At 35.5% G+C, this 57,671-nt stretch carries 56 protein-coding genes, 2 tRNA genes and 1 other annotated feature; of the genes, 20 read left to right on the plus strand and 38 right to left on the minus strand.

What is annotated here, in order from left to right:
- Positions 1–75 precede the first annotated feature (75 nt).
- A complete protein-coding gene (locus AQ616_RS02970; protein ID WP_017798726.1) occupies positions 76–498 on the plus strand; it encodes an organic hydroperoxide resistance protein in 423 nt (140 codons plus the stop codon).
- A gap of 159 nt (positions 499–657) precedes the next feature.
- On the opposite strand, the gene dnaB is transcribed toward AQ616_RS02970, so the two are convergent.
- The 4 genes from dnaB to AQ616_RS02990 form a co-directional block, all read right to left on the minus strand.
- Positions 658–2,022 carry a replicative DNA helicase gene (dnaB, locus tag AQ616_RS02975; protein ID WP_017798727.1) on the minus strand — a complete coding sequence of 455 codons (1,365 nt, stop codon included), beginning with the start codon at positions 2,020–2,022 and terminating at the stop codon, positions 658–660.
- 193 nt (positions 2,023–2,215) lie between these two features.
- The gene (gene rplI, locus AQ616_RS02980) at positions 2,216–2,662 is read right to left on the minus strand and encodes a 50S ribosomal protein L9 (RefSeq protein ID WP_017798728.1); all 447 of its coding nucleotides are present in this window, start codon (positions 2,660–2,662) and stop codon (positions 2,216–2,218) included.
- Positions 2,659–4,635 carry a DHH family phosphoesterase gene (locus AQ616_RS02985; protein ID WP_017798729.1) on the minus strand — a complete coding sequence of 659 codons (1,977 nt, stop codon included), beginning with the start codon at positions 4,633–4,635 and terminating at the stop codon, positions 2,659–2,661. The genes rplI and AQ616_RS02985 overlap by 4 nt, the downstream gene beginning before the upstream one ends.
- A gap of 39 nt (positions 4,636–4,674) precedes the next feature.
- Positions 4,675–5,607 (minus strand): YybS family protein, encoded by a 933-nt coding sequence (locus AQ616_RS02990; RefSeq protein ID WP_069685034.1) that lies wholly within the window; start codon positions 5,605–5,607, stop codon positions 4,675–4,677.
- Between the two features lie 363 nt (positions 5,608–5,970).
- Here AQ616_RS02990 and AQ616_RS02995 point away from each other — a divergent pair, with 363 nt between their 5' ends.
- On the plus strand, positions 5,971–6,348 hold the full coding sequence (locus AQ616_RS02995) for a DUF1189 family protein (RefSeq protein WP_240490461.1): 378 nt from the start codon (positions 5,971–5,973) through the stop codon (positions 6,346–6,348).
- A gap of 99 nt (positions 6,349–6,447) precedes the next feature.
- Here AQ616_RS02995 and AQ616_RS03000 read toward each other — a convergent pair whose 3' ends face one another.
- Both AQ616_RS03000 and AQ616_RS03005 read right to left on the minus strand, forming a co-directional pair.
- Positions 6,448–6,933 carry an 8-oxo-dGTP diphosphatase gene (locus AQ616_RS03000; protein WP_084822422.1) on the minus strand — a complete coding sequence of 162 codons (486 nt, stop codon included), beginning with the start codon at positions 6,931–6,933 and terminating at the stop codon, positions 6,448–6,450.
- 44 nt (positions 6,934–6,977) lie between these two features.
- On the minus strand, positions 6,978–7,478 hold the full coding sequence (locus tag AQ616_RS03005; RefSeq protein ID WP_069685036.1) for a GNAT family N-acetyltransferase: 501 nt from the start codon (positions 7,476–7,478) through the stop codon (positions 6,978–6,980).
- A 173-nt stretch (positions 7,479–7,651) separates the two neighbouring features.
- On the opposite strand from AQ616_RS03005, the gene AQ616_RS03010 reads away from it, so the two are divergent.
- A complete protein-coding gene (locus tag AQ616_RS03010; RefSeq protein WP_069685037.1) occupies positions 7,652–8,158 on the plus strand; it encodes a DUF6141 family protein in 507 nt (168 codons plus the stop codon).
- Between the two features lie 61 nt (positions 8,159–8,219).
- On the opposite strand, the gene AQ616_RS03015 is transcribed toward AQ616_RS03010, so the two are convergent.
- The 17 genes from AQ616_RS03015 to AQ616_RS03095 all read right to left on the minus strand — a co-directional run bounded on the left by AQ616_RS03015 (position 8,220) and on the right by AQ616_RS03095 (position 23,818).
- The gene (locus AQ616_RS03015) at positions 8,220–8,543 is read right to left on the minus strand and encodes a hypothetical protein (protein ID WP_017798735.1); all 324 of its coding nucleotides are present in this window, start codon (positions 8,541–8,543) and stop codon (positions 8,220–8,222) included.
- 160 nt (positions 8,544–8,703) lie between these two features.
- The gene (locus tag AQ616_RS03020; RefSeq protein WP_077596056.1) at positions 8,704–9,666 is read right to left on the minus strand and encodes a Gfo/Idh/MocA family protein; all 963 of its coding nucleotides are present in this window, start codon (positions 9,664–9,666) and stop codon (positions 8,704–8,706) included.
- Positions 9,667–9,714: 48 nt separating this feature from the next.
- Positions 9,715–10,797, minus strand: coding sequence for a Gfo/Idh/MocA family protein (locus tag AQ616_RS03025; RefSeq protein WP_069685039.1), 1,083 nt, complete (start codon positions 10,795–10,797; stop codon positions 9,715–9,717).
- 24 nt (positions 10,798–10,821) lie between these two features.
- Entirely contained in the window at positions 10,822–11,643 is an 822-nt protein-coding gene (locus tag AQ616_RS03030; protein ID WP_069685040.1) for a carbohydrate ABC transporter permease, read from the minus strand.
- A gap of 13 nt (positions 11,644–11,656) precedes the next feature.
- A complete protein-coding gene (locus tag AQ616_RS03035) occupies positions 11,657–12,982 on the minus strand; it encodes a carbohydrate ABC transporter permease (protein WP_069685041.1) in 1,326 nt (441 codons plus the stop codon).
- A 73-nt stretch (positions 12,983–13,055) separates the two neighbouring features.
- Positions 13,056–14,372 carry an ABC transporter substrate-binding protein gene (locus AQ616_RS03040; RefSeq protein WP_069685042.1) on the minus strand — a complete coding sequence of 439 codons (1,317 nt, stop codon included), beginning with the start codon at positions 14,370–14,372 and terminating at the stop codon, positions 13,056–13,058.
- 123 nt (positions 14,373–14,495) lie between these two features.
- Positions 14,496–15,248, minus strand: a complete 753-nt coding sequence (locus AQ616_RS03045; RefSeq protein ID WP_017798741.1) for an SDR family oxidoreductase — start codon at positions 15,246–15,248, stop codon at positions 14,496–14,498.
- A 6-nt stretch (positions 15,249–15,254) separates the two neighbouring features.
- Positions 15,255–16,238, minus strand: coding sequence for a LacI family DNA-binding transcriptional regulator (locus AQ616_RS03050; RefSeq protein WP_017798742.1), 984 nt, complete (start codon positions 16,236–16,238; stop codon positions 15,255–15,257).
- Between the two features lie 168 nt (positions 16,239–16,406).
- Positions 16,407–17,270: a MurR/RpiR family transcriptional regulator gene (locus AQ616_RS03055; protein WP_069685043.1), complete on the minus strand. Its 864-nt coding sequence runs from the start codon at positions 17,268–17,270 to the stop codon at positions 16,407–16,409.
- Between the two features lie 99 nt (positions 17,271–17,369).
- Entirely contained in the window at positions 17,370–18,734 is a 1,365-nt protein-coding gene (locus AQ616_RS03060; protein WP_069685044.1) for an aspartate aminotransferase family protein, read from the minus strand.
- Between the two features lie 208 nt (positions 18,735–18,942).
- The gene (gene rpsR, locus AQ616_RS03065; protein WP_017798745.1) at positions 18,943–19,173 is read right to left on the minus strand and encodes a 30S ribosomal protein S18; all 231 of its coding nucleotides are present in this window, start codon (positions 19,171–19,173) and stop codon (positions 18,943–18,945) included.
- A gap of 66 nt (positions 19,174–19,239) precedes the next feature.
- Positions 19,240–19,731 (minus strand): single-stranded DNA-binding protein, encoded by a 492-nt coding sequence (gene ssb / locus AQ616_RS03070; protein WP_069685045.1) that lies wholly within the window; start codon positions 19,729–19,731, stop codon positions 19,240–19,242.
- 15 nt (positions 19,732–19,746) lie between these two features.
- A complete protein-coding gene (rpsF, locus tag AQ616_RS03075; protein WP_017798747.1) occupies positions 19,747–20,034 on the minus strand; it encodes a 30S ribosomal protein S6 in 288 nt (95 codons plus the stop codon).
- A 191-nt stretch (positions 20,035–20,225) separates the two neighbouring features.
- Positions 20,226–21,326 carry a redox-regulated ATPase YchF gene (gene ychF / locus AQ616_RS03080; protein WP_017798748.1) on the minus strand — a complete coding sequence of 367 codons (1,101 nt, stop codon included), beginning with the start codon at positions 21,324–21,326 and terminating at the stop codon, positions 20,226–20,228.
- Between the two features lie 217 nt (positions 21,327–21,543).
- Positions 21,544–21,747: a DUF951 domain-containing protein gene (locus AQ616_RS03085; RefSeq protein ID WP_039819694.1), complete on the minus strand. Its 204-nt coding sequence runs from the start codon at positions 21,745–21,747 to the stop codon at positions 21,544–21,546.
- A gap of 44 nt (positions 21,748–21,791) precedes the next feature.
- The gene (locus tag AQ616_RS03090) at positions 21,792–22,763 is read right to left on the minus strand and encodes a mechanosensitive ion channel family protein (RefSeq protein WP_017798750.1); all 972 of its coding nucleotides are present in this window, start codon (positions 22,761–22,763) and stop codon (positions 21,792–21,794) included.
- A gap of 26 nt (positions 22,764–22,789) precedes the next feature.
- Positions 22,790–23,818, minus strand: coding sequence for a YkvI family membrane protein (locus AQ616_RS03095; RefSeq protein ID WP_017798751.1), 1,029 nt, complete (start codon positions 23,816–23,818; stop codon positions 22,790–22,792).
- Positions 23,819–23,903: 85 nt separating this feature from the next.
- On the opposite strand from AQ616_RS03095, the gene yyaC reads away from it, so the two are divergent.
- Positions 23,904–24,527, plus strand: coding sequence for a spore protease YyaC (yyaC, locus tag AQ616_RS03100; RefSeq protein ID WP_069685046.1), 624 nt, complete (start codon positions 23,904–23,906; stop codon positions 24,525–24,527).
- 160 nt (positions 24,528–24,687) lie between these two features.
- Here the strand turns inward: yyaC and AQ616_RS03105 are convergent, their stop codons facing one another.
- The 12 genes from AQ616_RS03105 to rpmH form a co-directional block, all read right to left on the minus strand.
- The gene (locus AQ616_RS03105; RefSeq protein ID WP_017798753.1) at positions 24,688–25,392 is read right to left on the minus strand and encodes a DUF554 domain-containing protein; all 705 of its coding nucleotides are present in this window, start codon (positions 25,390–25,392) and stop codon (positions 24,688–24,690) included.
- A 245-nt stretch (positions 25,393–25,637) separates the two neighbouring features.
- Entirely contained in the window at positions 25,638–26,462 is an 825-nt protein-coding gene (locus AQ616_RS03110; RefSeq protein ID WP_017798754.1) for a ParB/RepB/Spo0J family partition protein, read from the minus strand.
- Entirely contained in the window at positions 26,443–27,216 is a 774-nt protein-coding gene (locus AQ616_RS03115; protein WP_017798755.1) for a ParA family protein, read from the minus strand. The genes AQ616_RS03110 and AQ616_RS03115 overlap by 20 nt, the downstream gene beginning before the upstream one ends.
- A 159-nt stretch (positions 27,217–27,375) precedes the next feature.
- Entirely contained in the window at positions 27,376–28,248 is an 873-nt protein-coding gene (gene noc / locus AQ616_RS03120; RefSeq protein WP_017798756.1) for a nucleoid occlusion protein, read from the minus strand.
- A 205-nt stretch (positions 28,249–28,453) separates the two neighbouring features.
- Entirely contained in the window at positions 28,454–29,170 is a 717-nt protein-coding gene (gene rsmG, locus AQ616_RS03125; RefSeq protein WP_017798757.1) for a 16S rRNA (guanine(527)-N(7))-methyltransferase RsmG, read from the minus strand.
- A 66-nt stretch (positions 29,171–29,236) separates the two neighbouring features.
- Positions 29,237–31,126, minus strand: coding sequence for a tRNA uridine-5-carboxymethylaminomethyl(34) synthesis enzyme MnmG (gene mnmG / locus AQ616_RS03130; protein WP_069685047.1), 1,890 nt, complete (start codon positions 31,124–31,126; stop codon positions 29,237–29,239).
- A 24-nt stretch (positions 31,127–31,150) separates the two neighbouring features.
- Positions 31,151–32,527, minus strand: coding sequence for a tRNA uridine-5-carboxymethylaminomethyl(34) synthesis GTPase MnmE (mnmE, locus tag AQ616_RS03135; protein WP_069685091.1), 1,377 nt, complete (start codon positions 32,525–32,527; stop codon positions 31,151–31,153).
- Positions 32,528–32,889: 362 nt separating this feature from the next.
- On the minus strand, positions 32,890–33,081 hold the full coding sequence (locus AQ616_RS03140) for a YozQ family protein (protein ID WP_017798760.1): 192 nt from the start codon (positions 33,079–33,081) through the stop codon (positions 32,890–32,892).
- A 149-nt stretch (positions 33,082–33,230) separates the two neighbouring features.
- On the minus strand, positions 33,231–33,848 hold the full coding sequence (jag, locus tag AQ616_RS03145) for an RNA-binding cell elongation regulator Jag/EloR (RefSeq protein ID WP_069685048.1): 618 nt from the start codon (positions 33,846–33,848) through the stop codon (positions 33,231–33,233).
- A gap of 15 nt (positions 33,849–33,863) precedes the next feature.
- Positions 33,864–34,622 carry a membrane protein insertase YidC gene (gene yidC / locus AQ616_RS03150; protein WP_017798762.1) on the minus strand — a complete coding sequence of 253 codons (759 nt, stop codon included), beginning with the start codon at positions 34,620–34,622 and terminating at the stop codon, positions 33,864–33,866.
- Between the two features lie 63 nt (positions 34,623–34,685).
- Positions 34,686–35,051 carry a ribonuclease P protein component gene (rnpA, locus tag AQ616_RS03155; protein ID WP_026133863.1) on the minus strand — a complete coding sequence of 122 codons (366 nt, stop codon included), beginning with the start codon at positions 35,049–35,051 and terminating at the stop codon, positions 34,686–34,688.
- 129 nt (positions 35,052–35,180) lie between these two features.
- On the minus strand, positions 35,181–35,315 hold the full coding sequence (rpmH, locus tag AQ616_RS03160) for a 50S ribosomal protein L34 (RefSeq protein WP_011067894.1): 135 nt from the start codon (positions 35,313–35,315) through the stop codon (positions 35,181–35,183).
- Between the two features lie 602 nt (positions 35,316–35,917).
- Between rpmH and dnaA the strand changes: the two genes are divergently transcribed.
- The 8 genes from dnaA (at position 35,918) to AQ616_RS03200 (ending at position 46,355) form a co-directional block, all read left to right on the plus strand.
- Positions 35,918–37,261: a chromosomal replication initiator protein DnaA gene (dnaA, locus tag AQ616_RS03165; RefSeq protein WP_017798764.1), complete on the plus strand. Its 1,344-nt coding sequence runs from the start codon at positions 35,918–35,920 to the stop codon at positions 37,259–37,261.
- Positions 37,262–37,447: 186 nt separating this feature from the next.
- Positions 37,448–38,584, plus strand: a complete 1,137-nt coding sequence (gene dnaN, locus AQ616_RS03170; RefSeq protein WP_069685049.1) for a DNA polymerase III subunit beta — start codon at positions 37,448–37,450, stop codon at positions 38,582–38,584.
- 291 nt (positions 38,585–38,875) lie between these two features.
- Positions 38,876–39,097: a S4 domain-containing protein YaaA gene (gene yaaA / locus AQ616_RS03175; protein WP_011064405.1), complete on the plus strand. Its 222-nt coding sequence runs from the start codon at positions 38,876–38,878 to the stop codon at positions 39,095–39,097.
- A gap of 2 nt (positions 39,098–39,099) precedes the next feature.
- Entirely contained in the window at positions 39,100–40,209 is a 1,110-nt protein-coding gene (recF, locus tag AQ616_RS03180; protein WP_017798766.1) for a DNA replication/repair protein RecF, read from the plus strand.
- 35 nt (positions 40,210–40,244) lie between these two features.
- Entirely contained in the window at positions 40,245–40,526 is a 282-nt protein-coding gene (gene remB / locus AQ616_RS03185) for an extracellular matrix regulator RemB (RefSeq protein WP_017798767.1), read from the plus strand.
- Between the two features lie 101 nt (positions 40,527–40,627).
- Entirely contained in the window at positions 40,628–42,553 is a 1,926-nt protein-coding gene (gyrB, locus tag AQ616_RS03190) for a DNA topoisomerase (ATP-hydrolyzing) subunit B (RefSeq protein WP_017798768.1), read from the plus strand.
- A gap of 103 nt (positions 42,554–42,656) precedes the next feature.
- Entirely contained in the window at positions 42,657–45,167 is a 2,511-nt protein-coding gene (gyrA, locus tag AQ616_RS03195) for a DNA gyrase subunit A (RefSeq protein ID WP_069685050.1), read from the plus strand.
- Between the two features lie 72 nt (positions 45,168–45,239).
- On the plus strand, positions 45,240–46,355 hold the full coding sequence (locus AQ616_RS03200; protein WP_069685051.1) for an HD-GYP domain-containing protein: 1,116 nt from the start codon (positions 45,240–45,242) through the stop codon (positions 46,353–46,355).
- Between the two features lie 57 nt (positions 46,356–46,412).
- Here AQ616_RS03200 and AQ616_RS03205 read toward each other — a convergent pair whose 3' ends face one another.
- The gene (locus AQ616_RS03205) at positions 46,413–47,369 is read right to left on the minus strand and encodes a YaaC family protein (RefSeq protein WP_017798771.1); all 957 of its coding nucleotides are present in this window, start codon (positions 47,367–47,369) and stop codon (positions 46,413–46,415) included.
- Between the two features lie 238 nt (positions 47,370–47,607).
- Here AQ616_RS03205 and guaB point away from each other — a divergent pair, with 238 nt between their 5' ends.
- The 6 genes from guaB (at position 47,608) to AQ616_RS03235 (ending at position 54,200) form a co-directional block, all read left to right on the plus strand.
- Positions 47,608–49,077, plus strand: coding sequence for an IMP dehydrogenase (gene guaB / locus AQ616_RS03210; RefSeq protein WP_069685052.1), 1,470 nt, complete (start codon positions 47,608–47,610; stop codon positions 49,075–49,077).
- A gap of 230 nt (positions 49,078–49,307) precedes the next feature.
- Positions 49,308–50,651, plus strand: a complete 1,344-nt coding sequence (locus AQ616_RS03215; RefSeq protein ID WP_069685053.1) for a serine hydrolase — start codon at positions 49,308–49,310, stop codon at positions 50,649–50,651.
- 99 nt (positions 50,652–50,750) lie between these two features.
- Positions 50,751–50,976 (plus strand) — a binding site (T-box leader).
- A gap of 93 nt (positions 50,977–51,069) precedes the next feature.
- A complete protein-coding gene (serS, locus tag AQ616_RS03220; protein WP_017798774.1) occupies positions 51,070–52,344 on the plus strand; it encodes a serine--tRNA ligase in 1,275 nt (424 codons plus the stop codon).
- Between the two features lie 152 nt (positions 52,345–52,496).
- Positions 52,497–52,589 (plus strand) — tRNA-Ser (locus AQ616_RS03225).
- Positions 52,590–53,083: 494 nt separating this feature from the next.
- Entirely contained in the window at positions 53,084–53,896 is an 813-nt protein-coding gene (gene proC, locus AQ616_RS03230) for a pyrroline-5-carboxylate reductase (protein WP_017798775.1), read from the plus strand.
- Between the two features lie 13 nt (positions 53,897–53,909).
- Positions 53,910–54,200, plus strand: coding sequence for a TIGR04104 family putative zinc finger protein (locus tag AQ616_RS03235; RefSeq protein WP_069685054.1), 291 nt, complete (start codon positions 53,910–53,912; stop codon positions 54,198–54,200).
- A gap of 43 nt (positions 54,201–54,243) precedes the next feature.
- On the opposite strand, the gene AQ616_RS03240 is transcribed toward AQ616_RS03235, so the two are convergent.
- Positions 54,244–54,930, minus strand: coding sequence for a deoxynucleoside kinase (locus AQ616_RS03240; RefSeq protein ID WP_017798777.1), 687 nt, complete (start codon positions 54,928–54,930; stop codon positions 54,244–54,246).
- 20 nt (positions 54,931–54,950) lie between these two features.
- Positions 54,951–55,601: a deoxynucleoside kinase gene (locus tag AQ616_RS03245; RefSeq protein WP_069685055.1), complete on the minus strand. Its 651-nt coding sequence runs from the start codon at positions 55,599–55,601 to the stop codon at positions 54,951–54,953.
- A gap of 182 nt (positions 55,602–55,783) precedes the next feature.
- Between AQ616_RS03245 and AQ616_RS03250 the strand changes: the two genes are divergently transcribed.
- Both AQ616_RS03250 and AQ616_RS03255 read left to right on the plus strand, forming a co-directional pair.
- Positions 55,784–57,004, plus strand: a complete 1,221-nt coding sequence (locus AQ616_RS03250; protein WP_026133864.1) for a Bcr/CflA family efflux MFS transporter — start codon at positions 55,784–55,786, stop codon at positions 57,002–57,004.
- A gap of 81 nt (positions 57,005–57,085) precedes the next feature.
- Positions 57,086–57,158: transfer RNA gene (locus AQ616_RS03255), tRNA-Arg, on the plus strand.
- The last annotated feature ends 513 nt before the right edge of the window (positions 57,159–57,671 follow it).

Raw genomic sequence — 57,671 nt, forward strand, 5'->3', positions numbered from 1 at the left:
TTAGTTGACGCAACACAATTTGATTTTGTACAATCTAATTGTGTAAAATTTAAATAAAAAGAGGAGTGTTTTATTATGGGATCAGCATTATATACGGCGTCTTCTACTGCTTCCGGTGGCCGTCAAGGATCAGTAAAGTCGTCTGATGGCACATTGGATTTAACTTTATCTTTACCAAAAGGGTTAGGTGGAAACGAGAAAGAAGGTACTACAAACCCGGAACAGCTCTTCTCTGCAGGCTATGCTGCCTGTTTTGACAGTGCATTGCAAATGGTTGCTGGACAAGTGAAGAAAAAAATTATTTCTGAGGTAACCGCAGAGGTAAGCATTGAAAAACAAGCTAGTGGCTTTGGCTTAAGCGTGAATCTAACAGCAAAAATGGAAGGCGTAACACAGGTGGAAGCGGAAGAATTAATGGAAAAAGCTCATAAAGCTTGCCCTTACTCCCGTGCCATTGAAGGAAATGTGGAAGTAAAGAAAAAAGCAATCGGAGAATAATGTATGTAAAACACACTCTAAATCTTTCAGAGCAAGTTAGGGTGTGTTTTTTTCACTCGTTATAATTACAAACTAATATACTTCAGGCTCCAAAGTTTCGCGCTTTAAAAGAAAAAAGAACTATAATCTTCAAATCATAGTTCCAGAATGCATTGATAATTACATCGCAGGAGGGATGTCTCCTTCCTGATATCGATGGTCTAAATCAACGAATTTATTATATTCTTTTACAAAAGCCAGTTCTACTGTTCCTGTTGGACCATTACGTTGTTTTGCTATAATTATTTCTATGATATTTTGTTTTTCTGTTTCTTGATCATAATAATCATCACGATAAAGGAATCCAACAATATCAGCATCCTGCTCAATACTTCCAGACTCACGAATATCCGACATCATCGGTCTTTTATCTTGTCGTGATTCTACACCACGAGATAACTGAGATAGTGCAATTAAAGGAACTTCTAATTCTCTTGCTAATGCTTTTAATGCACGTGAAATCTCAGACACTTCTTGTTGTCGATTTTCTTTTGAACTTCCGCTCCCTTGAATCAATTGCAAATAATCGATTAAGATCATGCCAAGTCCATGCTCTTGCTTAAGACGACGACATTTAGAACGAATTTCATTTACACGAACTCCTGGTGTATCATCAATATAAATTCCGGCATTGGATAATGAACCCATTGCCATCGTTAACTTTCCCCAATCATCTGCTTGTAGTTGTCCATTTCTTAGACGCTGTGCATCAATATTTCCTTCTGCACAAAGCATACGTTGGACTAATTGGTCAGCTCCCATCTCAAGACTGAAGATGGCCACATTTTGATCTGTCTTTACTGCTACATTTTGTGCAACGTTCAATGCAAATGCCGTCTTACCAACCGACGGACGAGCCGCAATTATAATTAAATCATTGCGTTGGAACCCAGAAGTAATTCGGTCTAGATCCTGAAATCCTGTTGGTACTCCCGTTACATCTCCATGTTGTTGATGTAATTGTTCAATATTATCGTATACATCAATTAAAACATCTTTGATATTTTTAAAAGCTCCAGAGTTTTTTCTCCCAGAGACTTCCAGAATACTTTTCTCTGCATCATTTAATACATCTTCTACTTCGTCCTCTTTTTCAAATGAAGAGGTAACGATATCCGTCGCTTTACGAATTAAACGGCGTAACGTAGACTTCTCTTCCACAATCTTGCTATAGTATTCTATATTCGCAGCTGTTGGTACACTTTCTGCTAACTGCGTTAAATACGTAACACCACCGGCTTCTTCCAATTGCTTCCGATCGTTCAAAAAAGTTGTCACTGTCACAACATCAATCGGTTCCCCTTTATCGGACAAGCTCATCATTGCAGCGAATATTCGTTGATGACTCGCCCTATAAAAGTCTTCTGCAATCAAAGTCTCTGATGCGGTTACGTAGGCTTGTGGCTCTAAAAAAATCGCACCAAGCACCGATTGCTCTGCTTCAATATTATGTGGCGGCGTACGGTCATTCCACGATGCACTCATCGCATTCTCCTCCTAATAACAATTAACAAAATCCCTAAATAGCGAGACCTATCAAGGTGTTCGGGTCCATTATAACTAAGCTTATACCAAAGATTTTACGGGCGTTAATGCACACTTCACCATGATTATATATCTAAAGATAGCGAAGAAATCGGCGCCTAGCATGCCGATTTCTCTTCTCATTTCATCTTATTTATTTCTCTGCTACATGAACTTTAATGGACCCTGAAACCTCTGGGTGAAGTTTAACTGGTACGGTTGTATATCCTAATGAACGAATCGGTTCATCCAATTCAATTTTTCGTTTATCGATTTTATGACCAAATTGTTTCTGCAGTGCCTCTGATATTTGTTTACTGGTAATAGAACCAAACAAACGTCCATTATCACCTGATTTTGCTTCTAGTTCCACTGCAATCTCAGCAAGCTTATCTTTTAAGTTAATCGCATTTTCTTTTTCCTGCTGCTCTAGCTGGTCCGCCTTTTGTTTTTTCGCTTCTAAAGCTTTCATGTTTCCAGCTGTTGCTTCTTCCGCTAAGTTATTTTTTAACAAGTAGTTACGCGCATAACCATCTGGTACATTTTTTACGTCGCCTTTTTTTGCTTTTCCTTTAACATCTTTTAAGAAGATTACTTTCATTCTGATGCTCTCCCCTCTTCGTATTCATCTATAATTTCTATTAAATCTGCTGCAGCCTCTTCAATCGTCGTATCATCTATTTGCGTAGCAGCATTCGTTAAATGACCGCCACCGTTCATTTTTTCCATAACTACTTGTACATTGACATCACCAAGTGATCTTGCACTTATTCCTATTTTACCATCAAACCGTTCGGAAATAACAAATGATGCGCTTATCCCTGTCATGGTTAGTAATGTATCTGCTGTTTGTGCAATTAATACGGGACTATACGAGATTCCTTCTGGAGCTTTGGCAATCGCAATATGTCCATGAATTATTTCAGAACGCTCGATAATTTGACTTCGCTCAATATATAATTCTAGATCTTCTTTTAGAAAACGTTGTACTAAGACCGTGTCCGCACCCTGTGCGCGTAAATAAGATGCCGCATCAAAGGTTCTTGAACCCGTTCGCAACGTAAAACTTTTCGTATCAACGATAATACCAGCGAGTAATGCCGTTGCTTCTAGCATTTTCAATTTCGTTCCTTTTGGCTGATATTCAAGCAGTTCTGTTACTAACTCTGCTGTCGATGATGCATATGGTTCCATATATACTAATGTCGGATTATCAATAAACTCTTCTGCTCTACGATGATGATCTATCACAATTTTATACTCGGTTTTATTTAATAAACTTTCGAAACCGACCATACTTGGTTTATGCGTATCTACAATCACCAGCAAGCTTCGTTGTGTTATTCTTTCCTCTGCTTCTTCGAGGTCAATAAAGTTATCCCACAGACCTTCGTCAGAGCGTATCGTTTCCATCATCCGATTGACACTTGTTTCCATATCATTTTCATCAAAAACAATATAACCAGGAACTCCATTCGTTTTGGCAATGTTCATGACACCGATTGCCGCTCCGATTGAATCCATATCAGGAGATTTATGTCCCATAATCATTACATTATCACTGGCTTTTACAAGTTCTTTTAAAGCATGGGAGATAACTCTCGCTCGAACTCGGGTACGTTTTTCCATTGGATTGGTTTTACCACCATAGAAACGTACTTTTCCTTGTTCATCTTTAATTGCCACTTGGTCACCACCACGACCTAATGCTAAATCCAAACTAGATTGAGCAACTTCTCCAAGTTCAGGTAGTGTCATATTCCCTACACCAATCCCTACACTTAATGTAACAGGGTTATTTTCGACACCTTCCATCTCTCGGACTTCATCCAATATATCAAACTTTACTTTTTCTAACTGTTGTAATATTTTCTTCGTTCCTACCGCTAGAAAACGTTCTTGAGAAGTTCGTTTTAAATATAGCCCATAGTGACTGGACCAGTTATTTAAAATAGTTGTTACTTGAGAGTTTAATTTACTCTTCGCAGTGTCATCCATGTTTTGTGTGATTTCTTCATAATTATCTAAGAAAATAATTGCAAGCACTGTCTGTTCATTATGATATCGTTGTTTTAATGCTTCTTGATCGGTGCGATCCATAAAATAAAGGAGCTTTTCCTCTTTTTTTATGACCGTTAAAAAAGTATATCCTGCAAGTTCAACCCAAACTTCTTCTTTATTTTCCTTAATCATCGGTATGAGATCCTCAGATAACAGATGTAAAGATCTGCCTACAAGCGTTTCTCTGTCTTCACTGAATTGGTTCATATACGGATTAGACCATTCAATTTGAAATTCATCATTAAATAGTATAATTCCAAATGGCATTTCCAATAAAGCTTCCTCACCTACTTTTTTTACACGATGAGAAATCGTTGATATATATTCTTCTGCTTCATCCAGAAGAATTTGTTCGGTTCGAATACTGTAATAAAAAGAAGCAGCCAAAACGATGGTCATAATAAGACCGATTATCCATTGGAAATACCAGAGTGCCACAAGCAAAATAATAGATATTCCATATACAACCCATACATGTTTGCTTAGTGCTGGCTTATTGTGTAAATCTGGCATAGCTTTCAGCTCCTTCAAAACCTACAAGTGTCTGTTGGGTTACTTCTTCTGCAAACGATCTCTTAAGTTAAATCCTACATCAATTATACCTAAGATTCTTATGAAATAAAGAAGAAATTGTGGGAATATAAACGTAAAAATCACAATTAAAACCGGAATGGCTTTTGACATCTTTTTGGCATGTGCATAGAAGAAGATAAATGAAATCCCTTGTATTGCTAATAACATTCCAACAATAAAAAATAGGTTTTGTAAACCAACATACAATGTGGTACCTGGATCCTGGTTAAATAAAGATACAACAAACGCTAAAAAGTAGACCCAAATTATCGAACTTGGAAATCTTATATCACGTATTGGGGGAAAACGAAGCTTCTGCTTATCTTTTCGATTAATAATTTTATAACTTATCCATTGGACAACCAATGCAAGAATTGCTGCTGCAGCTACTAAAAAGGATGGGAGTAATTCTTTCATCATTTGTATTTGTGTTTCTGCAACTTCCTGAATTTGTTCTGATTGTTCCGCAAGACCCATCTCTTCGATAAATGCAGTACTTGTTTCAACAGAGTCTTCTACAACTGTTTCAAATTGATTTACTAAATTTACATCCAAAAATAATTGTGTGAATCCGAATGTAAATAAAATACCTATGATGAAACCGAATATTCCTCTAGCCAACGTATCATAAGGAGTAACACCTTTATACATTGCATTACCAATCATTATTCCACCAAGCCCCATCATCAAGACCAGTGGTATAGCGATAATTGTCATGATAAGCAAGGATATCAATAACGCCAATGCCAACATCACAAAACCTGACTTCAGCCCATACTTTTTTGTGAATAGAACAAAAGGTATTGGTAGTAAAAATATTGATATAATAGGCAAAAACAAGAAAGAGGCTAATATGATTGTAAATATAAATAGCATCAATGCCCCATCTTTTATTTGTTTAGATTGATTCATTTCATGCACCTCGTTCTAACTATAGTGTTATGTCTAAATGGCATATTATATAATGATAACATGATTTTCTCTTGAAGGCTTGTCGAATCTTGTTATCAATATATTTCCCGGGAAATAAATAATCTCTCTTTATTCACTACAATTATTGACATTTTTTGTCACAAACTTGCTAATAATTTCTACTTTTTATTCCCTTTTTAGATCATTCATCTATTATAATGAAATAAAACAGACTTTGATATAAGGATGGCTTATATGATTTTCCTTGAAATATTAAAACACAGTATAAAATTACCGCAAAAAAAGGCCCTATTTCAATTAAATCGAATTGGAATGGATATGATCATAATATATTTAATTATCATGTTAGCGATTGTATCGATACCGGAATGGATAAATCGTTTAAACCAGTCTAATGGAATCGGCGCAGATATGAATATCATATTTCAGTTTATCTATTTCTTTATGTTCTATTATTTAATTATGACCGTTTTTGTGTTTATTGCTATATCTATCATTGCATATGTAGGAAAAGGAATCTCTCATCTTATGAAACGTAAATTAACTTATGGGTTACTTTGGAAAATGAGTGCTTGTACTGTTACAATCCCGTTTTTATTATTTACGTTTATTTCATTTATTTGGCAGGTAAATGATTCTTTTCTCTTTTTCACATTTTTATTTAGTTTAGGGTTATTGTTTATTATGATTCAGCATTACCCAAAAAGAAGAAAGTCATAATTAGTACCGAAATTACTTCATATCAACAGCTTGAAACCGAGCTTGATTTCCACACTAAAAAAGGAATGAATCCCTTTATGATTTTCATTCCTTCGCTTATTATTGACGTTGATATACGGTTAGCCTACGTTCGGAAGGTTTATTTTTTCTTTCATCCCAATAAATCTGATATTCAAAAGAATCCTTCGCCAGTATATGTCGAATACGAACTTTTATATCTGGGTGAATCAATATTTCATCCAAGCGATCAATTGGGTGCCATAGGCATCTCCCTTCTGTCCCAGCTTCCATTAACTCTCCAGAAAAGTCATTCGAGAAATAATCCAAATAAACAAACTGCTCAAGTTTTTGTTCGTTAATATACCCGGATATACTTACTAGCTCCAATTGGTCTAGCTTTAATCCCGTCTCCTCATAAACTTCTCGCTTTGCAGATTCTTCAAATGTCTCTGGAAACTCCACTTTTCCTCCTGGTGGAACATATCCATCAAAATCTCCCTTATTCCTCTCCAATAATAAGATATTATTATGCGAATCAACGATAACTACTAAATTCCAGAAATGATAATTGATATTCATCTTCATTGCACCGTCCCTTTATCGTCTAATCTAATTTTCGTAAAAACGGATTATAATTGAACAGAATACACACATACTACCTTATCTTTCAGAATGATTTCTTTTTCTACCTTCATCATTAGTTTCTTCGCTACGTTACGAGATGCAGTATTCTCATGCTGTATTAATGAAATAACACGATCAACCTTCATATTTTTCCGTGCAAATGCGAACAATGCTTGCGCAGCTTCCGTGGCATATCCTTTTCCCCAATGGTTTTTAGCAATCCAATATCCTATCTCAATTTCGCTTTTTCCTTCTACAGTTTGTGGAACAAGCCCTGCATGTCCTACCCGCTCATTTTGTTTATTTATAAGAACATGTAGGCCAATACCATTCCCATATTTATATGTATCATAAATCCATTGGAGAAAAGCGTTGGAAGCTTTATCGTCTTTTATGCTACCATCTCCAATAAAACGAACCACTTCTGGATCCTGTAATAAAGATTGGAGAAAAGGAAAATCGTCATCACAATAAGGACGAAATGTTAAACGAGTGGTATGTAGCATTATTATTCACATCCAAAACATAATTATCGTCTTTAATATACCATTTCCATACGAATATGAATAGAATATTTAGCCAATTCTATATATTAACTTTATATAAAGATGCTTTTATCTTTTTTTTTCAAGTAAACTATCAATAACAATACTATTTAAGTTAAAAAGAGGTGTTGTAAATGCAAGTTAACCAGACTTTATTTCATGAAACACAGCGATTTCGGCAAATTTGGATATGGATATTAATATTAATTATTGCCCTGGATATGTGGTATGAGTTTATACAACAAATCATATTCGGTAAAACAGTAGGAAGTAACCCTGCACCGGACGTAGTTACTATCGTTTTTTGGGCGCTCTTTGGTATTATCTTTCCCGTATTTATGTTAGGACTTTTAAAGTTGAGAACCAAAGTTTATAGCGACGGTATTTATATTCGCTTTTTTCCTTTACATCTCCGGTATAGAAAGTTCCTTTTCAAAGATATACAGCATTACGAAAGTATTTCCTACAGTCCGATCAAGCGATTTGGAGGATGGGGCATTCGATTTAATACAGATGGCGAGACCGCTTATAATGTGATTGGCAAGAAGGGAATAGAATTGAAACTAAAACATGAAACCGTAGTCATCGGAACCCAAAAACCCGAAGAATTCAAAAGAGTGCTAGACTCCTTAATAAGTTAAGATTAAGTATTTGAAAATAAAAATCCGAACTACTTAAGTAGTTCGGAAAAATTATAAGCCATTATGCAATATCTTGTGTTACCCTATCTTTTGACTTTGTAAATGTCAAAACTCCATCAATTAATAGACAAATAAACGCAGCCCAATGTAGCATCATTCCTAGACCTGGAATAAAACCTACTGTGCTAGCTACGATACCTACAACTGGCCCCCATATCGGTTTATTAGCATTCTTTGAAAATATTAATGTAATAATATGATAAACTAACATAAATAATAGCGGTGTCCAATAAAGAGCTAATATTATAGATCCACCTAAAGCAGGAATCCCTAAAATAAATTCGAAACCAGAACCAACAATTTTCAATACACCTGACAATAACATCCTCTCACCTCACATCCATTTATTTCAAATTCATAAGTATATATTACCATAAAATTACTATTCTACAACAAAAAAATAAGAAATTTTTACCATGTTAATTCCCTACAAAAAAGAAAAATGAACACCTCTTTAAAAAAGTGCTCATTTTTCCATATTACTATCAACGAATTTCTACTCGTTTCTTTTGTTTATGCGATAAGTCAGCAGCCTGGTTGATTACGGTTAATTGTAAAAAATCATCCTTGGTAATGGTTGGCGTACTATTCTTTTGGATAGCATCAGCCCACTGTTTCATTGGAGATGCTATTTGTTTTGGTGCTTCTAGTTCCAACCATTTATCGTCCTGGTATTGCTTACGTTTGATTTTTACTTTTCCGTCCTCTGCTAACAATGTTCCTTCCGTTCCATACAACTGTAACTGAAAAGGACTCCCATGAGATAAAAAACTAGTCTCGATTATCCCGAGTGCTCCTGACTCATATTCTACTGTCACGACCGCAGAATCATCCACCTCATACTGATCACTTATCGACTGTAAATGGGCGTATACCGATATGGACTTGCCCATAAGACGGTTGGTTAAATAAATAGGGTGCGCCCCTAAATCTACTAAAGCACCTCCACCAGCTCTTTGTTTATCATAAAATCGGTCAGGCAACCACCCAAATTCTTCTCCATCTGGGATTACTGCACCATCATGTGCCAATCGACAGCGAATCATCGTTACATTCCCAAGCCATCCTTTTTCTACTGCTTCCTCTGCACATAGAAACTCTTTTTCTGTTAGCCTCGGTAACGAAACCATCAACTGAACATTGTATTTCAATTTCGCCTTCCATATTTCCTCACTTTCCTTTACAGATAATGCAAGTACTTTCTCTGTAAAAATATGTTTGTTATGTTGGCAAGCTTTCAATAATATTTCCGTGTGTAAGTTGGTAGAAGTTGTAACAATAATTGCATCAATATCATCGTCTTTCATTACTTTATCGATATTTTCTTCAAACGGGACATCTAACTCTTTTGCCCATTGCTCTCCCCGTTCTACATTATCATCCCATACCTTTTTAATTTGAATGTCAGGGTTTTCTAAAGCTTCTTTTGCATAGTCATCCGCATGCACATGCCATCGACTTAATAACGCAACCTGTATAATAATTCTTCAACTCCTCTAATCAAAATATACAGCTTTTCCCGTTTTCGCAGATTGATAAATTGCTTCTAAAATCTGAGTAACAACTAGTGCCTCTTTTGGCAGTACTGTTGCCTCTTCTTCATTGATAATTGATTCAATCCACATTCTTGCTTCTAGTTCAGCATCGCTTTCCGTATCACCATCATAAAAAGCGACGCCACCCGGTCCAAGGTTCACTTTTTTCGTGTATAGTTCACCTAAGTCCTCACCGTGGAGTCGCAAACCCTCTTTCATATCAGCTCCACCTTCTGTACCGCTAAGCGAACACTTTGCCTCATCGACGTCCAACGAATTCAGGGCCCAGCTTGATTCTAAGATAATCGTGGCACCATTTTTCATTGTAATAAAACCAAATGCCGCATCTTCTACTGTAAATTCATTTGGATTCCATGGTCCCCACGGATTTGCTGCGTCTTTTTTCTTTCCCAATTGGTGATGTGTTGTTCCCATAACAGATTTTGGTTCATAATTATCCATCATCCAAAGCGTAAGGTCCAGAGCATGTGTACCGATATCGATTAATGGTCCACCACCTTGCTTTTCTTCATCTAAAAACACACCCCACGTTGGTACAGCACGCCTGCGAATGGCGTGTGCTTTCGCAAAATAGATGTCACCAAGATCTCCACGCTGGCAGATTTTTTTCAAATATTGACTATCCGGACGAAAACGATTGTTATAGCCAATTGTTAACTTCTTATTATATTTTTTAGCTGCATCTACCATTGCCTGTGCTTCTTCTACTGTTTTGGCCATCGGTTTTTCACACATTACATGCTTACCTCCACGCAGTGCTGCAATGCTGATCTCCGCATGCGAATTATTCGGCGTACACACATGGACTACCTCTACAGGAGATTTCTCAATTAGCTGAATGTAGTCTTCATAAGTTACAGCATCTTCCGCTCCATATTCTTTTGCTGCACGCTCTGCTTTTCCCTTATCAATATCACAAAAAGCAACTATATTTACATGTTCTAGCTTTGTTAAGCTTGGTAAATGCTTACCAAACGCAATACCACCACAACCAATAATCCCTACTTGAATGGGTCTTGTCATGTTACATTCCTCTCCTTCTGTGTTTTATTCTTTTACAGATCCTGACGTTAATCCCGATACAATTCGCCGTTGGAAGATTAATACAAGTACTACAATGGGAATCGTTACAATCACCGTCGCAGCTGAAATATCTCCCCATGGAATTGAAAATTCACTTTGATACATGGAAATTCCAACGGGTACTGTCCGCCACTGGTCATCACTATTAATCGTTAAGGCAAATAGATATTCATTCCACGCAGCAATAAATACGAGAATTCCCGTCGTAAATATACCAGGTGTTGCAAGAGGTAAAATAATTTTTCGAAAGGTCTGAAATGGACTGGCACCGTCTAACTTTGCTGATTCCTCCAATTCATATGGTATCTTCTTAAAGAAAGTAGAAAGAATCCAAATAGCTAGCGGTAAACTAATCGTAATATATGGAATAATTAATCCTAAGTAACTATTTCTTAACCCGAGGTTTGTCACTAAATTAAACATCGGTGATATAATCGCAATTTGGGGAAACATCGATGCTGCTAAAACTAGCCCTAAAATTAATCCTTTTCCTTTGATTGGCAGTCTTGTAACGGCATACGCCGTAAATGCTGCAAAAGTTAGTGACAATACCGTCGTTAACATCGAGACGACAAAACTATTTAACATATATCTTAATAACGGACGATTCGTTAATGCAGCTTCATAAGATGATAACGTTGGATTACTCGTAAACCATTTAAAAGAAGAAAAAATTTCATTAACTGGTTTTATCGATGTTAAGAAAACCCAAATAAATGGGAACATCACTAAAAACACAAAAACTACTAAGAAAATATAAAAACCAACTGTACCTCGTTTTTTCATGCTACTCTCCTCCTTACTTCGTTCTACCTGCAAACAAGTCGGATCCTATTAATTTGACATAAATGAAACTAATAATCGCTACACACAGGAAAACGATGACAGATAACACAGATCCTTCTCCAAAATTTTGTTGTGCGAACAAAGTTTTATACGCGTAAACCGATATAGATTCGGTAGCATTTGCCGGTCCACCGCCAGTTAATACATAGATTAAATCAAACACTCGAAAAGCATCTAACGTTCTAAATAATAAAGCTACAAGAATAGAAGATTTTAATAATGGTAATGTAATCTTCCAAAACTGTTGAAATTTATTTGCTCCGTCTACATCCGATGCTTCATACAACGATTGGGGTATCGTTTGTAATCCCGCTAGGATAAGCAAAGCCATATACGGCGTTGTTTTCCATACATCTGCGAGGATAATCGAGAACATTCCACCATCTGATGTGGATAGTAGCCATGATGCGTCCGGAATGATATGTAGTGCTTCTAAATAATGGGCAACAATTCCAGATTGTCCATCAAAGAGAAATCCCCACATCATTGCTGCTACTGCTGTTGGAATCGCCCATGGAATTAATACGGAAGCTCGTATAATCCCTCTGCCTTTAAATGCCCGATTAATTAACAAGGCAATACAGACGCCAATCACTAGCTCTAACGCTACTGTAATCACTGTAAAAAATGTTGTATTCCATAAAGCTCCCCACATTCTGCTATCCTGGAGATACTTGCCATAATTTTTAAATCCAATAAAGTTGGACTGTAAAATTGTTTCGCTGGTGGCTCCTGTTAAATCTGCAGTTTGTTCAATACTTTGGCTTAAGTTTTCGTCTGCTGTTACTTCTGCGATTTCCATCAGTGATGCTTGATAATGTAACAATTCCTCTCGATAACGATTTGAAAAATCATTGTCAATCTTCTGATATTTAAGTTCAGAGTCCGTCGCAGGCTGATAACTCATCAATAATTCATCGACTTTTTCTACTTTTTGTTTTGTTTCTTCGTCTGCCAACAGCTGCTCATGTTGATGGCTAATACCTTCTTTCATTTCCTCAATCTTAGCTGTTGCATCACTATCTACCTTCGTTGCCAAATCATCTAATTGGCTATTTAAGTAATAATGGTTATCTACATATCTTTCTAAGTCTATATTGGCACTAAGCATTAATTCGGAGCGATTGGGATCATTTAATCGATAATCGAACAAACTATTCCAAAACGACTGTGCAACTGGCCAAAGAACAACAATACAAACGAGGATTAAAGACGGCAATACCATTGCATATCCTAATTGTTTCTCATTAAGCTGGAAGCCACGTTTATTTTTCTTCATGTTGTACCTCCTTTACTTACTATCTATAAAGGCAAGATGAGAGAATCCCCATCTTGCCTTATTAACTTTCGTTTTATTCATTCATTGCAGCTTCCATTTTGGTTTGCATATTTGTTGCAGCATCTTGCGCTGATTGATCTCCAGTTAACACTTTTGAGATTTCAATTTGCATAATATCAGAGATTTCTGGATAGATTGGTGTTACTGGACGTGGAACAGCTGTTTGTAACACTTCTCTAAACTCAGGGTTAGCAAATAACGAACTTACTGCTTGCACCTCTTCATCATCATAAAGTGCTTCGATTGTTGGTGCACGACCCCCTTCAACTGCAGATATCTTTTGTCCTTCTGGTCCAGAAATAAATTTAACAAATTCCCATGCTTCTTCTGGATGCTCTGAGTATCGGTTAATCATCGTCATCCAGCCGCCAAGTGCAGAAGCACTACCTGCATCTCCTGCTGGCATAGTTGTCATTTCTACATTGCCTACGATGGATGAACGTTCTTCATCATTGGAAGAAGACATCAAATATGGCCAGTTTCGAGCAAATACAGACTTTCCTTCAATCCATGCATTTTCTGTTTCAATTTCCATAAAGTTAAGTATATTGGACGGTACAAAATCAGAGCCAACGACCTCTTTCATTTTTTCTAAAGCTTTCACTGTCTCTGGACTATCAACGACAACTTCATTATTCTCATTAACCACTTCTCCACCATATGAAGCGATAAATTCTATTGCATTTGTAATTAGTCCTTCGTATTGTGCAGATTGCATTAAGTATCCAAATTCTGTACCTTCTTCTCCTTTTAGTTCCTCTGCTTGAACAATTAAATCATCCCATGTTTCTGGAGGAGTGTCCACAATGTCTGTACGGTAGTAAAGTACCCCAGCGTCCGTATATTGCGGCATTGCCCATTGCTTTCCATCAAATTTTCCAGCCTGTACGGTGCCTGGAAAATAATCTTCCAAGTTAATTCCATCTTTTTCAATAAAACGATCTAACTCTAACGCATAATTTGCTTGTGCAAATTCCGCTGGCCAGATAACATCGGCATTAAACACATCTATTTCTGTACTTTGTGAACTGAATGCGGTTACATATTGATCGTGGGATTGACCTGTATCAGATGGCATCTCACGTTGTTCAACTTTAATATTTGGGAATTTCTCTTCAAATGCTTTAATAACAGCTTCACTAGCAGGTGTAGTATCGACTCCTCTTGCATAAACAATCGTTACCTGTTCTTCTTCACCATTTGCTTCTTCGCTGTTATTTGAATCGTTTTCATCTGTTGGTTCATCTGAGGACGAATTAATACATGCTACAAGAACTAGCATCAAACCAAGTAATAACAAGATTCCAAGCATACGTTTAGTTAATTTCAACTTAAATCCCCCTTTGTTTTAACGATTCCATTGTACAAAAAGTTTGTACAATGAAATCGTTTACATTTTAGTTTATTATAACGTTTCTCTTGAAGTTGTCAACATGATTTTTTAATTTTAAGATTATTTCCTTAAGAAAGCACCTTCTGAGTTAATTATCTGTCCTGTGATCCATGCAGCGTCTTCACTAGCCAGAAATGCGATTAACTTCGCTGCATCCATCGGTTGACCCACTCGTCCAAATAAAAATTTTGATTCCAATTCTTTTTTTAATTCTCCGTTCATCCACCCTGTATCGGTAGGGCCTGGATTTACCGCGTTAACTGTTATACCCAGGTGGGCAACTTCTGCTGAGAGTGACAATGTAAATGCTGATATGGCTCCTTTTGTAGCTACGTATGCAAGTTCATCGATCATTGGACCTTGAAATTGACCCGATGTAAGGTTAATAATTCTTCCTTGCTTATGTCCCTCCATCTCTAATTGACGTGCAAATGCTACGCTTAACATCATCGTTTGACGCATATTGACTTGATAGTGCTTGTCAATAATCTCTGATGTAAGTTTTCTATATCCATCTCGAGTAGAATGTGCCGCATTATTGACTAGAATAGACGGTGTTCCGATTTTACTGGTTACTGTGTTCAATATATTCTTATAAGCATATATTTCAAACAAGTTAACCTCCATAGACTCACATACTACACCTTTATTTCTAATTTCTTTTTGAAACACATAAGCCCAATTGTCTTTCGATTGATAGTGAGTAAAAAAGATAGAACAACCTTGTTCCGCCAACTTTCTGCATGCCGCAGCCCCAATACCATTTCCATGACTTACACCTGTAACAACAGCTATTTGTCCTGTAATAGTCATCTCCTCCTATGTAGACTCTCGAATAATTAATTCATGCTCTAATAAACGACTTTCTACTTTTTCTCCACGAATTTTTGCTATAATCATCTCTGCAGATATACTTCCCATTCGGTACATCGGTTGTGCTATTGTCGTTAATGTTGGATATGTCATATTGGAAAAACTAATCTTATCAAAGCCTATAATTGCAATTTCATCTGGAACGGAGAGACCCGCCTCGTGTATTTCCTTTAGTGCACCTATCGCAAAGACATCTGATACTGCAAAAACAGCATCTGGCTTTTCTTGTTGTTCCAAAAGCATTCGCATCGCTTGTTGACCATTTTCAAAGCTTAACCCTTTTATATTATACATATAACTCGGATTAACAGAACGACCATATTCTCTGAAAGCTCTTTCATATCCTGCCCGACGTTCTCTGGCATATAAAAATTTTTCCTCTGAGTTAATAAGGGCGATTCGTTGTCTACCAATCTTTATTAAATGCTTTACTGCTTGATAAGCAGCTAATTCATTATTTATAGATACATAGGAAATTAACCCATCCTTATCAAACTCACTACACTGTACAATCGGATGTTGATCTGCTAATTGTAATACATTATTTCGATTAATCGTAGGGTCCATTAAAATAATCCCATCTGCCATTCTGTTTCGAACAAGATTAAAATAAATCGCTTCTCGTTGCGGATTAGAGTCAGTCTCGCATAGCATTATATTATATCCTTCTTTAATCGCTGTATCTTCAATACCATTAATAATCTCAGTGTAAAATGGGTTGGCGATGCTAGGAATAAGAACTAATAATAAACGACTTTCTGAATTACGTAAGTTTCTACCTAATACGCTAGGCTCATAATTCAACGCTATTATCGCTTGTTCCACTTTTGATCGAGTAACTTCTCTCACTTGATGACGATTATTAAGAACACGAGAAACAGTTGCTACAGAAACACCTGCTTTTTTTGCTACTTCTAGAATCGTTGCCAAAGAATCCCCCCTTATAATGTAATCGATTACAAAAATTTTACTTTTTTCACCTATATTTGTCAATTCAATTTTAGAATGCTTAGATTTCTATTCATACTAATTGCACTCATTTATTCAACATAAAATGAAAAGGCTGATTTAAATCTACATTAGCCTTTTCACAACTTACTACTCCTGCATCTTCCCGTTTTGAAAAATATCAAAGTGCTGCCAGATATCTTCTAATACATTAAGGTGGGAATGTATATCTTCTTGCTTTTCTTTACCCACAAACATAATTAAAGCATTAATTAAGCTTAATGGTGCAACAAAGGAATCAATCAGGGAAGGCATTTGGCTAGAAGCCGTAAGCGGAATATCAGCATAAGGTACTAAGGGTGAGAGCAAATTATCAGTAATCGCAATCGTTTTTGCGTCTTTCTTCTTGGCAAAGGAGAACATTTGAACCGTGCTCTTCGTATATCGAGAAAAACTTATTCCAATAACGACATCCTTTTTATTTAATTGATGTAGTTTTTCAGAAGAAATCTCTAATGATTGTAGTAACTCGACATTTTCTAATATCATTTCAAGATAATATTGGAGAAACACACCAAGAGCTGCAGCGCTGCGGTTTGCGATTATGTATATTTTTCTTGCACTTACTAAGCTTTCTACCGCTTGATGAAATGCTTGTTCATCCAAAGTCTCCATCGTTGTATGGATGTTTGCCATATCATCTTGAAAGACCTCATATACGCCCATAGGTTCTTGATTATATACTTCTTGAGAGATTTTAAGTCTTTCCGATGTTGTAAGCTGTTCTTTGACCGAGTTCTGCAATAACTTGTGCATCTCTGGATATCCTGAGTAGCCAAGTAAAGTTGCAAATCGGACAACTGTCGCATCACTTACGCCTGCTTTTTTAGCCAATTTACTAACCGTTAGAAAAGGAACAGTAGATTGATTTTCTAGAATATAAGTAGCTATTTTCACTTGGGATTTACTCATTTCATCTATTTTTCCTGCAATTTGTTGGTACACATTCGTCATAAACATACTCCTTTTCAATCGTTTCTATATTTTATTTTAACGTATTAAAGCCCTGAACAAAATAGAATTTGATCTAGGGCTTCTGGACGCTTCAACAGTCTATTTATTTAATACTCTCCTAATCGACTCTTTATGTGCTTTTACTGTACGTTCAATATCTTCTTCCGTATGCACAATAGACATGGAATAACGATTTAAGGGCTTTGTGTAAATTCCTAATTCCAATAGCTTATAATCAATTTCTTTTCTCAATTGCAAATTGGCTTTTTCAAGATCACGATAGTTTTTTATTGGACCTTCTGCTATAACAATATTAAAAATACTGCCTTCACCAATTGTCTGCATGATAATTCCATGCTCCTTATAAGCTCTCTCAAGCTGTTCACGTAAAGCATAGGTTATCGCAAACAATTCATCCATTGTTCCTTCCTTTTCCAATTCATTTATCGTTGCCAAACCAGCAGCCACTATCAATGGGTGACCATTATATGTTCCGCTATGATAAAGCGGCTCCTGTTTATTGGAATTGTCCATACCAGCGGTTAATATATCACGTCCGTCTCTAGCTGAAGTAATCATCATAATCTCTTTTTTTCCTCCAACAGCACCCACAGGAAATCCTCCACCAAGAACTTTACCGAGTGCTGTAATATCAGGAGTAATTCCATAAATTTCTTGAGCTCCTCCGAGCGATAATCGAAATCCAGTTTTCACTTCATCGAAAATAAGTAATATACCAAGTTCTGCTGTTATCTTACGTAGTCCATCCATAAATTCCTGATCAGCAGGAATAAATCCACTTTGTATTGGCTCTAAAATAGTACATGCCAATTCATCCGCATGTGCTCGTAAAATCTTCTCCGTTGATTCTAAATCGTTGAATGGTAAAACAATCGTATTTTCTAAATAATAATCTGGAAGTCCCCTTGATTCACCTATTGCTCTTGGTTCTGTTTGATCACCGGCTAGTTCCATATCAGGATTTACACTAACCAACACTTGGTCATACCCACCATGATAATGACCTTCAAACTTTGCAATTTTTGATTTTCCGGTAAAAGCGACTGCTGTGCGAATGGCAAGTAAGGTTGCTTCCAAACCAGAATTTGTATAGCGTACCATTTCAATGCTCGGATATAACTCTATCAATTTCTCTGCCATTGTCGTTTCCAGTTTATGGGGTGTACCAAAAATAGTAGTACCGTACTCTATCATTTGTTTTGTTACAGCCTCAAAAACTTGCTTATGGCCATGCCCTAATATGAGGGCTCCATAGCATAATAAGTAATCTATATACTCATTACCATCTACATCGTATAATTTACTGCCTTTTCCCTTTTCCATTATGAGTGGATGTGGGTCGAAATATTTAATATTGGCAGTAACCCCTCCTGGAATTACTTCTGAAGCTTTTGAAAAATACTCCGCTGATTTTCTCGTTGATTCAGACAATGGTGTCATCATTAATAGCTCCCTTTTAAAGAAATTATTATTTCATTATAATACATAATATGAAATAATAATTTCAAAGTCAATGGTTTTTTGTAAAAGGGTAAGCAATACTAATAAAATCTGTATTAAGCATAGTTATTCGTTCCCTTCAATAATAAATAATAGATCATAAAAAGACAGCACTACAAGGTACATACCTCATAGTGCTGTCTTTATAAAATCATTCTGCAACGTACGGCAATAAAGCCATTATACGAGCACGTTTGATTGCGATTGTTAATTTACGTTGATATTTTGCAGAAGTTCCAGTCACACGACGAGGAAGAATTTTTCCACGCTCAGAGATGAAACGTCTTAATAGATCAACATCTTTGTAATCGATGTGCGTAATTCCGTTCGCTGTGAAGTAACACACCTTACGACGTTTTGCACGTCCGCGACGAGCTGCCATATTAATACACTCCTTCACTTAAAGATTTAATTTTAAAAAGTTTATCCTCTTTGAACAAACATTATATTAAAACGGTAAATCATCATCAGAAATATCAATTGGTTCACCATTATTTTTAAATGGATCATCTTGATCTTGGTTCTGATTAGATGCATATTGATTTTGATTTTGATTTTGATATTGGTTCTGATTTCTGTTTTGCTGATAACCTCCAGATGAATCCTGTCCACCTTGAGAACCCTTTGTTTCTAGGAATTGAACACTATCTGCTACTACTTCAGTAACATAGACGGTTTTCCCATCTTGGCCTTCAAAATTTCTCGTTTGAATACGGCCGTCAACACCAATCATACTTCCTTTTTTCATATAATTGGCTAGATTTTCAGCTGGACGTCGCCAAATCACACAATTGATAAAGTCTGCTTCGCGATTTCCTTGCTGATTCGAGAAAGGTCTGTTTACAGCAATGTTGAAATTGGCAACTGCAACCCCATTTGGTGTATAGCGTAAATCAGGATCCTTCGTTAACCTGCCTACCAGTACGACACGATTTAACATCAGAACCACTCCTTATTATTGTTCATCTTGAATAGCCATATGACGAATAATGTCTTCGCTGAACTTCGCTAAGCGGTCAAATTCATTAATTGCTTCTTCACCACTTCTAAAGTTAAGAATTACATAGTATCCATCACGGTAATCGTTGATTTCGTATGCAAGACGACGCTTGCCTTTTTCGTCAACTTTATCAATTTCCGCGCCATTATCAGTTAGAATTGTGTTGAAACGCTCGATTAAAGCAGTTTGCGCTTCCTCTTCTATGTCTGGGCGGATGATATACATGATTTCGTATTTTCTCATCCGTTACACCTCCTTTTGGTCTTAGCGGCCCTCATTATCGGAAAGTATGCTTACTATCCTCATAAGAGCAAGGAATAATCAAATTCTAATTACCCACAATGTAGTATTATATCAAATGTTGTATTCCTTGACAAGTGTTCGAAAAACTAATTTACGCTATTTTAAATGGGAATTTCTTGGTTTATCAACTATTATACATTGAATCGGAAATGAATAACATCTCCATCTTGTACGATGTACTCTTTTCCTTCTAGTCTTACTTTTCCTCTTTCTCGTGCTGTTGCCATATTTTCAGCATCAACAAGATCTGTATAAGATACGGTTTCTGCACGAATAAACCCTCTTTCAAAGTCCGTATGAATAATTCCTGCTGCTTGTGGGGCCTTTATGCCTTTACGGAATGTCCACGCACGTACTTCTTGTTCTCCAGCTGTAAAATACGTAGCTAGTCCAAGTAAATTATACGATGCTTTAATAAGTTGATCTAGGCCAGATTCTGCGATTCCTAAATCCTCTAGGAACTCTTCTTTTTCCTCAGGCTCTAATTCCGAAATTTCTTCTTCAATACGAGCACAAACAATGATTACTTCTGCATTTTCACCTGCAGCATGCGCTTTTACTTTTTGTACATATTCATTTCCATCTGGATCAGAGACTTCATCTTCACTCACATTTGCAACATATAATGTTGGTTTACTAGTTAGTAAATGCAAGCCTTTCACAATTTTCCATTGCTCTTCTGAAAACTCTAATGCACGAACAGGCTTATCATTTTCTAATCCTTCTTTCACTATAGCTAATACTGCTTGTTCTGCTACAGCGTCTTTATCTTTTTGTCGAGCTAGCTTCTCTACACGCTGATATCGCTTATTAACAGTATCTAAATCTGCTAGAATTAACTCTAAATTAATAATTTCGATATCATCAATCGGATCCACCTTACCAGAAACATGCGTAATATTCTCATCTTCAAAGCAACGAACAACCTGACAGATTGCATCTACTTGACGAATGTGAGATAAGAACTGGTTTCCAAGGCCTTCACCTTTACTAGCGCCTTTAACAATTCCTGCTATATCTGTAAATTCAAATGCAGTAGGTACTGTTTTCTTTGGATTTACAAGTTCGGTTAATTTATTTAATCGTTCGTCAGGTACTTCCACGATTCCTACATTTGGATCAATCGTTGCAAATGGGTAATTTGCAGCTTCTGCTCCAGCTTGTGTAATCGCATTAAAAAGTGTTGATTTTCCAACATTCGGAAGACCTACGATTCCTGCTGTTAATGCCATACTTCTTTTTCCACTCCTTAAGGATTCCATTCATATGAAGGCTTTCATTAATCCAATTATAGATATTAGACATAAAAAAAACAAGCAAGTAAAAAACAAAAACAGGCATGAATCCACGCCCGTTTTTGCTTTACCCTAATACATTTTTAAAAAACATTTCTCTATATACACCTATTATACTATTTAACTACAGTTTTAGTCAATTTTATCTAATTATTTATCCCTGGTTATTTCCTTTTTCTAGTACTTTCTTCATTTTTTTAGTGAAATCCCTTCTAGGAATCATCACACTATGTTGGCATCCTAAACATTTAATTCGAATATCCATCCCCATTCGAATAATTTTCCAACGATTTTCTCCACAAGGATGTGCTTTTTTCATTTGGACAACATCATTTAGGCCGAATTCTTTCTCCATCATGCGTATCTCCTTTTTTTCTTACCATTATAGCAATTCGTTACGCATTATTCATCATCACGTGCTTTAGAACGTTCTAGTTCACTTCGTACTTCACCTTTAGATACTTCTCGTCCTTGTACACCGCGAATTTGATCTCGATCGATTGTTAAACGCTCTTTTTCTTCTTTTGAATACATAATGATTCTAGATGCTGGCAACTCTATACCAGACTTAAATAATTTATCTTGAAGTTCTTTACGAATATTACGTTCAGCTGCCCACTGGAATCCAGGAGATGTATCTGCAATAATTCGAATAACATAATGCGAAACATCCAAGCTTTGAACACCAATAATTTGGGGAACTTCTAGTAGAAATTCATATTTATTTGGTAGTTCTGCAGCAACTTCTTCAATTACTTTTTCTGCTTCATAAACATCACTTTCATAAGGAATATTCACATCAACAATAGCTAATCCATTATGAATAGAATAATTGGTTACTTGCGTCACATTCCCATTAGGAACCACATTTAATTCCCCAGTCCAGCTAAGTATTTTTGTCGTACGTAATCCAATTTCTTCTACAGTACCTTCGACTCCAGACACTGCTACATAGTCTCCTACAGAGAATTGATCTTCAAAAATAATGAAAAATCCAGAGATAATATCTCGAACAAGGTTTTGAGCGCCAAAACCAATAGCTAAACCTGCTACCCCTGCACCAGCAAGTAATGGTCCAATTTCAAAGTTAAATACACCTAAAATCATTACAATCGCTAAGAAATAAACGACATATGCAACGACATTTTTAATTAGTTTTTTTAATGTGTTTTCTCTTCGTTCCGTAATTCGAATAGGACCAGATTGTCGTTGAACAAAGAATTTATCTACAAATTTTCTCGTAACTTTTACAATCAATAAAGCTAGTAAAATAATTACTACAATTTGTAAAGCACCTTGAAATATTCCCACCCATAAATCTGGATTACTTAAGTAATTCCAAAGTCTTTCCCATTGTCGATTCAAAAAATCCATTGCTACCTAACTCCTTCTCCCGTTGTCTATGTTCTTTTATGTCTATTTACTATTCCCCACACAGGATAAAGTAATAGTCTTGCCAATACATAGAGATTTAATATGGCATAAATAGGATATAAAACACTAATAAGGTTTGAAAATCCAAAAGTAGTAAGTGGTATCATAATAATTAATGTTACCAAAACAATCAAGTACATTGGCTTTTGGATATAGTACTGTACCCTTGTAGCAATTCCTAAAACACCCGATGCAGCTGTTGTAAATATAGCAAACCATAACAGAATGGACATAATGATTACCATACTTAATGGATAATGTTTTAGAATGGCAAACAAAGGGATTTCATATAATATAATTTCATCTGCTATTTGAATTAAGCTATTGTTATAGATATAAGATACCGCCCCTAAAGCCAGTCCACTTCCAATGCAAGATATTATGATTTCTTTTTGACTCGTTACTTTATTACCAATAGCTCCCAATACAGCAATGAGCGGTAAGATATTCAAAGCTGTAAATGGAAAGGCAGCCATCCAGTTCCTCTGTTCCTCCCAATGGGAAAGTAAGTGGAGATCTTGGTCAACTGTAAATTTCAATAATACTAAAAGCAACCCTCCTATTAATATCGGTAAAATAAATTGATTGATCGTTAATAATCCATTAATTCCTTTTCTAAATAACAAAACAAGAATGACTACAATTAACACTATACCCCAACTATAATGTAGATTAAACGCTTGACCTGTAGCACCGCTCCCAGCGATCATAATCATCGTAGTTGTAAATAAGTACAGCATGATTAATAAATCGAATGCTTTTGTTAATTTCTCTCCTACTATCTCTTTTAAAACCGGTAAATAGTTTGTTGATTGCAAACGATAACTAATTTGCATAATAACAATACAACAAATCGAAAAAAATATAGCAAACAGTACAATAGCTAGTCCACTTTCATGGCCAAAAAATTGCCAAAGCTCTCTCCCTGAAGCATAACCTGCTCCTATCGTTGTTCCTAAAATGAGTGTTATCCACTTTAGGCATGATCTCCACATATAGTTTCCTCCAATTCATAATTTACACGTATAGTTCGAACAAAAAAGCCGTATACTATACCAATATGATTTTGGAGGATAAGCTATGAATCTAAAACAACGATTTGGCCAAGAATCTTCATTATTAAGGTTACATTATAAAGAAAATAATTTACCTTCATTGATGTGCCAACATATTATGAATTGGTTTCCATATCAGCCTCGTGAGTATGTAGCTGTTTGTATCGGAACAGATCGTTCTACCGGAGATGCATTAGGTCCATTAACTGGTATGTATTTTCAAACATATAAACCAAGGCATATACGAGTTTATGGTACAATTCATGAGCCTGTACACGCAGTAAATTTAGAAGAGTCGTTGGAACGAATTTATAAGCTACACAATAACCCGTTTATTATCGCTATAGATGCTTGTCTCGGCCGTAGTACATCAATTGGACACATTATCACTGAAAAGAAGTCCTTACAGCCAGGAACAGCCTTAAATAAAACATTACCAGCTGTAGGGGATATAAGTATTACGGGAGTAGTAAATGTCAGTGGATTTATGGAACATTCTATTTTACAAAACACAAGATTATCTGTGGTGATGGACATGGCAAAACAAGTATCTGGCATCTTAGAAGATATTGATGATCAATTAACTTACGTTCGGATTCCTACTGTCATTCAAGCACGTAAAGAAAAATCAAACCCAGAAATAATATAGAAAGTAAAACTAGCATGCAATGGAGGGCTCGTTCATCCCCACTGCATGCCAGTGCAACAGAATCGAATTTTTATGAGTAGGATAAAAAAGAGCTTTCAGCAGCATAAATTTACTTAATACGCTATTAAAAATAAATACAATTCTCTCGAGCTCTTTCTATCTAAAGAAATTGCACGATACTATAAATAATAATAACTGTCCCAATTGAAGGGAGGAGGTTTCCAATTCTAATCTTTGTTATATTTAATAGATTTAATCCAATTGCTACGATTAATAATCCCCCTACTGCTGTCAGTTCAATAATTAATCCATCTAGGAACACAGGTGATACCCAATTTTCAATTTGTGTTGCAAATAAAGCGATTAAACCTTGGTATACGACAACTGGGATAACCGATAAAATGACTCCAAAACCTAAAGTAGTCGTTAACACAAGCGATGTGAATCCATCAATGACACCCTTCGTCATCAATACTTCATGATCACCACGAATTCCACTATCTAATGCACCGATAATCGCCATTGCTCCAATACAGAATATTAAAGAAGCCGTAACAAAACCTTGAGCTATACTCGTTTCTTCACTCTTTGTTGATACTCTATTGCCAACCCATTCACCTAGTTGATTCAAGCGCTCTTCTAACCCTATAGCTTCACCTATTAAAGCTCCAGTTAGCAAGCTTAGTAATACGATTATAATCTGATCTGTTTCAAATGCCATCTGTAAACCTATAAGGAAAACTACTAAGCCTATTCCATTCATCACAGTTTCTTTATACTTTTCGGGGATTTTCGTAAAAAATAAGCCAAGAATACTTCCAATTACAATTAATATTCCATTTACTACTGTACCAAGTAAGACCATATATTCTTCTCCTATTTATCATTGATGTTTATAACATTGTTTCACGTGAAACATTTTGTCTAATTATGTAACAATTTTTGATAGCTTATAAGTATTTGTAATGCATGTAGAAAAATAGACGATTCCAGTAGGGACAGCTCCTTCTAAAAAGTAAACTTGGATAAGTGTACTTTCTTTTCCAAGTTAGCTGAGGAAGTCCCCGCGGAAAGCGCCTATTATATCAAATTACGATATTACAATTACTTTTATTTATCAAGGTACTCAATAATACGATTTAAATCATCGTCATTGTAGAATTCTATTTCTATTTTCCCTTTTCGTTTCCCTTTATGGATATGTACAGCAGTTCCTAATACATCTCTTAATGCAGATTCACGCTCTTGAATGAATATATCTCTTTTTGGCTTTTCTTTTGGTTTTGCTGGTTTTTCATTCATCTCTACGATTGCTTTTTCAACTTGTCGTACATTCCATTTTTCTTTACGAATTCGTTGTACTAGTGGAAGTAAATATTCCTTCTTTTTTAATCCTAATAAAGCTCGTCCATGACCCATCGATAGTTCTCCATTATTAATATAGGCAACTACTTGGTCTGGTAGAGATAATAAGCGCACCATGTTTGCTATATGAGAGCGACTTTTGCCTAATCGTTTGGATAATTCATCCTGGGTTAACTTTAATTCTTCAATAAGATTAGCATATGCTTGTGCTTCTTCGATTGGAGTAAGGTCTTCACGCTGTAAATTCTCTAACAACGCAATTTCCATCATTTTATCATCATCTAACTGTTTCACGACCGCTGGTATTGTTTTTAACCCAGCTTCTTTTGCAGCACGGAAGCGTCTTTCGCCAACAACAATTTCATAACCTTTTATACTTTTTCGTACTGTAATTGGTTGTATAATTCCATATTCTTTTATAGAATTTTTTAATTCCTCGATTGAATCCGTATGAAATGTTTTTCTTGGTTGATATGGATTTGGTCGACAGGACTGAATATCAATATCTTGTACTTCATCGCCGCTATGCTGTATTAATGCGTCTAATCCTTTACCTAACCCTCTCGCCATTAGCCATCACTTCCTTCGCTAGATCAAGATAAACCTCTGCTCCTCTAGATTTAGGATCATAAGAGATTATTGGTAATCCATGACTCGGTGCTTCTCCTAAACGGACATTTCTAGGAATAATTGTTTGATAGACTTTATCCTGAAAGTATTTTTTCACTTCTTCAATTACTTGAATACCAAGGTTTGTACGTGCATCAAGCATCGTTAATAAGACACCCTCGATCATTAATTGTTGATTAAGATGCTTTTGTACAAGTCTTATTGTATTTAATAACTGGCTTAGACCTTCTAATGCATAATACTCACACTGTACAGGAATTATCACTGTATCCGAAGCAGTTAACGCATTAATCGTTAACAGTCCTAAAGAAGGAGGGCAATCAATAATAACAAAATCATATTGATCCTTCACTGCTTCTAAAGCTGTTTTCAAGCGAATCTCCCTAGAGATTATTGGTACTAACTCTATTTCAGCCCCTGCAAGCTGAATTGTCGCAGGAATAATATCTAATTGCTCCATCTCTGAATGAACAATTACTTCTTCCGCTGTAGCATCTTCTACGAGAATATTATAAATACATTGACTAACATCTGCTTTGTTTACACCGACACCACTTGTCGCATTCCCTTGTGGGTCTGTATCAACTAGTAATACTTTATTTCCTAAAGATGCCAGACAAGCACTTAAATTCACAGATGAAGTTGTTTTCCCTACGCCACCTTTTTGATTTGCGATGGAAATTATTTTACCCATGTTGACACCTACCTAACTATATAAACTATATTACCACTAATTAAAGAACTGCGACTATTAAATCTACGAATTTAGCGAAATTGTAATATCAATAGCAAAGAAATACCCATCTTATTAACGTAGATGGGTTGCATAGTGCTGCTATAAAAATAATAAATTCTATTGATTTTTTTTCGGTATTTTTATCGTTATTTGATAGTAATCATCTAACTCTTTTTCATCTGATTCTACTTCTACACCTGTATCAGAAACCATATTAAGTGATTGACGAATCGTATTCATCGCGATTCGTATGTCTTTGTTTACACCTTTAAACTTCGGTTTTGGTTTTTTCTTGTCATTTGGTTCGTTCATTTGTACGATTCGATCTTCTGTTTGTTTTACATTTAAACCTTTTTCTAATATTTCATGTAAAACAGCTATTTGTTGATCTTCTTGTTTTAGCTTAATTAGTGCTCGGGCATGTCTTTCTGATATTGCTTTATCTAATAAGGCTGTTTGTACTTCTTCAGGAAGTTTTAATAACCTTAGTTTATTGGCAACCGTCGATTGATTCTTCCCTAGTCTTTGTGCAAGTGCTTCTTGTGTTAATGAATGTAATTCTAATAATTTAGCATAAGCAACTGCCTCTTCAATTACAGTTAGTTCTTCTCGTTGTAGATTCTCTATGAGTGCTACAGAAGCAGTTTCCGTATCTGTCATATCTCGAATAATCGCAGATACGTGCTCCCAACCTAAATGTTGAACTGCACGCCATCTTCTCTCTCCTGCAATTAATTCATATGAATCTTCTTCCTCTAACTTTCGAACAACAATAGGTTGAATCATCCCGTGTGTATGGATGGTTTGTGCAAGTTCTTTAATTTTTTCTTCCTGAAAGATTGTACGTGGTTGATAACGATTTGGATGAATGTTATCTACATTTATTTGAATGACCTCATCAGCAGAATATTCTACCTGATTTTCTACTTCATCCGTATCGATATTCTCCTTTTCACTCTTTCCAAATATACGATTAAAAGGATGCACCAATTCTTGACACCACCTTCAAAATTTAACAAACTATAAATCTTCAATATAATATCTATGTAAAAATGTTTCACGTGAAACATTTTATGAATTTTTAGATTACAGTACGTTTTTCACTTATCTTAGCTAAACCTATTTTACCATATCTATCGATGAAAAAGTATATAATAGAATACAACAAATGATAATTAAATATTAGTTATTTGTCTTATTCTATTGGCTCTTTGTTTGGTAAGCCTGCTTTTCGTGGATATTTTTTCGGTGTTTGACGTTTTTTTGAAATTATTATAATCGATCTTTCACTTTCTTCTATTGGTAAAGAGAACGTATGGATTTCTTCTACTTCCCCACCTAATAATTCAATAGCAGGTTTTCCAACTTCTAATTCATCTTTTGCTTGCGCACCCTTCATCGCAATGAATACACCATTCTTTTTAACAAGTGGTAAACAAAGCTCACTTAATACAGACATGCGCGCTACCGCACGAGCTGTTACTATATCAAAACTTTCACGAAACGTTTTATTTTTTCCGAAATTTTCAGCTCTGTCATGATAAAATGCAACATTTGATAATTCTAATTTTGTTGCTAAATGGTTTAGAAATGTAATTCTTTTTTTCAAGGAATCCACGATGGTAACTTTTAATTGAGGAAAGACAATTTTTAAAGGAATACTTGGAAATCCCGCTCCTGCCCCAATATCACAAATAGAAATTTCTTGATTAAAATCATGATAAAATGCAGCTGTAACGCAATCATAAAAATGCTTAACATACACTTCTTCTTGATCAGTAATTGCAGTCAAATTTACTTTTTGATTCCATTCTACTAGTTCTTGGAAATAAATGGAAAATTGTTCTATTTGTTTTTCAGATAAATTTATTCCCTTTTCTTTTAATGCTTGTACAAATTGTTCTGGTTTCATGAGATCCTCCCTTAATTACTTTTATAAGGAAAAAGCGACGCATACTTGTGACGCGCCGCTATATAATCAATCATTTGCTACTTTCGCAATACTTCCTTGTTCAATATACACAAGTAATATTGATATATCAGCAGGATTTACTCCAGATATACGTGATGCTTGTCCAACAGAGAGTGGACGTACTTTTTTCAGTTTTTCCACTGCTTCTGTAGCTATTCCATTAATTACATCATAATCAATATGCTCAGGTATCTTCTTATCTTCCATTTTAAGCATTCGCTCTACTTGTTCTTTTGCTTTTTTAATATATCCTTCATATTTGATTTGAATAGCGACCTGTTCTTTCACTTCTTCTGAGAGTTCCAAATTACTTTCTATCATTTGATCAACGATATCATAAGAGAGTTCTGGACGCTTCATTAAATCATACGCTTTTATTGCTTCCTTTAAGCGGGATGCTCCAGCATTTTCCATGATTTGTTGAATATCTTCCGTTGGTTTAATGATAATTTTGTTTAATCGTTTCTTTTCTTCTTCAATTTGCTGTTTTTTATTGGTAAATCGTTGATAACGTTCCTCGGTAATCAGACCATAATCATACCCGATTTCTGTGAGGCGCAAGTCAGCATTATCATGTCGTAATAATAAACGATATTCCGCTCGAGAAGTTAGCAGGCGATAAGGCTCATTAGTCCCTTTCGTAACTAAATCATCGATCATAACACCGATATAAGCTTGTGAACGATCCAAAATAATAGGTTCTTTATTTAATGACTTCGCTGCAGCGTTCATTCCTGCCATTAATCCTTGTCCAGCGGCTTCTTCATATCCAGAAGTACCATTAATTTGACCAGCTGTAAACAATCCTGGCAAACGTTTCGTTTCTAAAGTCGGCCATAGTTGAGTTGGTACTACTGCATCATATTCAATGGCATAACCGGCACGCATAATTTCTGCTTTTTCCAATCCAGGAATGGATTTAATCATTTTATGCTGGATACTTTCTGGTAATGAAGTAGATAGTCCTTGAACGTACACTTCCTCGGTATCTCTTCCTTCTGGTTCTAAGAAAATTTGGTGACGTGGTTTATCATTAAAACGCACGATCTTATCTTCAATAGAAGGACAATAACGAGGACCCGTTCCACGTTTCATCCCAGAATACATCGAAGATAACCCTAAATTATCATTAATCACTTGGTGGGTAAATTCATTCGTATACGTTAACCAACAAGGGATTTGATCCGTTATTTGCTCCGTAGTCTCATAAGAAAATGATTTCGGATTGTCGTCTCCTGGCTGTATCTCTGTTTTTGAATAATCGATGGTATGACTATTAACTCTTGGTGGCGTACCAGTTTTAAAACGAGTTAACTCAAATCCATGTTTTTCGAGATCCTCGGATAATTTAATCGAAACGCGTTGGTTATTTGGACCACTTTCATATTCGAGATCCCCCATTAATACTTTTCCTCGCATAAATGTACCAGTCGTAACAATAACAGAATCTGCATAGTAAGCTGCATGTGTTTCTGTAATAACACCTTTACAGATCCCATCCTCGACGATTAATTCATTTACCATACCTTGGCGTATAGTAAGATTTTCCTCATTTTCCATTAAATGCTTCATTTCTTTCATATAAATCGGCTTATCCGCTTGTGCACGCAATGCTTGCACTGCTGGACCTTTACCTGTATTCAACATACGCATTTGAATATAACTTTTATCAATTACTTTACCCATAATTCCACCAAGCGCATCAATTTCACGAACAACGATCCCTTTGGCAGGACCACCAATAGATGGATTACATGGCATAAAAGCAATCATATCTAAATTAAGTGTCAACATTAACGTCTTTGCTCCCATACGAGCAGCAGCATATGCTGATTCTACTCCTGCATGGCCAGCACCAACAACGATGACATCATAATTACCTGCATTATAGGTCATGTTTTCTCTTCCTTTCCATAAAATTTATTTTCCTAAACAAAATTGCGAGAATAACTGATCAATTAGGCTATCACTAGCAGTATCACCGATGATTTCTCCCATGAACTCCCATGATCTTGTCACATCAATTTGAACGATATCCATCGGCATTCCTAATTCAATACCTTCCATCGCATCTTCCAAAGCTTGTTTCGCTTGTTTTAGTAGCTGTATATGACGGACATTGGACACATACGTCATATCACCATTATCTATATCCCCGGTAAAGAACGTATCTGCAATGGCTTTTTCAAGCTCATCTACTCCTTGTTCTTCTAGTAAAGCAGTAGTAACAACTGGTCTTTCTTTTGCAAATTCACGCACTTTATCTAAATCCAATTGTTGCTGTAAATCTGTTTTATTGATAATCACAATATATTCTAATCCATCTACCGCTTCAAATAATTTCATATCGTCCTCAGATAATGGTTCATTATAATTAAGCACAAATAAAATTAAATCCGATTCTTTCAACACTTGTCTCGAACGATCGACACCAATTCTCTCTACGATATCCTCAGTCTCTCTTATTCCTGCAGTATCCACTAAACGTAATGGAACTCCGCGCACATTGACATATTCTTCAATTATATCACGTGTCGTTCCTGGTATTTCTGTTACGATTGCTTTATTTTCTTGCACAAGCGTATTCATTAAAGATGATTTCCCTACGTTTGGACGACCAATAATTGCAGTAGACAAACCTTCGCGTAAGATTTTCCCTTGTTGTGCTATTTGTAAAAGTTTATCTAATTCATCCCGAACTTCCTTTGATTTTTCCTTCATCATTGCATGCGACATTTCTTCTACATCGTCATATTCAGGATAATCAATATTTACTTCTACATGAGCAACCGTTTCTAACAATTCTTGGCGCAACTTCTGAATTAATTTTGATAAACGTCCATCCATCTGTTTTAATGCAACAGACATTGCTTTATCTGTTTTTGCACGAATTAAATCCATCACTGCTTCTGCTTGAGATAAATCAATTCTTCCGTGTAAAAACGCACGTTTCGTAAATTCACCTGGTTCCGCTAAACGCACACCTTTTGCTAAAATAATTTCCAACACACGATTAACAGCAACCATACCACCGTGACAATTGATTTCTACCACATCTTCACGTGTAAATGTCTTTGGTGCACGCATAACAGAAACCATGACTTCTTCTGCAACCTCGTTCGTACTAGGGTCAATTATTTTTCCATATTGGATCGTATGTGAAGGAGCCTCTTGTAGATTCTTACCTTCAAATATTTGTGAAGTAATTGCAATTGCTTCTGGCCCACTTAAACGAACGATTGCAATAGCGCCCTCCCCAACAGGAGTCGATATCGCCGTTATTGTATCTGTATCCAACATTTTTGTCACCTCCACACATTGTCGACTACCTTACTACGATGAATAATCTCCGTATAAACTCTCTTCAATCCTTGGGAGCAAACGGCACGTACACACCATAATAAGTCTCGCTAAACCATCAATAAGAGATAAACATTCCCATTGATAATAGTCTTACTATATCTATTAAAATCACATCATTATATTTGTTGTCACTAACAAACTAGAATAACACAATTACATAAAAAAATAAACTTATCCACATCAATAATTTGTTACCTTTTCGTGCCAAAGTTATACACATGTGGATAAATAACCGGGATTAACTTTTTTTTACCAATTAAAAACACCCTTTATTATAAAGGATGTTTTTAAAGTTTCTATTTCTTTCTCGGTAATTTTTCATGTTTCTGTTGTTGATCGTCAATTGTACCTTCCATATACGTATCCGATACTTGTTCATGCGATGTTGCCATTCCTTGAGATAGTTGATCATCTTTATAATAATCGGAATACTGATACGTTTTATCAGCGACGCTTTTAGATCGTTCCGTTTTTTTATCTGACACCATTTATTCACCCTCTCTTTATACGAGATAGGTTTAATATGTGTGAAAAGCGTAGGTATTACACTATATTTTTTCATTCAAAAAACCGGTCAATTAATCCAAATATAATATCTAGATTACTGGCCGGTTTTTATAACAAATTTTTTATGCTATCATGATGGTTTAATTACAATATGTCGATGGGGTTCCACACCATCTGAATACGTCGAAATATCTTTTTGGTCTTGTAAAATACTATGAATGATTTTACGTTCAAATGCTGGCATTGGCTCTAAAACAACCGTTTTTTTAGTTCTTAAAGCTTTATCCGCCATACGAGAAGCTAATGTTTCCAATGTTTCTTTTCGTCTACCTCGATAGCCTTCCGCATCAAGCGTTACCGTATAGTAAGTATCACTTTGTCTGTTAATCGCCAAATGGACTAAATATTGAAGGGAGTTCAATGTCTGTCCTCGTTTACCGATTAATACTGCGATTTGATCACCATTCATAGTATAAGTGACGTGATTTCCATCAACAGTGGTATCTAAATCGATAGAGAGATTCATGTTGCTAGTTACTTCTTTTATAAATTTTTCCGTCTCTTGCACGGGATCTTTCGCTATACAAACCTTAACAACTGCGCGTTTAGATCCAAAGATGCCTAGTACACCTTTTTTTCCTTCATCAATGACATCAATTTCTACTTGATCTCTAGTTGCATTCAATTGAGCTAATGCAGATTGAATTGCTTCTTCAACTGATTGACCGCTAGCAGTTACTTCTCTCACTATCTTTCCCCTCCATTATTTTTTAGCCATCATTGGCTTATTAATAAGAAGCGTTTGGAATACCATAAATACGTTACCTGTAACCCAGTATAATGCCAACGCTGCTGGGAAGAAGAATGCCATTACACCAATCATAATCGGCATTACGTATAGCATAATCTGCATTTGTAATTTCATTTGCGGATTACTATTCATCGATGAATTTGTTGACATCATCATTTTCTGTTGTAAGAACGTAAATAATGCAGTTAATATAGGTAAAATATAATCTGGTGATCCTAATTGGAACCATAAGAAACTATGTGTACTAATTTCCGGTGTACGCATAATCGCATGGTACATGGCAACAAATATAGGCATCTGTACCAAGATTGGTAAACACCCTGCTAATGGATTAACTCCATTTTTTTGGAATAATTCCATTGTTTCTTGTTGTAACTTCTGCTGCGTATTTGCATCTTTAGAAGTATACTTCTTTTGAATTTCTTGAAGTTTTGGTTGAATTTCTTGCATCGCCTTAGAACTCTTAATTTGTTTTACATTTAATGGCATAAGTAATAAACGAACAAATATAGTAACGATAATAATAGCAAGTCCATAACCTTCATTAAATATCCCTGCTACTGCCGTAATTAACCAAGAAACTGGATATACAAAAATTGTATTCCAAATACCATCACTATCAGGTGTTATCGGTTCATTAATTTCCGTACAACCTGAAAGTAACATCGTTAGTGCTATTAAAGCAACTATAATTCCAAATTTTTTACGCAACGTTTTTCCTCCTTAACGCTTTCCTTGCTTACTTGTTATTCTAGCTTAATTGTATACATTATTCTATCTTAAACTTGTTTTACTTCTTGTATTTTTAAGTAATCCTTCTTTATATAAAAGATGAGATAAGCTTTTTTTGATTTCTCCACAATTCATGTTTTTAGTTGGATTTCTAGCAATTATAACTATGTCAAAGGCTGGTTTGATATCCGGTTCTAGTTCATGAAATGATTGACGTAAACAACGTTTTATTCTATTTCTCACTACGGCATTGCCAATTTTTTTTCCTACAGAAAGACCTACTCGAAAATGGCTTTGATCATCTATTTTCCGATAATATATTACCAATTGCCGATTCGCGAAAGAATGACCTTTTTTAAATGTATATTGAAATTCTTCATTTTGTTTTATACGATATTGTTTTTTCAACGTCATCACCTTTTACCCACATTAAACCGCCTAAGCTTGTACTTATTTATTAGTATGTATCCATTTATATGCTTTGTAACCCCTAAAATCTATCTATAACAGAAAAAAAACCACTGATTTTTCAGTGGCTTATGCAGATAATACTTTACGTCCTTTGCGACGACGACGAGCTAGTACATTACGTCCATTTTTAGTGCTCATACGTGCGCGAAAGCCGTGAACTTTTTTGCGTTTACGATTATTTGGTTGAAATGTTCTTTTCATGTCTATGCACCTCCTAGGAGAATTCAATTCATATTTAAACTCTTTCATCTTATAACTAATCAATTTAGACAGTCCTTGACATTATACGAAAAAAACAAACTACTTGTCAACCACTATTTAAATCCTCTTTTATCCACAGCTCTTGTTTGCTATTTTTTTCTTAGAATTAATTATCCACACAAGAAATTTACAAGTTAATCACAAAATATAGTGCTGTTTATAACTTTTGACCACAAGCGATTGAATATGTGGATAACCATGTAAAACCCATTGATTTTCTGCTCTTTATTTGGTATTATATTTATGTTTTAACCTGTGGAAACAGAAATCAACCTTTTGACTTATACACACAATGTGGATAATTTGTGGATATTTATCCAACCCTCGTTAATAATGTTTTCAACAGAGGTGTGGATAACGTTTATAATTCTTTTAAAGCTTATTATGCTCTTATATTGTTATCCACAGTAATTTATTTTACAAATTAAGTTGGTCATCTATGTTTTGATACATAGATAAAAGATATTAATGCCTTTCCATCTTTTTAGATTGAGAGAGGCTTTTTCTGTCATGATTAAATTAGGAAAGGAGTGAGCATTACTTTGGAAAATATTGAAGAATTATGGAGCGCTACATTAAAAAAAATTGAAGAAAAATTGAGTAAACCTAGTTTTGATACGTGGCTTAAAAATACCAAAGCAGAAGCATTAGAAAAAGATACCCTTATTATTTCTGCACCTAATGAATTTGCAAGAGATTGGCTAGAAAACCAATATACGAACCTAATTTCGCAAATGTTGCTTGAAGTAACTGGGTCTGAATTAAATACAAAATTTATCATTCCAGATTCATTAGAGGAAATTGAAGAACAAAAACCCATGCCAAAACCAAAACAGTCTGCAGATGCAGGTGATTCACCAAAATCGATGCTTAATTCTAAATATACATTTGATACATTTGTTATTGGCGCTGGTAATCGTTTCGCTCACGCTGCTTCGTTAGCTGTAGCTGAAGCTCCTGCAAAAGCATATAATCCTTTATTTATTTATGGAGGAGTTGGCTTAGGTAAAACACATTTAATGCACGCTATTGGTCATTATGTTCGAGATCATAATCCAAATGCTAAGGTCGTTTACTTAACATCAGAAAAATTTACAAATGAGTTTATTAACGCAATTATGGATAATAAATCCAATCATTTTCGTAATAAATATAGAAATATTGATGTTTTATTAATTGATGATATTCAATTTATTGCTGGGAAAGAATCTACACAAGAAGAATTTTTCCATACATTTAATGCATTGCACGGTGAAAGTAAACAAATTATTATCTCTAGTGATCGACCACCAAAAGAAATTCCAACTTTAGAAGATCGATTGCGTTCACGTTTTGAGTGGGGATTAATTACCGATATTACTCCTCCAGACTTAGAGACACGGATCGCAATTCTCAATAAGAAAGCAAAAGCAGAAGGGCTCGATATACCAAATGAAGTGATGCTCTACATTGCAAATCAAATTAATACAAATATTCGCGAACTAGAAGGTGCATTAATTAGAGTGGTAGCTTATTCATCATTGGTTAATCAAGATATCGATGCTTCGTTAGCAGCGGATGCTTTAAAAGATATTATTCCTAGTAGTAAACCAAAAGAAATTACCATACCAGCTATTCAAGAAATAGTTGCAGAACGCTATCACATTCGTTTGGAAGATTTCGCAGCGAAAAAACGGACAAAGTCTATCGCATTTCCTAGGCAGATAGCTATGTATTTATCGAGAGAATTAACCGATGCTTCCTTGCCTAAAATCGGAGAAGAATTTGGCGGTCGTGATCATACTACTGTCATTCATGCTCATGAAAAAATATCGAAAATGCTAGAACAAGATACAGAATTAGATAGAGATATAGAAGAATTAAAAGAAAAGCTTAAATCATTATAGAGATATCCCCATGTGTATACTGTGTAAAATGCGTCACACTCATGCACAGTTTATCCACATGTGGAAAACCTTTTGTAAAATACAAAAATAGTAGTTATCCACATAATCACAAGCCCTATTATTATTATTACTGTATTTTATAAATAAAAATAATAAATATAACTTCCAAATTAGGAGGGAAATGAAATGAGATTTACAATTCAACGAGATAAGTTAATTAATGGTGTATCAAATGTAATGAAGGCCATTTCTGCAAGAACGGTAATTCCAATTTTGACAGGTATGAAAATTGAAGTAAAAAATCATGGAGTTACTTTAACTGGAAGTGATTCTGATATTTCAATTGAATATTATATTCCAACCGAAGAAGAAGGTATTATTCATGTTGAGAATATCGAAGAAGGAACAGTTATACTCCAAGCAAAATACTTTCCTGATATTGTTAGAAAACTACCAGAAAGTACCGTTGATATTGTAGTAGATGACCAATTAAATGTACGAATTACTTCTGGAAAAGCAGAATTTAATCTAAATGGACAAAGCGCAGAAGAATATCCACAGTTACCAAAAGTTCAAACAGAAAATAGCTTTGAATTACCAATTGATCTTTTAAAAAGCATGATTAAACAAACCGTATTTGCGGTATCCACAATGGAAACTCGTCCCATTTTAACGGGTGTAAATATGAAACTTGTGGATAATTTACTTTCGTTCACGGCAACAGATAGTCATCGTTTAGCTAGAAGAGAAATTCCAGTTTCCAATGCACCTATGGAAGTATCACAAATTGTTGTACCTGGAAAAAGTCTAAATGAACTAAATAAAATTCTCGCTGATTCGGAAGAGACCGTAGAAATTAGTGTGACAAATAATCAAATTTTATTCCGAACCAAGCACTTAAACTTCCTTTCAAGACTGCTTGATGGAAATTATCCTGAGACTTCTAGACTGATTCCTGAACAGAGTAAGACAAAAATTCAAGTAAAAACTAAAGAATTGTTAGGTACAATTGATCGTGCTTCATTATTGGCAAAAGAAGAAAGAAATAATGTGGTAAAATTTAACGCACCAGGTAATTCAATGATCGAGATCTCCAGTAATTCACCAGAAGTTGGAAACGTTGTTGAAGAGATTACAGCTGATCAAATGGAAGGTGAAGAGGTTAAAATTTCATTTAGCTCTAAATATATGATTGATGCATTAAAAGCAATCGAATATGATGAAGTCCAAATTGAGTTTACTGGCGCAATGCGTCCATTTATCATACGACCAGTAGGAGATGACTCTATCTTACAACTCATCTTACCTGTAAGAACTTATTAATCAATCTAATAATATGGGAAGAAGCTCTTTCAACATAAGGGCTTCTTTTCATTTTAGGTAGAGGTACTGGAAAAGCTTAATAAAAAGTAGATTAAAGAAGTAATTTCTTCTGTTCAGTTTACTAAATTATGATGGGAGTAGAATTAAAAAAGCAAAATTAAGCCATTTTAAGGCGTTTTTGTATATTTTGAGAGGTAAACTTCCTTTTCGAGCAAATCTTTAGTAGAATAGATATATAAGACTTTTAAAGTATATACGGTTTTAAAATACAAAAAGAATTTGGTGATAAACATGCACGAACAAATACAAATAGACACGGAGTATATTACTTTAGGACAATTAATTAAGCTTTTAAATTTCTTGGAATCTGGAGGGATGGTTAAGACTTTCCTTCAAGAAGAAGGTGCCTTAGTAAATGGACATCTCGAACAAAGACGAGGAAGAAAGCTATATCCAAAGGATGTCGTAGAAATTCAGGGCATTGGTTCATATATCGTGATTAAAGAGGACTAAGCATGCATATTGAAAAATTAGAACTAACGAATTATCGGAATTATGACCAACTGGAGATAGCATTTGATGATCAAATTAATGTGATTATCGGTGAGAATGCTCAAGGTAAAACCAATTTAATGGAAGCTATTTATGTTCTATCATTTGCACGCAGTCACCGTACTCCTAGAGAAAAAGAATTAATTCAATGGGATAAAGATTATGCTAAAATAGAAGGTAGAATTACAAAAAGAAATCAATCTGTACCGTTGCAAATCTCCATAACTTCCAAAGGAAAAAAAGCAAAGGTCAATCACCTTGAGCAACATCGTTTAAGCGACTATATTGGATCGGTCAATGTCGTGATGTTTGCTCCAGAAGATCTGACAATTGTCAAAGGTGCTCCCCAAATTCGACGACGCTTTATGGACATGGAACTTGGTCAAATACAGCCAACCTATATTTATCATTTAGCCCAGTATCAAAAAGTATTGAAACAACGAAACCATTTATTAAAACAATTACAACGAAAACCAAATTCCGATACGACCATGTTAGAAGTATTAACCGATCAATTGATTGAACATGCTTCTATTTTATTGGAACGACGTTTTATTTACTTAGAATTGTTAAGAAAATGGGCAGAACCGATTCATAGAGGAATAAGTCGAGAATTAGAGCAACTCGAAATTCAATATAGTCCAACAATTGAAGTATCAGAAGAGGCAAATAAGGAAAAAATAGGTAATATATATCAAATGAAGTTTTCTGATGTAAAGCAAAAGGAGATAGAGCGTGGAACCACTTTAGTTGGCCCACATCGAGATGATTTGATTTTTTATGTGAATGGAAAAGATGTTCAAACTTACGGTTCACAAGGTCAGCAGCGCACAACTGCTTTATCGATTAAATTGGCGGAAATAGAGCTGATTTATCAAGAGGTTGGGGAATATCCTATCTTGCTATTAGATGATGTTCTAAGTGAATTAGATGATTATCGCCAATCGCATTTACTTAATACCATTCAAGGTAAAGTACAAACATTTGTATCAACGACAAGTGTGGAAGGTATTCATCATGAGACATTACAACAAGCAGAGCTATTTCGAGTTACCAATGGTGTAGTTAATTAAATTAGCAGAAATAAATTAAAAGGAAGTGACGATTTATGTTTATCCATATTGGAAACGGAAATGTCATTCGAACAAAGGAGATCGTAGCCATTATTGATTGCAATCTACTTTCGTCATCTTCCATTGTTGATGAAATGATTGAGGCTTGGGAAAAAATTAAAAAAGTCTCTGGCCCAAGAAAAAATGCTAAATCGATTATGCTAACGGAAGATCATGTGTATTTTAGCTCATTGTCCGTTTCAACGTTAAAAAAACGTTCAAGTATGATATCCACGATTAACAAACTGGATGATTATTCAGATGAACTATCCATTTAATCGTTTTAAATATAGATTGAAAAGAAGCTTCCGAATAGAAGGACACCGACAAAGATCGGTCTCCTATTTAAGTGTATTTCAACAGAAATGAGTGTGAGAAGATGTCTATGGAAGATAAAATTACGGAAAACCAAGAATATGGTGCAGATCAGATACAAGTTCTTGAAGGATTAGAAGCAGTAAGAAAAAGACCTGGTATGTATATCGGCTCAACTAGTGAAAAAGGGCTCCATCATTTAGTTTGGGAAATCGTCGATAATAGTATTGATGAAGCATTGGCAGGCTATTGTGACCATATTGAAGTAGTGGTTGAAGAAGATAATAGTATTACAGTAAAGGATAATGGACGTGGTATTCCAGTTGATATCCAACAAAAAACTGGAAGACCGGCACTTGAAGTAATTATGACTGTACTACATGCTGGTGGTAAATTCGGTGGAGGCGGTTATAAGGTTTCTGGCGGATTACACGGCGTAGGGGCATCAGTTGTAAATGCACTTTCTAGTGAATTAGAAGTATACGTACATCGTGATGGGAAAGTTCATTTTCTATCTTTCAAAAAAGGTGTTCCTGATGGAGAAATTGAAGTGATTGGAGATACCGATATTACTGGTACTGTAACTCACTTTAGACCAGATTCAGAAATCTTCACAGAAACAACAGAATATAACTTTGATACATTGGAGCAACGTCTTCGTGAGCTTGCATTTTTAAATAAAGGATTAAAAATCTCGATTGAAGATAAACGTACGGACAAAGAACAAGTGACGTATCACTATGAGGGCGGAATAAGTTCTTATGTTGAATTTATTAATAAAAATAAAGAAGTTCTTCATGAGCCTTTCTTTGCAGAAGGAGAAGACCAAGGGATTTCTGTAGAGGTAGCTATTCAATACAATGATGGATTTGCAAGCAGTTTATATTCATTTGCGAACAATATCCATACGTATGAAGGTGGATCACATGAAGTCGGTTTCCGTAGTGGTTTGACACGTATCATAAATGATTATGCGAAGAAAAACGGTTTAATCAAGGATGGAGATTCGAACTTATCTGGAGACGATGTTCGTGAAGGAATGACAACGATCGTTTCTATTAAGCATCCAGATCCGCAATTTGAAGGACAAACAAAGACAAAACTTGGAAATAGTGAAGTTCGTGCGATTACAGATGGAGTCTTTTCTGAAACATTTTCTAAATTTTTATATGAAAATCCTTCTATAGCAAAAATCATTGTAGAAAAAGGATTGATGGCGTCACGGGCACGTCTTGCAGCAAAAAAAGCAAGAGAACTTACACGTCGTAAAAGTAACTTAGAAATATCGAATTTACCTGGTAAGTTAGCTGACTGTTCCTCACGAGATGCCTCTATAAGTGAACTATATATTGTAGAGGGGGACTCAGCCGGAGGTTCCGCAAAATCAGGAAGGGATCGTCATTTCCAAGCAATCCTCCCATTGAGAGGTAAAATTTTAAACGTTGAAAAAGCACGTTTGGATCGTATTTTATCTAATAATGAAGTACGTGCCATGATAACAGCTTTAGGAAGTGGTGTTGGTGAAGAATTCGATATTTCCAAAGCACGTTATCACAAAATCGTTATCATGACAGATGCGGATGTAGATGGCGCACATATTCGAACATTATTATTAACTTTCTTCTACCGATATATGCGTCCACTTATTGAACACGGCTATATTTATATCGCCCAACCACCACTTTATCAAATAAAGCAAGGAAAAACGGTGAATTATGCGTATAATGATAAAGAATTGGATCGGATATTAGACGAAATTCCAAAAGCACCAAAACCAAATATCCAACGTTATAAAGGTCTAGGAGAAATGAACGCAGATCAATTATGGGATACAACGATGGATCCAGATACTCGTACACTCCTGCAAGTAGAGTTAAGCGATGCGATTGATGCTGACCAAGTATTCGATATGTTAATGGGTGACAAAGTAGAGCCACGTCGAATCTTTATCGAAGAAAATGCACAGTATGTGAAGAACTTAGATATTTAACCTTAGTATTTTCTTGTTTTAATATAAAGGATTAAATAGATAACGGAAGATCGATTGAAGGAAATCACTAAGTTGCACTTAGTGATTGGGAGGTATTGAAAGAATGGCAGATATAAATCGTCCGAGAGTATCGGAAATAAATATAAGTAATGAAATGCGTACATCATTCCTTGATTATGCGATGAGTGTAATTGTATCTCGTGCATTACCAGATGTACGTGATGGAATGAAACCAGTTCATCGTCGTATTCTTTATGCGATGAATGACTTAGGTATGCATTCAGATAAAGCATATAAAAAGTCAGCTCGTATTGTCGGTGAAGTTATTGGTAAGTATCACCCACATGGTGATTCCGCTGTATATGAAACGATGGTACGTATGGCTCAAGATTTTAGTTATCGATATATGTTAGTAGATGGTCACGGAAACTTCGGTTCTGTCGATGGTGACTCAGCAGCGGCAATGCGTTATACCGAAGCTCGTATGTCTAAAATTTCCATGGAATTACTTCGTGATATTAATAAAGACACGATCGATTATCAAGATAACTATGACGGTACAGAAAGAGAGCCTGTTGTATTTCCAGCACGTTTTCCTAATTTACTAGTAAATGGTACATCTGGAATTGCAGTTGGTATGGCGACGAATATCCCACCTCATCATTTAGGTGAAACAATTGATGCTGTATTAGCCGTTAGTCAAAATCCTGACATTACTATAGACGAAATAATGGAAAATCATCTTCCAGGACCTGATTTTCCAACAGCGGCACAAATATTAGGACGAAGCGGTATTCGAAAAGCATATGAGACTGGTAAAGGATCGATTACTATTCGTGCGAAATTGAATATTGAACAAGGTAAAAATGATAAAGAAACAATTATTGTCACTGAGTTACCTTACCAGGTTAACAAAGCAAAGCTAATCGAAAAAATAGCAGAATTAGTACGTGATAAGAAAGTGGAAGGTATCACCGATCTGCGTGATGAATCTGATCGTAATGGAATGCGTATTGTCATTGAATTAAGACGTGATGCAAATGCGAATGTTGTACTTAATAATTTATATAAGCATACGTCCCTACAAACTACCTTCGGCATCAATATGCTAGCACTTGTAGATGGACAACCAAGAGTTCTTAATATAAAGCAATGTCTTAGCTACTACTTAGAGCATCAAAAAGTCATCATAAAACGTCGTACGCAATTTGAATTAAATAAAGCGGAAGCACGTGCACATATTCTAGAAGGTCTACGCATAGCACTTGATCACTTGGATGAAGTAATCGAATTAATCCGTAGTTCAAAGACAGCGGATATTGCCCGCGAAGGCTTAATGGAAAGATTTAAGTTAAGTGAGAAACAAGCACAAGCTATCTTAGATATGCGTCTTCAACGTTTAACTGGATTAGAACGAGAAAAAATTGAAGATGAATATAAAGAGCTTAAGGCTTTGATTGAAGAATTAAAAGCAATTTTAGCGGATGAAGAAAAAGTATTAGAAATCATTCGTGAAGAATTAATGGAGATCAAAGAAAAATATAAAGAAGATCGAAGAACAGAAATAGTAGCAGGTGGAGCAGGATTCTTTGAAGATGAAGATCTTATTCCAGAAGAAAATATCGTAATAACGTTAACTCATCAAGGTTATATCAAGCGATTACCTGCATCTACGTACCGCACACAAAAACGTGGTGGACGCGGAATACAAGGAATGGGTACCAATGAGGATGATTTTGTAGAACATCTAGTATCTACTTCTACACATGATACGATCCTCTTCTTTACCAACAAAGGGAAGGTATATAAAGCGAAAGGATATGAAATTCCGGAGTTCAGCCGAACTGCAAAAGGAATACCGATTATCAACCTCCTTCAAGTTGAAAAAGGAGAATGGGTAAATGCTGTAATATCAGTTAATCAATTTGATGAAGAAGCATACTTATTCTTTACAACAAAACATGGAATTGCGAAGCGTACAACACTTGAGAAATTCCGTAATATCCGTAAAGGTGGATTAATTGCTGTTAACCTTAGGGAAGATGATGAACTCATTTCTGTTCGTCTGACTGATGGCCAAAAAGAAATAATGATAGCAACGAAGAATGGTTATCTTATTCGTTTTGAAGAAACACAAATTCGGTCTATGGGACGAACTGCTGCTGGTGTAAAAGGAATTTCCTTACGTGGCGATGATGTCGTTGTTTCCATGGAAATTATAGAACCAGGATCTAAAATTCTTCATGTTACCAACAAAGGATTCGGTAAACAAACCGATGAAGCAGAATACCGTCGTATTAATCGTGGAGGTAAAGGGGTATTTACTTGTAAAATAGATGAAAAGACGGGATATGTTGTTGCTGTGAAAGCAGTAAATGGCGACGAAGACTTAATGTTAATTACTATTGCCGGTGTATTAATCCGAATACAAGTGCAGGACATTTCACAAACGGGTAGAAATACAAAAGGGGTTCACTTAATTCGATTGCAGGATGGTGAAGAAGTAGCTACGGTTACTCGTATAGAAAAAGATGAAGAAGAAGTCGAGGATATTGAAGTAGTAGAAGGAGAAACAACGGATTCATCAACAGAGTCAAACGAAGATAACGAATAGTTAATGAAGTGCTGTCTCTTATGTTAATAGAGGCAGCACTTCCATATTATCTATCTTAGGGGGAAATGTTATATGAAAGTGAAGACTTCACATCTCATGCCTGGATATGTATTACAAAAAGATATTATCGGTAAATCCAATCGGCCAATTGCATTAAAAGGGACAGAACTCACAGAACATCAAATCCAAATGATTCGTAAATTTCTAATCGATACTGTCGAAATTGATGAGCCGTTATCTGGTAATAAACCGAGTAAGAAAGTAAAAGAACAAACAGAAGAAAAGAAAGCAGTAGATAATATTCGTTCTGCTTCTATACAGGATAAGGAAAATGGATATAAATACTTTCTCAAAGTGTATAAAAATGTTGTAAATGTCTTTAAAGAACAATTTTTACAATGGCAACAATCTATGCCTATTTCTATACCAGATTTACGAAATGCTATTATTCCCTTGCTAGAGGAATTAGAGAACATAGATGCCAATGTGATTTTCTCTCTGCATCATTATGCACGTTCTGACGAATACATTTTTCATCATAGTGTAGCAACTTCATTGATATCGGCGTTCATCGCGAAGGAAATGGGCTATCGACGAGGGGAATGGATTCAAGTTGGGTTGGCTGGAGTTCTTTGTGATTGTGGAATGGCGAAAATGGATACAGATGTAATTCAAAAACAAGGATCTTTAACATCCGAAGAATTCAAAAATATCAAAAAACACCCACAAACAAGTTATGCCATGATCAAAGATCTTCCTTCTTTAACAAGTGGAGTACAACTCGCTGTTTTACAACATCACGAACGGGGCAATGGAGAAGGATATCCTTTAGGCATGACGTTAAATAAAGTACACCCTTATGCTCGGATTATAGCAGTTGCGGATTCTTATCATGCAATGGCAACCACGACCTGTTATCGTAAGGCAAGGAATCTCGTGAATGTAATAGAGGAATTACATATTAGCACGATTCGTTTATATGATCCAGACGTAGTGAACACATTTCTGAATATCTTCTCTAACTGGTTAGAACATTCAAAAGTAGTACTAAATAACGGAATTACTGGAGAAATTGTATTTGTAAATAAACAAGAACCAACACGTCCGATTGTAAAAAGTAATGACAGCGATGATATATTCTCGTTAGAACAGCTTCCGGAATTATATATAGATAAGATAATTGGCTAAAATGATGAGCCTATTCTATTTTATTGGTATCTCTTATAGTATTCAAAAAGAGATTAATTACTTCTCGTTACATGCAGAATAAATAGAATGGAGCTCTTTCTCTATTAAATAAGGAATTTTCCTTCTCGTAATTTCTAAAAAATGATCAATCATTGGATAAGCACTATCTGCTTTTGATACCATTAATTCGCCCCACCACTCTGTCTCATAACGACAAAGCATACTCAAATTATACAAAATTAAATAATGTACGATTATTTCCGAGTATGGAAAGTAAATATCCCGTGATGCAGGAAAATATAATCGTTGATTATCCATATGAACAAAAAATGGACCATTAGCTTGCATTATTCCTTCTCGTAAATCGATTCTAAACAAAGTAGTTTGTTCACTAACCCTCTTAATAGGTGGAAGGAAAGGTTGAATACGCTGTACAAATGCATTTCGTGTCAAATGAAAACGATCTAATATCGATGTAGGAAATAATAATTGGTCACTATTAATTTCCCCTATATCAATTAATGTTTTCCGTTGTTGATAGTTCCATAACACATGTAATTCAGGAATGTTAGCTAATAATAATCGCATGGTTGCTTTCTCCAAAGGAAAAGGGTTGAAGTGATACATATGTTTTGCAAAATATGGGAAAAGTCCTTGTTGTTGAATCTTGACTTCATCATCAAAAAACTGATAATCCTTTCGTTTTCGCTTTCTTGAAGTTACTCCATGGGCAAGTAATGCAGTACTTTCAGGATAATCCGCACGCTTGGTTAATAACCATCCTTTTAAGAGATGGACCATGCCATAAAAATAAAGAACCGGTCTTACAATTGGACTGCTTTCTTCTCCACTTTTATAAAACTGTATGCCGTGTTGAATATAGTGCATAAACGTTGTGCCATTTTGATAGCTTTTTTTCGTTTGTCCATCGATATTTTGATAACATTTATGTAAAAATGACTGTGCATTTTCTTGAGCACTTAAATGTGTAAACAACTGATTTGTTTCCATCATTATCCAACCTCATAACTATCATAATATTTTGAATTACAGTTCTTCTTTTTTACAAATTTATCTTCTTGAAAAAGCGAAAAATATAGAGTAATGTAAATAAAAATAGCTTTGTTAGTACTTTTAGTTTGAGCGAGATTACTGGCATTATTCATGCCTAGAAAATGATATTACCGCTATTAGCTATAATTGCAAAAGCGGTTAAAATATGGGAATTCAAATATAAAAGGAGGAAGTAAAAATGAGAGAAGACAAGTTTGCAAAAGAAGGATTAACCTTTGATGATGTATTATTAATGCCTGCAAAATCGGAAGTATTGCCAAATCAAGTGGATTTAAGTGTTGAATTGACTTCTACGCTTAAATTAAAATCTCCATTCATTAGTGCTGGTATGGATACAGTTACAGAAGCTGAAATGGCGATTGCAATGGCACGTCAAGGTGGATTTGGTGTTATTCATAAAAATATGTCGATTGAAGATCAAGCGGAACAGGTAGATAAAGTAAAACGTTCTGAGAGTGGTGTCATTACGAATCCATTCTTTTTAACTCCAGAGCATCAAGTTTATGATGCAGAGCATTTAATGGGTAAGTTTCGTATTTCTGGTGTTCCAATTGTAAACAATATTGAAGAACAAAAACTTGTCGGTATTTTAACGAATCGTGATCTTCGTTTTATACAAGATTATTCGATCTCTATTTCAGAAGTAATGACAAGTGAAAATCTTGTAACTGCTCCTGTAGGAACAACCTTAGAAGAAGCAGAAAAGTTACTTCAGAAATATAAAATTGAAAAACTTCCACTGGTAGATAATCAAGATATATTAAAAGGACTTATTACAATTAAAGATATTGAGAAAGTCATTGAATTCCCAAATTCAGCAAAAGATGCTCAAGGAAGATTAATCGTAGGAGCAGCTGTAGGTGTAACTGGCGATGCGATGAAACGCATTGAAAAACTAGTTAGTGTTGGAGTCGATGCAATTGTTATTGATACAGCTCATGGACACTCACAAGGAGTACTTGACCAATTAAGAAATATTCGTCAAGCATACCCAGATCTTCAAATCATAGCTGGTAATGTAGCTACATCAGAGGGGACAAAAGCATTAATCGAAGCAGGTGTATCGGTAGTTAAAGTAGGAATTGGACCCGGATCTATTTGTACCACTCGTGTTGTAGCTGGAGTAGGGGTACCACAAATTACTGCAGTTCATGATTGTGCTGTAGCTGCTGCAGAGTATGGTGTTCCGGTTATCGCGGATGGAGGAATTAAATACTCTGGCGATATTGTAAAAGCACTAGCAGCTGGTGCACATGCAGTTATGATTGGAAGTATGTTCGCAGGTGTATCAGAAAGCCCGGGAGAAACAGAAATCTTCCAAGGACGTCAATATAAAGTATATCGTGGAATGGGCTCGGTTGGAGCCATGGAAGCTGGTTCAAAAGATCGTTATTTCCAGAGTGAATCGGAAAGCAAAAAACTTGTACCAGAAGGAATTGAAGGCCGTGTAGCTTACAAAGGACCATTGAGTGACACATTCCATCAGCTTGTTGGTGGTTTACGTTCTGGAATGGGATATTGTGGTACAAAAACAATAGAGGATCTTCGTAATGATGGTAAATTTATCCGTATAACAAATGCTGGATTACGTGAAAGTCATCCACATGATGTACAAATCACGAAAGAAGCACCAAACTATTCGTTATAAAGTGAAACTTCATGAATAACTACTTGGTAAAGTGAATATCATCATTTTTTAATAAAAATGTAAATAAATTTTTCCTTTGCCATACAATTGCCATATTCCTAGATTAAAATAGATGGGGGGACAATCCTCATCTATTTTTTTTATGTCTGCTATGTTAAAATATGAAAGGTGCTAAGCAGAATACATAGTATTATGTAATATAGCGATACTTATGATGGAGGTACAAGAAATTGAGAAATAAATTAAACAAAGTTTTACTGTTAGCGGTAGCAAGCATCCTCGTATTTACATCCATGTTGACAGCCACAACAACTGTCCAAGCAAATGAATTAGACCTAGTATCTGAATCAGCAATACTCGTGGATGGTGAAACAGGCAAGGTCCTGTATGCAAAAAATCCTGATGTTGCGTTACCTCCTGCTAGCATGACAAAAATGATGACAGAATATCTTGTTTGGGAAGCAATTGAAAATGGCAATATCACGTGGGATACAACAACAGAAATTAGTGATTATCCATATAGTATATCCGCAAATAATTCTTTTTCTGGTGTTGGATTAAAACAACAACAGGAATATACAGTAAAAGAATTATATGAAGCGATGGCGATTAACTCCGATAATGCAACAACAATTGCATTAGCAGAATTAATTGCTGGTTCTGAATCTGAGTTTGTTAAAATGATGAATGAAAAAGGTGAAGAAATGGGTTTACAAGAATTTAAGTTTGTAAACTCTACTGGATTAGATAATGAAGATTTAGGTGATAATTATCCGGAGGGAACAAACCCAAACGATACGAATCTATTATCTGCACGTTCAGCAGCTCTATTAGCCTATCATTTAGTTAATGACTATGAAGAAGCATTAGAAATTTCTAGCATTCCGCAAACCACGTTTGGCGGACAAACCATCAATAACTGGAACTACATGCTTCCGCATGAAGGAGAAAACCTAGCATCGTATTATTATGAAGGTGTCGATGGGTTAAAGACAGGCTTTACGGACTTAGCTGGTTATAGTTTTACAGGAACAGCGGAACGTAATGGACAACGATTAATTACCGTAGTAATGAAAACTGGAAGTGAAACCGAACGATTTGAAGAGACAGCGAAGTTATTAGACTATGGTTTCTCTAATTTTGAAAATACAGAGCTATTTTCAGCAGGATATCAAGAAGAAGGAAATGAAACGGTACCGGTAGCAAAAGGTAAAGAAGACCAGGTGTCGATATCACTTCAAGATAGCGTGAGTGTACCAATTAAAGCAGACGAAAAAGATTTATATCATTTAGAATATAACATAGATCAAGATCGATTGAATGAAGATGGTGAATTAATTGCTCCCATTGAAGCAAATGAAGCAATTGGAACAGCGAAGGTTGTCTATGATGGTGAAACCGAAGATTATGGATATATAAGTGATGCAGGTTCGAATACAGGAGAATTCACACTTGTAACGAATGAAGCAGTTGAAAAATCAAATTGGTTTATGCTAACGCTACAAGCAATTGGAGACTTCTTTGTAAATATATTTACAAGTGCAGTGGATTGGATTAAAGGCTTATTTAGCTAATCCTTTCTATTTTGAACGATACTAACTAGGCAATCTTATTAACTTTTGTATAAGGTCTTGCAATGTTGGTAAAAATTGATTATGATATACCTTAATAAATGAGATGTAATGATAGGAAGTAGTAGTGATAGTTTGATCTTTAGAGAGTCAATGGTTGGTGTAAATTGACGTTCAACTATAATGAATCCATCCTTGAACATGCTTATGAAGGAATTAATTCTGTAAGTAAGCACGGCAGACACCGTTAAAAGTTATTAGAGCCGGAAGGTATACATATGCCTTCAATCAGGGTGGCAACGCGGGAAATAACACTCTCGTCCCTTTTTCACAGGGACGGGAGTTTTTTATTTGGATATTTATATTTTTTCCCTGTATTACTATCAATACCGATTTGATATATAAAAGGAGGAATTGGAACATGTTAGATATGAAATATCTACGACAAAATTTTGAAGATGTACAGCGACGTTTAAAGCATCGTGGAGAAGATTTAGCGGATTTAGATAAATTTGGTGAATTAGACACGAAACGTCGTCAATTAATTGCAGAAACTGAGAAGTTAAAGGCAAAAAGAAACGAAGCTACCAAGAAAATATCTGAACTTAAAAGAGAGAAAAAAGATGCAGAACCTGCAATTAAAGAGATGCGAGAAGTTGGCCAAGAAATTGCTGCATTAGATAAACAATTGAAGGATATTGAAGAAAAGCTAGAACAAATTATGCTGTCGATTCCAAATCTACCTCATGAGAGCGTTCCAGTTGGTGAAGATGAAGAAGATAATATTGAAGCAAGAAAATGGGGAGAGGTGCCTAATTTTGCATTTGAAGCACAACCTCATTGGGATGTTGCGACAAATCTAGACATTTTAGATTTTGAGCGTGCTGGAAAAGTAACAGGAAGTCGTTTTGTTTTTTATAAAGGCTTAGGAGCAAGATTAGAGCGAGCATTATGGAACTTTATGATGGATTTACATGCAGATGAGCATGGCTATCAAGAAATGCTTCCACCGTATATTGTAAATCGAACAAGTATGACTGGAACAGGACAGCTTCCTAAATTTGAAGAGGATGCGTTTAAATTAGAAGAATGGGATTATTTTATGGTTCCGACAGCAGAAGTACCAGTGACTAACTATCATCGTGAAGAAATTCTTGGAATGGATGATCTCCCTAAAAAATACGTAGCATTTAGTGCCAGCTTTCGTTCTGAGGCAGGATCTGCGGGAAGAGATACACGCGGATTAATTCGCCAGCATCAGTTTAATAAAGTAGAACTGGTTAATTTCGTAAAACCAGAGGATTCTTACGAAGTATTAGAAAGATTAACAGGAGAAGCGGAAAAAGTCTTACAACTGCTAAAGCTTCCTTATCGTGTAATGAGCATGTGCACTGGAGATTTAGGATTTACTGCAGCGAAGAAATACGATATTGAAGTATGGATTCCAAGTCAGGAAACATACCGAGAAATTTCTTCTTGCTCTAATTTTGAGGATTTTCAAGCCCGTCGTGCAGGTATTCGTTTCCGACGTGAAGTAAATGGAAAACCGGAATTTGTGCATACGTTGAATGGTTCTGGTTTAGCGATTGGACGCACAGTAGCAGCAATCTTAGAAAATTATCAGCAAGAAGATGGCACTGTCGTCGTACCTGAAGTTTTACGTCCTTATATGGGTGGAAAAGAAATTATTGGATAAACTAAAATTATCTATCTTTCCTGATCTTTGGTTAGCTTCATAGATCAGGTGAAGATAGATTAATTTAGGATTTTTTACAGGTTTTATCAATTTTTTTTAATAATTTGTTGACAATGCTCGAAAAAGCATGTTATATTATTTCTTGTGTTCAGGGAGGTATACCCAAGTCCGGCTGAAGGGATCGGTCTTGAAAACCGAGAGGCGGGTCAAACCGCGCGGGGGTTCGAATCCCTCTACCTCCTCCATTTTAAATTAGCGCATAAATATTGGAGATAAAAAACCCGTTGCATTTGGCAGCGGGTTTTTCTTATTGATGTATTATAAGCGTATCTTGACAAAATGATGGGAAAGCCTTATAGTACAAATCAATCTAGGTAAACAAGTACGTGGAACGGACGAGTAATACAGTATAAAAATTGTGTAGAGAATGGAATCCATTGGCTGGAAGATTCCTACAATTACCTGTGTGAACCTACCCGGGAGTATGTTAGTGTAATGCTAACCGCAGTGAACTGCGATATCAATGGAGCTGGGTAATGAAATACCAATAAAGGTGGTACCGCGGATAACTGATTCCGTCCTTTGACAAAGGATGTGTAATCAGTTTTTTTATTTATCTGCTCGTAAACGAATACATGGGTCAGTTAATGTATCTATGTGTATTCGATGCTCCACATATATTTTATACTTATCTCAACTCTATGATAAAAGAACATATCTTTTTAAGGAGGATATTAACATGAATCAAAAGATTGCATTTATGGGGGCAGGATCGCTTGCAGAAGCGATTATATCTGGAATTACAAAAGCTAAGATTGTCCCAAATGAAAATATACTCGTAACCAATAAAAGTGACAAAAACCGATTAAAACGAATGGAAGAGGGTTATGCCATTCAAGGAAATACAAATAAAAAAGAAGTAATCACACAAGCAGATATCATCATTTTGGCGATGAAACCAAAAGACGCTGCTACATCATTATCTTTTATGAAAGAATATATTCGTTCAAATCAAATGGTGATTTCTGTAATTGCAGGACTTACAACGGAAAGAATGGAATCGATCTTAGAAAAAGAAATTCCAGTTATTCGTACCATGCCTAATACCTCTGCATTAATCGGTCATTCAGCAACAGCGATTGCTAAAGGGACGTATGTTACTAATGAACAATTAGCGATCGCTGAACAATTATTTCAAACAGTTGGTATGACTACAATTATTGAAGAAGAAGATATGCATACAGTTACAGCTATTGCTGGTAGCGGACCGGCTTTCTTTTATTATATGGTGGAAGCGATGGAACAAGCAGCTACAGAAGCAGGATTAGATTCAGAATTAGCTTCCCAACTATTAGCTCAAACCGTCATTGGTGCAGGAAAAATGTTAGAATTATCTGGGGACCCAAAAACCCTACGAAAAAATATTACAAGTCCTGGCGGAACAACTGAAGCAGGTGTCAAGCAGCTAATGAGTGAAGATTTTGCAGCCATCGTACAATCCTGTGTTCAGCGAGCACGAGAACGTTCCATGGAACTTGCTGCGAAGTCATGAAGGGAGAAACGTCATGCAAACACCATCTTGTAAATATTGTGAAGCACAGTGGAGCTATGGTGAAACGTTTAAAAATATCTTTAAACCTCGTATGATATGTTCACATTGTGGGGAAGAAAATTATTACCAATCCAATAGTAAAAATAGTTGGATTACGCTATTTGGAATACCGATTGTTTTAATTGTTGCTTTATTATTAGATTTGTCGACAAGTTTAATTATACTTATTTCCATAATATTAGTGATTGTGCACATCGCGCTTTTCCCGTATCGGACACAATTAAAGAAGAAAGAAAAGAAATAACAAAAAACGTGTAGAAAATAGAATCTTCTACACGTTTTTATTACTAGTTCGTGATAATCTCACCTTTTTTATATTTTCTAGAAAGTTGAATGGAACGTCCTATTTTTTCTAAAATTAACGCTAGGGAATCATTTTCTTTCATTAGATCATAATCAGAGATATTAATGCGTAATACCGGACAAGCATTGAAATTATCTATCCAGTCACTATAACGGCGATACATTTCTTCCCAATACTCAATTGGAGTGTTTTTCTCCATATCACGTCCACGACTTTTTATTCGCGATACAACTTCATCAAAAGATCCTTCTAGATAAATGAGTAAATCCGGATGAGGAAAATACGGCGTCATTACCATTGCATCAAATAAACTTTTGTACGTCTCGTAATCAGTTGGATTCATGGTTCCATTATCGTAATGCATTTTAGCGAAAATCCCTGTATCTTCGTAAATAGAGCGGTCTTGAATAAATCCACCACCGTATTCAAAAATCTTTTTCTGTTCTTTAAAGCGTTCTGCTAAGAAATAGATTTGCAAGTGAAAGCTCCAACGTTCAAAGTCATTGTAGAAATCACTTAAATAGGGATTGGAATCCACTTTTTCAAAAGAAGTTTTAAATTGTAATGCCTCTGCTAATGCATTGGTCATGGTTGATTTTCCAACTCCAACTGTTCCTGCAATGGTAATAATACTGTCATTAGGAATTTGATATTTTTCTCGTAAATTCATTTTGTTACTCCCTTTTTTGGTTAGTTAGACGGTAATGCATCACAATGTTCGTGAATAAGGCTTTTGACATCACCAATGATTTTTTCTAAATGATCTTGATATTGAACAAAATCCATTTGGTCTCCATCAATACGCAATACAGGAATATGAGGGTGAGTACGTTCAAATTCCAACATAAATGCCTCGTAATCAGCAGATAGCTGTCGCAAGTATTCTGGATCAATTTGTTGCTCAACTTCACGTCCACGCATACGAATTCGTTTAAGAATCGTATCTAAATCTGCATGAATATAAATAAGTATATTTGGTGTTGGCATGTCTTCTGTTAATATTTGATAGATCTTTTCATATTTCTCTAATTTATCTTGTTGTAACGTACGTTTCGCAAAGATCATATTTTTCGTTATATGGTAATCAGCTATTACTGATTGCTTTTGTTGTAAATAATCACGATTAATATCTTCAAGTTGTTTGAATCGATTGCATAAAAAGAACATTTCTGTTTGGAAACTCCATTCATTGATGTTCTCGTAAAATTTACCTAGAAATGGATTTTCTTCTACAATTTCTTTTAGTAAATGAAATTCAAAGTGGTCCGATAGTTTTTTTGCTAAGGATGTTTTTCCAATACCAATCGGTCCTTCGATGGCGATAAAAGGTACATCTGTCATTGGTTCCCCTCCTATTTCCCACAGACATAAAACACGCTACTTATTCTACCATAAATCGACATTATCTACTACAGAACAACAAATAGTATTCATTTCTTGACAGAAAGGTAATGGACGATTAAAATTCTTCCATTAAGGAGTGATTGCTTATTTCACGCGAACAACAAGAAAAACCAAATTCTATATTACATAATCCCACTGGGAAAACGCGGATTGGATTAGCATTATTATTAGGATTACTGGCTTTTTTAGGCCCGCTTAATATTGATATGTATTTGCCAAGCTTTCCGGGGATTTCTGCAGATTTCGGCGTAAGTGCTACACTTGTCCAGTTTAGTTTGACTGCATGCTTAATAGGGCTAGCAGTTGGTCAATTAGTAGTTGGACCTATTAGTGATGCTCAAGGTAGGAAGAAACCATTATTAATTTCGACTTTCTTATTTGCATTATCTTCGCTTCTATGTGCTTTTGCACCCAATATTACAACGCTAATTATTGCGCGTTTCTTGCAAGGTTTAACTGCATCTGCAGGAGTAGTCTTATCTCGTGCTGTTGTACGTGATGTGTTTACAGGAAAACAACTGACGAAGTTTTTTGCACTTTTAATGGTAATTAATGCAATTGCACCAATGATTGCACCAATGATTGGTGGAGGGATATTAGCTATTCCGTCAACAAATTGGCAATCTATCTTTTATTTTCTCGCTATGATTGGAATTTTTATTGTGCTAATCGTTGCCATAAAATTAAAGGAAACCTTGCCTCTTGAAAAACGTATTCCAAGTTCGATTGGATCTTCTGTGAAAACAATGGGAAGTTTACTCAAGGATCGTTCATTTATCGGCTATGCATTAGTGGTTGGATTTGTGCATGGGGGAAGTTTCGCTTATGTATCCGGTACACCATTTGTTTACCAAGAAATCTATGGTGTATCACCACAGGTATTCAGTGTCTTATTTGGAATTAATGGACTTGCTATTATTACCGGAAGCTTTATCATTGGACGTTTTAGTGACATTATTTCAGAGAAAAAACTGCTACAAACAGCAGTTACAATTGCATTAACTGCGACTTCCCTTCTTTTACTAATGACAATAATTAAAGGTCCGTTAGCGTCACTAGTGATTTTAATCTTTATATACATGATTACTATGGGGATGACGATCACAAGCACATTTACTTTAGGAATGGCCAAACAGGGGCATCGTGCAGGAAGTGCTAGTGCCGTATTAGGCATGCTTCCAATGTTACTTGGAGCATTATTTTCTCCTCTTGCTGGTATTAATGAAGCATCTGCTGTTCCAATGGGGACGATATTGTTTACAACATCTCTTATCGGTTTCATTGCTTTCTATACATTGGTTAAAAAGGATCAAAATGAAAAGAAACAAGAAAAAGGTTAGAAAAAAGCTATATATTCAGTGATTTGTTAGCTTTTCAAATAGAAAAGTATTTAGTATAATAGCTTCTGTTATTACCTTTTTGCCCTCGTAGCTCAGGGGATAGAGCATCGGTTTCCTAAACCGTGTGTCGCAGGTTCGAATCCTGCCGAGGGCGTTGGTTTTATGTTCTAGCTTTTCTTAATCCAGTAATAAATTCATAATCAAGTATTTTGTATGATCTGAATGTTGATTCTTATTGCAGACGGACACTTTCTGCAGGAGTTGTCGTCTTCCATTACAATCAAAGCCAAATGTTTCTTATAATCTGAACTCTTTCAGAGGCGAATGATCTTATTAAAGAATTATATAAAAAAGTAAAAGAAAATGAATAAATTATATACTAAAAAGAGGAGTTTACTAATATAATATTTCAGAATAATCAAATATTAAATAAGATGGAATTAATTTTAATTTTCCATGTTGATTAAGGAGGAAAAGCTTAAAATCCAATCTACAACCACCTTTTTAAAGTTGTAAATTGGATTTATAAGCCGAAATGTAAGCTACACATTTCATGCAACAATTGCTACTTTAAATGTTTCAGCGCTATTTTTAGTTCATCAATCTGTTCGTTAATTTGCGTAATTTGCTCTCTTGTTAGATAATTTAACGACGATTTTAAATTTTT

It is taken from the genome of Oceanobacillus sp. E9, from assembly GCF_001741975.1.
GTDB lineage: Bacteria > Bacillota > Bacilli > Bacillales > Amphibacillaceae > Oceanobacillus > Oceanobacillus kimchii.

Bases quoted from the DNA above. Each gene is read 5' to 3' on its own strand.
- AQ616_RS02970 (WP_017798726.1), top strand. From the start codon at position 76: ATGGGATCAGCATTATATACGGCGTCTTCTACTGCTTCCGGTGGCCGT.
- dnaB (WP_017798727.1), bottom strand. From the start codon at position 2,022: ATGAGTGCATCGTGGAATGACCGTACGCCGCCACATAATATTGAAGCA.
- rplI (WP_017798728.1), bottom strand. From the start codon at position 2,662: ATGAAAGTAATCTTCTTAAAAGATGTTAAAGGAAAAGCAAAAAAAGGC.
- AQ616_RS02985 (WP_017798729.1), bottom strand. From the start codon at position 4,635: ATGCCAGATTTACACAATAAGCCAGCACTAAGCAAACATGTATGGGTT.
- AQ616_RS02990 (WP_069685034.1), bottom strand. From the start codon at position 5,607: ATGAATCAATCTAAACAAATAAAAGATGGGGCATTGATGCTATTTATA.
- AQ616_RS02995 (WP_240490461.1), top strand. From the start codon at position 5,971: ATGTTAGCGATTGTATCGATACCGGAATGGATAAATCGTTTAAACCAG.
- AQ616_RS03000 (WP_084822422.1), bottom strand. From the start codon at position 6,933: ATGAAGATGAATATCAATTATCATTTCTGGAATTTAGTAGTTATCGTT.
- AQ616_RS03005 (WP_069685036.1), bottom strand. From the start codon at position 7,478: ATGCTACATACCACTCGTTTAACATTTCGTCCTTATTGTGATGACGAT.
- AQ616_RS03010 (WP_069685037.1), top strand. From the start codon at position 7,652: ATGCAAGTTAACCAGACTTTATTTCATGAAACACAGCGATTTCGGCAA.
- AQ616_RS03015 (WP_017798735.1), bottom strand. From the start codon at position 8,543: ATGTTATTGTCAGGTGTATTGAAAATTGTTGGTTCTGGTTTCGAATTT.
- AQ616_RS03025 (WP_069685039.1), bottom strand. From the start codon at position 10,797: ATGACAAGACCCATTCAAGTAGGGATTATTGGTTGTGGTGGTATTGCG.
- AQ616_RS03030 (WP_069685040.1), bottom strand. From the start codon at position 11,643: ATGAAAAAACGAGGTACAGTTGGTTTTTATATTTTCTTAGTAGTTTTT.
- AQ616_RS03035 (WP_069685041.1), bottom strand. From the start codon at position 12,982: ATGAAGAAAAATAAACGTGGCTTCCAGCTTAATGAGAAACAATTAGGA.
- AQ616_RS03045 (WP_017798741.1), bottom strand. From the start codon at position 15,248: ATGACTATTACAGGACAAATAGCTGTTGTTACAGGTGTAAGTCATGGA.
- AQ616_RS03055 (WP_069685043.1), bottom strand. From the start codon at position 17,270: ATGACGAATGTGTACCAACAAATTGCAGGAAAAATAGATGAAATGAGT.
- AQ616_RS03060 (WP_069685044.1), bottom strand. From the start codon at position 18,734: ATGATGACACCATTGTCTGAATCAACGAGAAAATCAGCGGAGTATTTT.
- rpsR (WP_017798745.1), bottom strand. From the start codon at position 19,173: ATGGCAGCTCGTCGCGGACGTGCAAAACGTCGTAAGGTGTGTTACTTC.
- ssb (WP_069685045.1), bottom strand. From the start codon at position 19,731: ATGTTAAATCGTGTCGTACTGGTAGGCAGGTTAACGAAGGATCCTGAT.
- rpsF (WP_017798747.1), bottom strand. From the start codon at position 20,034: ATGAGAAAATACGAAATCATGTATATCATCCGCCCAGACATAGAAGAG.
- ychF (WP_017798748.1), bottom strand. From the start codon at position 21,326: ATGGCATTAACAGCAGGAATCGTAGGTCTTCCGAATGTTGGAAAATCA.
- AQ616_RS03085 (WP_039819694.1), bottom strand. From the start codon at position 21,747: ATGATGGAGAAAGAATTCGGCCTAAATGATGTTGTCCAAATGAAAAAA.
- AQ616_RS03090 (WP_017798750.1), bottom strand. From the start codon at position 22,763: ATGGATTTTTTGAATCGACAATGGGAAAGACTTTGGAATTACTTAAGT.
- AQ616_RS03095 (WP_017798751.1), bottom strand. From the start codon at position 23,818: ATGTGGAGATCATGCCTAAAGTGGATAACACTCATTTTAGGAACAACG.
- yyaC (WP_069685046.1), top strand. From the start codon at position 23,904: ATGAATCTAAAACAACGATTTGGCCAAGAATCTTCATTATTAAGGTTA.
- AQ616_RS03105 (WP_017798753.1), bottom strand. From the start codon at position 25,392: ATGGTCTTACTTGGTACAGTAGTAAATGGAATATTAATTGTAATTGGA.
- AQ616_RS03110 (WP_017798754.1), bottom strand. From the start codon at position 26,462: ATGGCGAGAGGGTTAGGTAAAGGATTAGACGCATTAATACAGCATAGC.
- AQ616_RS03115 (WP_017798755.1), bottom strand. From the start codon at position 27,216: ATGGGTAAAATAATTTCCATCGCAAATCAAAAAGGTGGCGTAGGGAAA.
- rsmG (WP_017798757.1), bottom strand. From the start codon at position 29,170: ATGAAACCAGAACAATTTGTACAAGCATTAAAAGAAAAGGGAATAAAT.
- mnmG (WP_069685047.1), bottom strand. From the start codon at position 31,126: ATGACCTATAATGCAGGTAATTATGATGTCATCGTTGTTGGTGCTGGC.
- AQ616_RS03140 (WP_017798760.1), bottom strand. From the start codon at position 33,081: ATGGTGTCAGATAAAAAAACGGAACGATCTAAAAGCGTCGCTGATAAA.
- rpmH (WP_011067894.1), bottom strand. From the start codon at position 35,315: ATGAAAAGAACATTTCAACCAAATAATCGTAAACGCAAAAAAGTTCAC.
- dnaN (WP_069685049.1), top strand. From the start codon at position 37,448: ATGAGATTTACAATTCAACGAGATAAGTTAATTAATGGTGTATCAAAT.
- yaaA (WP_011064405.1), top strand. From the start codon at position 38,876: ATGCACGAACAAATACAAATAGACACGGAGTATATTACTTTAGGACAA.
- recF (WP_017798766.1), top strand. From the start codon at position 39,100: ATGCATATTGAAAAATTAGAACTAACGAATTATCGGAATTATGACCAA.
- remB (WP_017798767.1), top strand. From the start codon at position 40,245: ATGTTTATCCATATTGGAAACGGAAATGTCATTCGAACAAAGGAGATC.
- gyrB (WP_017798768.1), top strand. From the start codon at position 40,628: ATGTCTATGGAAGATAAAATTACGGAAAACCAAGAATATGGTGCAGAT.
- gyrA (WP_069685050.1), top strand. From the start codon at position 42,657: ATGGCAGATATAAATCGTCCGAGAGTATCGGAAATAAATATAAGTAAT.
- AQ616_RS03200 (WP_069685051.1), top strand. From the start codon at position 45,240: ATGAAAGTGAAGACTTCACATCTCATGCCTGGATATGTATTACAAAAA.
- AQ616_RS03205 (WP_017798771.1), bottom strand. From the start codon at position 47,369: ATGATGGAAACAAATCAGTTGTTTACACATTTAAGTGCTCAAGAAAAT.
- guaB (WP_069685052.1), top strand. From the start codon at position 47,608: ATGAGAGAAGACAAGTTTGCAAAAGAAGGATTAACCTTTGATGATGTA.
- serS (WP_017798774.1), top strand. From the start codon at position 51,070: ATGTTAGATATGAAATATCTACGACAAAATTTTGAAGATGTACAGCGA.
- proC (WP_017798775.1), top strand. From the start codon at position 53,084: ATGAATCAAAAGATTGCATTTATGGGGGCAGGATCGCTTGCAGAAGCG.
- AQ616_RS03235 (WP_069685054.1), top strand. From the start codon at position 53,910: ATGCAAACACCATCTTGTAAATATTGTGAAGCACAGTGGAGCTATGGT.
- AQ616_RS03240 (WP_017798777.1), bottom strand. From the start codon at position 54,930: ATGAATTTACGAGAAAAATATCAAATTCCTAATGACAGTATTATTACC.
- AQ616_RS03245 (WP_069685055.1), bottom strand. From the start codon at position 55,601: ATGACAGATGTACCTTTTATCGCCATCGAAGGACCGATTGGTATTGGA.